This window comes from Capilliphycus salinus ALCB114379 (genome assembly GCF_047276495.1).
Taxonomy (GTDB): Bacteria; Cyanobacteriota; Cyanobacteriia; order Cyanobacteriales; family Microcoleaceae; genus Capilliphycus; species Capilliphycus salinus.
Window position 1 is genome coordinate 5,808,469 of record NZ_CP178543.1, and the last position, 57,671, is coordinate 5,866,139.

The 57,671-nt window shown below is 44.9% G+C and carries 44 protein-coding genes and 1 tRNA gene (1 of these 45 running past the window's edge); 22 read left to right on the forward strand and 23 right to left on the reverse strand.

Translation table 11 applies throughout. The features are described from left to right. On the forward strand, nt 1–405 hold the 3' portion of the coding sequence (locus ACL6C3_RS23560) for a potassium channel family protein (RefSeq protein ID WP_413161602.1). 300 nt of this gene lie to the left of the window's left edge; 405 of the gene's 705 nt are visible here — the last part of the coding sequence; the start codon falls outside the window, past its left edge; it ends in the stop codon at nt 403–405. 39 nt (nt 406–444) lie between these two features. Here ACL6C3_RS23560 and ACL6C3_RS23565 read toward each other — a convergent pair whose 3' ends face one another. Both ACL6C3_RS23565 and ACL6C3_RS23570 read right to left on the reverse strand, forming a co-directional pair. After that, a complete protein-coding gene (locus tag ACL6C3_RS23565) occupies nt 445–1,218 on the reverse strand; it encodes a YebC/PmpR family DNA-binding transcriptional regulator (protein WP_413161604.1) in 774 nt (257 codons plus the stop codon). Between the two features lie 115 nt (nt 1,219–1,333). Then, nucleotides 1,334–3,430: a PAS domain S-box protein gene (locus ACL6C3_RS23570; protein ID WP_413161605.1), complete on the reverse strand. Its 2,097-nt coding sequence runs from the start codon at nt 3,428–3,430 to the stop codon at nt 1,334–1,336. A 499-nt stretch (nt 3,431–3,929) separates the two neighbouring features. Here ACL6C3_RS23570 and ACL6C3_RS23575 point away from each other — a divergent pair, with 499 nt between their 5' ends. Together ACL6C3_RS23575 and ACL6C3_RS23580 are read left to right on the forward strand one after the other, a co-directional pair. Beyond that, nucleotides 3,930–4,262, forward strand: coding sequence for a 2Fe-2S iron-sulfur cluster-binding protein (locus tag ACL6C3_RS23575; protein WP_413161606.1), 333 nt, complete (start codon nt 3,930–3,932; stop codon nt 4,260–4,262). A gap of 226 nt (nt 4,263–4,488) precedes the next feature. Continuing rightward, nucleotides 4,489–6,441, forward strand: a complete 1,953-nt coding sequence (locus tag ACL6C3_RS23580; RefSeq protein ID WP_413161607.1) for a GDSL-type esterase/lipase family protein — start codon at nt 4,489–4,491, stop codon at nt 6,439–6,441. A gap of 111 nt (nt 6,442–6,552) precedes the next feature. On the opposite strand, the gene ACL6C3_RS23585 is transcribed toward ACL6C3_RS23580, so the two are convergent. The 3 genes from ACL6C3_RS23585 to ACL6C3_RS23595 all read right to left on the reverse strand — a co-directional run bounded on the left by ACL6C3_RS23585 (nt 6,553) and on the right by ACL6C3_RS23595 (nt 10,383). Beyond that, complete coding sequence (locus ACL6C3_RS23585) at nt 6,553–7,263, reverse strand: DevA family ABC transporter ATP-binding protein (protein ID WP_413161609.1); 711 nt, start codon at nt 7,261–7,263, stop codon at nt 6,553–6,555. A gap of 550 nt (nt 7,264–7,813) precedes the next feature. Next, nucleotides 7,814–8,986, reverse strand: a complete 1,173-nt coding sequence (gene devC / locus ACL6C3_RS23590) for an ABC transporter permease DevC (RefSeq protein ID WP_413161610.1) — start codon at nt 8,984–8,986, stop codon at nt 7,814–7,816. After that, nucleotides 8,986–10,383 (reverse strand): efflux RND transporter periplasmic adaptor subunit, encoded by a 1,398-nt coding sequence (locus ACL6C3_RS23595; protein WP_413161613.1) that lies wholly within the window; start codon nt 10,381–10,383, stop codon nt 8,986–8,988. The genes devC and ACL6C3_RS23595 overlap by 1 nt, the downstream gene beginning before the upstream one ends. 100 nt (nt 10,384–10,483) lie before the next feature. Between ACL6C3_RS23595 and ACL6C3_RS23600 the strand changes: the two genes are divergently transcribed. The 3 genes from ACL6C3_RS23600 to ACL6C3_RS23610 all read left to right on the forward strand — a co-directional run bounded on the left by ACL6C3_RS23600 (nt 10,484) and on the right by ACL6C3_RS23610 (nt 16,405). After that, on the forward strand, nt 10,484–11,107 hold the full coding sequence (locus ACL6C3_RS23600; protein WP_413161615.1) for a TetR/AcrR family transcriptional regulator: 624 nt from the start codon (nt 10,484–10,486) through the stop codon (nt 11,105–11,107). Nucleotides 11,108–11,246: 139 nt separating this feature from the next. Further along, nucleotides 11,247–15,374 carry a two-component regulator propeller domain-containing protein gene (locus tag ACL6C3_RS23605; RefSeq protein WP_413161616.1) on the forward strand — a complete coding sequence of 1,376 codons (4,128 nt, stop codon included), beginning with the start codon at nt 11,247–11,249 and terminating at the stop codon, nt 15,372–15,374. 107 nt (nt 15,375–15,481) lie between these two features. Next, nucleotides 15,482–16,405 carry a diguanylate cyclase gene (locus tag ACL6C3_RS23610; protein WP_413161617.1) on the forward strand — a complete coding sequence of 308 codons (924 nt, stop codon included), beginning with the start codon at nt 15,482–15,484 and terminating at the stop codon, nt 16,403–16,405. A 280-nt stretch (nt 16,406–16,685) separates the two neighbouring features. Here the strand turns inward: ACL6C3_RS23610 and ACL6C3_RS23615 are convergent. Then, nucleotides 16,686–16,766: transfer RNA gene (locus ACL6C3_RS23615), tRNA-Leu, on the reverse strand. Between ACL6C3_RS23615 and ACL6C3_RS23620 the strand changes: the two genes are divergently transcribed. Both ACL6C3_RS23620 and accC read left to right on the forward strand, forming a co-directional pair. Next, on the forward strand, nt 16,737–16,946 hold the full coding sequence (locus ACL6C3_RS23620; RefSeq protein ID WP_413161619.1) for a hypothetical protein: 210 nt from the start codon (nt 16,737–16,739) through the stop codon (nt 16,944–16,946). The two genes, ACL6C3_RS23615 and ACL6C3_RS23620, sit on opposite strands and share 30 nt — an antisense overlap. A gap of 217 nt (nt 16,947–17,163) precedes the next feature. Further along, complete coding sequence (accC, locus tag ACL6C3_RS23625) at nt 17,164–18,519, forward strand: acetyl-CoA carboxylase biotin carboxylase subunit (protein ID WP_413161622.1); 1,356 nt, start codon at nt 17,164–17,166, stop codon at nt 18,517–18,519. A 5-nt stretch (nt 18,520–18,524) separates the two neighbouring features. On the opposite strand, the gene ACL6C3_RS23630 is transcribed toward accC, so the two are convergent. Beyond that, complete coding sequence (locus tag ACL6C3_RS23630; RefSeq protein WP_413161625.1) at nt 18,525–18,809, reverse strand: YggT family protein; 285 nt, start codon at nt 18,807–18,809, stop codon at nt 18,525–18,527. 165 nt (nt 18,810–18,974) lie between these two features. Here ACL6C3_RS23630 and psbX point away from each other — a divergent pair, with 165 nt between their 5' ends. From psbX to ACL6C3_RS23660, 6 genes are all read left to right on the forward strand, one after another. After that, nucleotides 18,975–19,094 (forward strand): photosystem II reaction center protein PsbX, encoded by a 120-nt coding sequence (psbX, locus tag ACL6C3_RS23635; protein WP_413161627.1) that lies wholly within the window; start codon nt 18,975–18,977, stop codon nt 19,092–19,094. A 201-nt stretch (nt 19,095–19,295) separates the two neighbouring features. Further along, nucleotides 19,296–20,144: a Ycf66 family protein gene (locus ACL6C3_RS23640; RefSeq protein WP_413161630.1), complete on the forward strand. Its 849-nt coding sequence runs from the start codon at nt 19,296–19,298 to the stop codon at nt 20,142–20,144. 134 nt (nt 20,145–20,278) lie between these two features. Next, nucleotides 20,279–20,812 carry a TolB family protein gene (locus ACL6C3_RS23645; RefSeq protein ID WP_413161633.1) on the forward strand — a complete coding sequence of 178 codons (534 nt, stop codon included), beginning with the start codon at nt 20,279–20,281 and terminating at the stop codon, nt 20,810–20,812. A gap of 71 nt (nt 20,813–20,883) precedes the next feature. Next, the gene (locus ACL6C3_RS23650; protein ID WP_413161636.1) at nt 20,884–21,414 is read left to right on the forward strand and encodes a TolB family protein; all 531 of its coding nucleotides are present in this window, start codon (nt 20,884–20,886) and stop codon (nt 21,412–21,414) included. Between the two features lie 233 nt (nt 21,415–21,647). Next, entirely contained in the window at nt 21,648–23,150 is a 1,503-nt protein-coding gene (locus ACL6C3_RS23655) for a DVUA0089 family protein (protein WP_413161639.1), read from the forward strand. A 106-nt stretch (nt 23,151–23,256) separates the two neighbouring features. Beyond that, nucleotides 23,257–23,925, forward strand: coding sequence for a pre-peptidase C-terminal domain-containing protein (locus tag ACL6C3_RS23660; protein ID WP_413161641.1), 669 nt, complete (start codon nt 23,257–23,259; stop codon nt 23,923–23,925). Nucleotides 23,926–24,002: 77 nt separating this feature from the next. Here the strand turns inward: ACL6C3_RS23660 and ACL6C3_RS23665 are convergent, their stop codons facing one another. From ACL6C3_RS23665 to ACL6C3_RS23700, 8 genes are all read right to left on the reverse strand, one after another. Then, the gene (locus ACL6C3_RS23665; RefSeq protein WP_413161644.1) at nt 24,003–24,203 is read right to left on the reverse strand and encodes a chlorophyll a/b-binding protein; all 201 of its coding nucleotides are present in this window, start codon (nt 24,201–24,203) and stop codon (nt 24,003–24,005) included. Beyond that, nucleotides 24,200–25,213, reverse strand: coding sequence for a succinate dehydrogenase/fumarate reductase iron-sulfur subunit (locus ACL6C3_RS23670; protein ID WP_413161647.1), 1,014 nt, complete (start codon nt 25,211–25,213; stop codon nt 24,200–24,202). Before ACL6C3_RS23670 ends, ACL6C3_RS23665 begins: the two co-directional genes overlap by 4 nt. 113 nt (nt 25,214–25,326) lie before the next feature. Further along, a complete protein-coding gene (locus tag ACL6C3_RS23675) occupies nt 25,327–26,151 on the reverse strand; it encodes an SGNH/GDSL hydrolase family protein (protein WP_413161649.1) in 825 nt (274 codons plus the stop codon). A 77-nt stretch (nt 26,152–26,228) separates the two neighbouring features. Further along, on the reverse strand, nt 26,229–29,147 hold the full coding sequence (locus ACL6C3_RS23680) for a glycerol-3-phosphate acyltransferase (RefSeq protein ID WP_413161650.1): 2,919 nt from the start codon (nt 29,145–29,147) through the stop codon (nt 26,229–26,231). A gap of 70 nt (nt 29,148–29,217) precedes the next feature. Further along, entirely contained in the window at nt 29,218–31,737 is a 2,520-nt protein-coding gene (locus ACL6C3_RS23685) for an alpha/beta hydrolase (protein ID WP_413161652.1), read from the reverse strand. A gap of 92 nt (nt 31,738–31,829) precedes the next feature. Further along, a complete protein-coding gene (locus ACL6C3_RS23690) occupies nt 31,830–33,011 on the reverse strand; it encodes a lipase family protein (RefSeq protein WP_413161653.1) in 1,182 nt (393 codons plus the stop codon). Nucleotides 33,012–33,171: 160 nt separating this feature from the next. Then, nucleotides 33,172–33,615, reverse strand: a complete 444-nt coding sequence (locus ACL6C3_RS23695) for a hypothetical protein (RefSeq protein ID WP_413161654.1) — start codon at nt 33,613–33,615, stop codon at nt 33,172–33,174. A 224-nt stretch (nt 33,616–33,839) separates the two neighbouring features. Beyond that, a complete protein-coding gene (locus tag ACL6C3_RS23700) occupies nt 33,840–35,507 on the reverse strand; it encodes an alpha/beta hydrolase (RefSeq protein WP_413161656.1) in 1,668 nt (555 codons plus the stop codon). 261 nt (nt 35,508–35,768) lie between these two features. Between ACL6C3_RS23700 and ACL6C3_RS23705 the strand changes: the two genes are divergently transcribed. Together ACL6C3_RS23705 and ACL6C3_RS23710 are read left to right on the forward strand one after the other, a co-directional pair. After that, the gene (locus ACL6C3_RS23705; protein ID WP_413161658.1) at nt 35,769–36,263 is read left to right on the forward strand and encodes an ATP-dependent zinc protease; all 495 of its coding nucleotides are present in this window, start codon (nt 35,769–35,771) and stop codon (nt 36,261–36,263) included. A 22-nt stretch (nt 36,264–36,285) separates the two neighbouring features. After that, nucleotides 36,286–36,894: a Uma2 family endonuclease gene (locus ACL6C3_RS23710; protein WP_413161660.1), complete on the forward strand. Its 609-nt coding sequence runs from the start codon at nt 36,286–36,288 to the stop codon at nt 36,892–36,894. A gap of 28 nt (nt 36,895–36,922) precedes the next feature. On the opposite strand, the gene ACL6C3_RS23715 is transcribed toward ACL6C3_RS23710, so the two are convergent. Beyond that, entirely contained in the window at nt 36,923–37,360 is a 438-nt protein-coding gene (locus tag ACL6C3_RS23715) for a hydrogenase maturation protease (RefSeq protein ID WP_413161662.1), read from the reverse strand. A 155-nt stretch (nt 37,361–37,515) separates the two neighbouring features. Between ACL6C3_RS23715 and ACL6C3_RS23720 the strand changes: the two genes are divergently transcribed. Continuing rightward, on the forward strand, nt 37,516–37,851 hold the full coding sequence (locus tag ACL6C3_RS23720; RefSeq protein ID WP_413161664.1) for a DUF2834 domain-containing protein: 336 nt from the start codon (nt 37,516–37,518) through the stop codon (nt 37,849–37,851). Nucleotides 37,852–38,070: 219 nt separating this feature from the next. On the opposite strand, the gene ACL6C3_RS23725 is transcribed toward ACL6C3_RS23720, so the two are convergent. The 6 genes from ACL6C3_RS23725 to hoxE form a co-directional block, all read right to left on the reverse strand. After that, nucleotides 38,071–39,501, reverse strand: coding sequence for a Ni/Fe hydrogenase subunit alpha (locus ACL6C3_RS23725; RefSeq protein WP_413161666.1), 1,431 nt, complete (start codon nt 39,499–39,501; stop codon nt 38,071–38,073). A gap of 17 nt (nt 39,502–39,518) precedes the next feature. After that, nucleotides 39,519–40,067, reverse strand: coding sequence for an oxidoreductase (locus ACL6C3_RS23730; RefSeq protein ID WP_413161669.1), 549 nt, complete (start codon nt 40,065–40,067; stop codon nt 39,519–39,521). Then, complete coding sequence (gene hoxU / locus ACL6C3_RS23735; protein WP_413161671.1) at nt 40,055–40,771, reverse strand: bidirectional hydrogenase complex protein HoxU; 717 nt, start codon at nt 40,769–40,771, stop codon at nt 40,055–40,057. The genes ACL6C3_RS23730 and hoxU overlap by 13 nt, the downstream gene beginning before the upstream one ends. 521 nt (nt 40,772–41,292) lie before the next feature. Next, the gene (gene hcp / locus ACL6C3_RS23740) at nt 41,293–42,939 is read right to left on the reverse strand and encodes a hydroxylamine reductase (RefSeq protein ID WP_413161673.1); all 1,647 of its coding nucleotides are present in this window, start codon (nt 42,937–42,939) and stop codon (nt 41,293–41,295) included. A 32-nt stretch (nt 42,940–42,971) separates the two neighbouring features. Beyond that, nucleotides 42,972–44,588, reverse strand: coding sequence for an NADH-ubiquinone oxidoreductase-F iron-sulfur binding region domain-containing protein (locus tag ACL6C3_RS23745; protein ID WP_413161676.1), 1,617 nt, complete (start codon nt 44,586–44,588; stop codon nt 42,972–42,974). Between the two features lie 230 nt (nt 44,589–44,818). Then, nucleotides 44,819–45,343 carry a bidirectional hydrogenase complex protein HoxE gene (gene hoxE / locus ACL6C3_RS23750; protein ID WP_413161678.1) on the reverse strand — a complete coding sequence of 175 codons (525 nt, stop codon included), beginning with the start codon at nt 45,341–45,343 and terminating at the stop codon, nt 44,819–44,821. Between the two features lie 896 nt (nt 45,344–46,239). On the opposite strand from hoxE, the gene nifJ reads away from it, so the two are divergent. The 5 genes from nifJ to ACL6C3_RS23775 all read left to right on the forward strand — a co-directional run bounded on the left by nifJ (nt 46,240) and on the right by ACL6C3_RS23775 (nt 55,695). After that, the gene (gene nifJ / locus ACL6C3_RS23755; protein WP_413161679.1) at nt 46,240–49,854 is read left to right on the forward strand and encodes a pyruvate:ferredoxin (flavodoxin) oxidoreductase; all 3,615 of its coding nucleotides are present in this window, start codon (nt 46,240–46,242) and stop codon (nt 49,852–49,854) included. Between the two features lie 333 nt (nt 49,855–50,187). After that, nucleotides 50,188–51,198, forward strand: a complete 1,011-nt coding sequence (locus tag ACL6C3_RS23760; RefSeq protein WP_413161680.1) for a dihydroorotate dehydrogenase-like protein — start codon at nt 50,188–50,190, stop codon at nt 51,196–51,198. A gap of 616 nt (nt 51,199–51,814) precedes the next feature. Beyond that, on the forward strand, nt 51,815–54,076 hold the full coding sequence (locus tag ACL6C3_RS23765; RefSeq protein WP_413161682.1) for a mechanosensitive ion channel domain-containing protein: 2,262 nt from the start codon (nt 51,815–51,817) through the stop codon (nt 54,074–54,076). Nucleotides 54,077–54,221: 145 nt separating this feature from the next. Next, nucleotides 54,222–55,376, forward strand: a complete 1,155-nt coding sequence (locus ACL6C3_RS23770) for an RNA-guided endonuclease InsQ/TnpB family protein (protein ID WP_413168405.1) — start codon at nt 54,222–54,224, stop codon at nt 55,374–55,376. 199 nt (nt 55,377–55,575) lie between these two features. Next, complete coding sequence (locus ACL6C3_RS23775) at nt 55,576–55,695, forward strand: PEP-CTERM sorting domain-containing protein (RefSeq protein WP_413161685.1); 120 nt, start codon at nt 55,576–55,578, stop codon at nt 55,693–55,695. A 370-nt stretch (nt 55,696–56,065) separates the two neighbouring features. On the opposite strand, the gene coaBC is transcribed toward ACL6C3_RS23775, so the two are convergent. Further along, complete coding sequence (gene coaBC, locus ACL6C3_RS23780; protein WP_413161688.1) at nt 56,066–57,331, reverse strand: bifunctional phosphopantothenoylcysteine decarboxylase/phosphopantothenate--cysteine ligase CoaBC; 1,266 nt, start codon at nt 57,329–57,331, stop codon at nt 56,066–56,068. Nucleotides 57,332–57,671: the final 340 nt, after the last annotated feature.

Consider the following 57,671-nt stretch of genomic DNA (forward strand, 5'->3'; position numbering starts at 1 on the left):
ACCCTCAATCTTAAAGAAGGGGGGATTGATTTTGTTGTTGCCAAAGCCTCCTCTGAAACTCACATGAAAATCCTCAAAAAAGTGGGCGCCGATCATGTGGTTTTTCCCGAACGAGAAATGGGATGCGAACTGGCTCGATTATTGACAAAACCCCGGATTTTAGACCAGTTTGAACTCGATTCTAATTACAGTATTGTTGAAATGGTCGTTCCCAAAGAATTTGATGGGAAAACAATTGCCGAGTTAGAATTGCGGAGTAAATATGGTTTAACCTTGCTGGTGATTCGCGATGAAAATGATAAATTAGAAATCAATCCCCTCCCCAATAGACGCTTGAAAAAGGGCGCCGTTATTGTTGTACTGGGATCGAATGATGACATTAATCGCTTGATTGACAAAACCTAGCGATCGCAGTCTCAGCTTAAATTTCCGCCCTCAAGTTTATTAAGTTTGCTCAGAATAAAGGGATTGATAACATTCATCAGACATCTCGAAATTTGCAGTCACATTCTGCACATCATCGAGATCATCTAACGCATCCATTAACTTCATTAGCGATCGCGCTTGATCGACATCATCAACTTCTATTGTATTATTGGGAATCCAACGCAATTCCGCCTGAACAATGTTAAACCCTTTCTCTTGCAAAACTCGATTGAGCGTTTCTAAATTCTGCGTTTCTGTAAACACCTCCGCCCCGTCCGTTTCATCGACTGGGGTCAACTCATAGGATTGGGCTTCTCCCTCGACAGAAGCTTCCAGGAGTTTTTCTTCGTCGATAGGGCCTAGCAGAGTCACAACCCCCTTTTGATCGAACATCCAACTGACACAGCCGGTTTCTCCCAAATTCCCGCCATTTTTGTTAAAAGCAGCCCGCAGATCGGCCGCCGTCCGATTGCGGTTGTCGGTGAGTCCTTCAATTAAAATCGCCACACCTCCGACCCCATAGCCTTCGTAGCGAATGGCCTCCAATTCCGAATCGGCTTCAAAGGTACCGGTTCCCTTGGCGATCGCCCGATCGATATTGTCGTTGGGAATTCCGGCGGCTTTCGCCTTCTCAATTGCGGTTCTCAGTTGAAAATTCGCCGCCGGATCGGGTCCGCCCGTGCGAGCCGCGACAATAATCTCCCGCGAGACTTTCGTAAAAACCTTACCTTTTACCGCATCAACTCGGGCTTTTTGACGTTTAATATTTGCCCACTTACTATGTCCAGCCATACCCTTAGACAAACACAGCGATCTACTATTTTAACACAAAAATATCTGAAAATCTACATTTTTCGGGGCAATCTTGACCCGTTTTAGCGACCCCCGCTTTTGGCAGAGGACGAACTCAGTCACTTTGAACCAGCAAAGAAGGAATTCTAACAATAAATTCCGTCCCGTGTTCCAAATCAGAAAAACACTCTAATTGACCCCGATGTTGCTCAACCACCAAATGATAAGCAATCGATAAACCCATGCTGGTTTCTTCGTGATTTTTCCCCTTAAATAAAGGTTGAAAAACCTGCTGACATTCATCCTTACTCATCCCCGGACTATTATCAGAAATCGAAACCGAAATCTGCTCATCTTCTAACCATTGAGTCCGCACTTTCAGCCGGGGAGTTTCCCTCATTTTCCCCTGCATTAAAGCCATTTCTATGCGTTCAATCCCAAAAGTAATTAAATTCATAAACACCTGATTCAACTGGCTAGCGTAGCATTGAATTCGGGGTAAATCCCCATAATCTTTCACCAGTTCAATACTCGAACGTCCCCCTTTAGCCTGCAAACGATTTTGTAAAATCATTAAAACGCTGTTCAGCCCTTCGTGGAGGTCAACGGTTTTAACTTGCGCCTCATTAACATGAGTAAATAACCGCAGCGATCGCACCACATCTCGAATTCGTTCGGCGCCGAACTTCATCGATTCCAACAATTGGGGTAAATCTTGCTTAATAAAGGCGAGATCCATATCTTCTAAAATGGCTTCAATTTCCGGTATGGGTTGGGGATAATGTTTTTGATAAAGTTCCAACAAACCCATCACTTCTTGTAAATAATTTTGAGCGTGAGAAAGATTGCCAAAAATAAAATTAACCGGATTATTAACCTCGTGGGCGACACCCGCCACCAACTGACTCAAAGATAACATCTTCTCGGTTTGTACCAGTTGAGCTTGAGTTCGTTGTAACTCGGCTAAAGCTTCCTCTAACTCAACTCGCCGGCGGGCTTCTCGTTCCTCACTTTGACGCAGCGCCGCTTCCATTTGTTGACGTTGGGTAATATCCAACCCCACAAACACCGCAGCTTTTCCCCGCTGATATTTCTGAGCAACAATCAAATACGTTCGGGGTAAACTTTGAACATTTGCCGTAATTTCTTGAGAATCAATCCACTTTTGGTTTTCAAAGAATTGATAAACAAACTGATTAAATTCCGGGCTAGTTTGTAAAAATCCAACTTCTCGACCAACAAATTCTTCGGCCGGAACATTATAAGCTTGAGCGAGATGTTTATTAACTCCTAAATACCGCAAATCAGAACCGATCCAAGATACCAATCCCGGCACCGCATTTAACACCGCTTCCAGTTGATCGCGAGAGGCCGTGATTGCCGAATGGGCCGCTTGATGGTTGCTAATATCGCGAACCAACCAACAAATGAGCGGTAAATCTAAGAGTTGGAGATTATTATTTTCTGTCTCCGATTGACCTCCTAAATAACTGGCGCTGACTTCAACCGGGAGAATTTTACCATTTTTTTTCTGATGACAGGATTGGAAACTTAAATGTCCTTTTTTCTGAACTTGATGATAATGTTCTTGCCAGACTACGGGCGAAAAGTCGGGAGCGATATCGTTAATTTTGAGTTGGAAAAGTTCCGCTTCGGAATACCCCAATAAACCAGAAGTTGCCGGATTTGCACAACAAACTTGACCCTCGGGGGTCAGGCAATAAATGGCATCACCCGCTTGGTGAATGGTTTGTTGAGCTTGTTGTTTTTCCCGTTCTAATTGTTTCTGAAGGCTGATGTCTTCAACCTGAACAATTAACCCGCCAATATTGCCGCCATCGGTGAGCCAAGATTGAACGTTAAATTTTACCCATCGAGTGGAATTATCCCTTAAGGGGATTGGGCATTCTAATTCCCAATGTTCGAGGGTTCCGGCCAGAGAATCTTGAACGTTTTTGTGCCAGATCTGCGGTAAATTGGGGAAAAATTCATCGTGAGAGCATCCGATTAAATTAATACCCTCTTGAGCAAAATCGGTTTGCCATTGCTTGGATAGGACAACATATCGCATCTGCCGATCTAGCATGGCGACGGCGGTAGGCATATATTCTATGAACTTACGATAATTGCTGTTTTGGGAGGGCGAGGGTTCAATCGAGGGATTGCGTACTGGCGAGGGATTGGCGGGTTTTGCCTTCTTTTTCGGGGTCATGGACTAAAGCCTCATGTCTGTATTTTCAGATCTTTCAAGTCAGAATTGGGTTTTGTCGAGGTATACATGATCGATTACAGGGGAGTTGAACGGGTTTTCGGAATGTTTAAAATCAGCAAAGCCCCCAAGTTGAGGGGTGTTACCCCTTATTGTAGAATTTAATACTTCGATTAGTCTATAGATATTTCGTAATTTGTTGAAATTTTTCATTAAAAAATTGGCATCAGACTGTAACAAACTGTATAAAAGCTTTACTTCACGGAGGGTCAATCGGGTAAAAAATATTACTAACCCACCCCGGAAACATTTTTTGATCCATTGCAACAGACAACCCGATCGCTTTCAGTTTAGGTTAGAGTACAAGGAAGATAGGCATCAAGGGGTTGAGTATCCGCGCCTTAAGCGATCGGTTTAGGGGGTTTTTAAGAGGATCTGGGTTTTCTCCCATCGAGAAGTGAATTTCTCTCAACTGATTGTTCAACTTAACAATTTGTATTCTATGGCAGTTTATCAAGTGCGGTTAGTGAATGAAGCTCGGGGTCTCGATCGAACGATCGCCGTACCCGATGATGAATATATCCTCGATATTGCAGAAGAACTCGGTCTTCGTTTACCTTCGGGATGTAAACAGGGAAACTGTTCGGTTTGTGTTGCCCTGCTGATAGAAGGAGAAGTCGATCAAAGTGAACAAAAGTTTTTAAGTTCGTCGGAAATTGAAGCCGGATATACCGTCACTTGTGTTGCTTCTCCCCTCTCTGATTGTACATTAAAAATCGATCAAGAGCAATTTTTATACCCATCTTATCGTTACAAAAATCTAAAAACGGACTGAAATCTATCTCAAATCGCTGAAAAGTAAAGATGGCTTAATCCGGATAACTAATTCAGAGAAAATCTGAAATTTGGGGTGATGCCTAAAGGACATATACTTGAGCAAAATAGTGACAGTTGGCCGGGTGAAAATGTTAAACTGAATACAAGAAGGTGATTGGTAATTTCGGGGACATCTTAAACATACACCTCAACAAAATAATTAGATTTGGAGACGGAGAAAAAAAATGGCATTAACACCGAACCCTGCGTTAGGTGCTGTGGTCGGAGATGATTCTGCGGAGTTGATAGCGCTGACACCAGGGCAACTTCCAGGCTTTGTTCTCGGTGCGATGGCTCTGGGAGGAAATGATACACTGATCGGAAGCTCCGATGGTGAATTGATCAATGGTAATCAAGGCGACGATCAACTCTCTGGGGGACCGGGAAGTGATACTCTCTTTGGCGGACAAGGAAACGATGTTCTCGACGGACAAGCGGACAACGATTTTCTCTACGGTAACTTGGGCGCCGATTTGTTGCGGGGGGGAAAAGGCGATGATAACCTGTTTGGCGGCCAAGACAATGATATCTTATTCGGAGATGACGGAAATGATCTTCTCGACGGTGGCTTAGGTATTGACGTGATCACCGGCGGCGGCGGCACCGATATCTTTGTATTGGCGCGTCGGGGAGCAGATGTAGATTTCTTCTCCGATTTTGAAGATGGTGTCGATTTAATTCAACTCCCGAGCGGAATCACATTTAACGACTTACAAATTCAAGGCCGAGGAACAAATGAAACTGTAATTACATTTGCAGGCCAAGAAGTTGCAGTTATTGATGATATTGTACCTTCTGCAATTACCATCGATGATTTTATCGCCGGAAATCCCAATAATGGCGGAAATAACGGCGGAATTGACGGCGGAATTGACGGCGGAACCGGCGGCGGAACTGGCGGCGGAATTGACGGCGGAACAGGCGGCGGCACCGATTCGAGCAACCGGGATGGCGGTGTAATTGTCCGACTCGACCAACAATTTATTTACGATCCAAAATCCGATTCAACCGTCCGAATTATGCCCTTTGGGGACTCCATTACTGAAGGTCAAGTTGACGACATTGCACCAGAAGCACAACGAGAAGGCTATCGTCTGGGGTTGTGGAATCGCCTAACCGATTTTGGCTTATCCGTCGATTTTGTTGGTAGCCAGTCGAACGGGAGTGAAAGTCTTCCCGATCAAGATCACGAAGGACACCCCGGATTTACCAGCAGACAGCTTGCTCGCGGTAGAGGCGACGAACCGGGTATTGATACCTGGATCACCGAGGCGAATCCCGAAGTAGTTCTGTTGATGGCAGGTACCAATAACTCTGATAAAGCTCCCGAGAACATGATAGAGGATTTGGATAGCCTGCTCGATAGAATTCTCAATAAAAACGAATTTAGCGGAGAATTGCTCGTTTCTACCATTCCTCCCATTCGTTCCGATGGTCGATTTCCCGAACGTATCCCCAATGTTGAAGCCTACAATGCTCAAATTCGGACGGTTGTTGATAACTACGTTCAGCAGGGGAAAAGCGTCACCTTTGTCGATATGTTCAGCAGTCCCAATGGCTTGACCGAAGAGGATATCACCCCTCCACCTGATGATCGCAACGGCGTTCACCCCACCGTTGAAGGTTACGACAAAATCGCTCAGTTTTGGTTTAATACACTTTTGGGACGATTGGGTAGCGTCGAACCTTTGAGCGATGTTAATAATGCCACCGGAACCGATTTTAACGATGTGTTGGTTGGTAATTCCAGCAGCAATAGTCTCGAAGGTGGTCGGGGTAATGATGTGGTCACTGGTGGGGGCGGTGCCGATTTATTTTCCTACGCGACACCCGATGTAGGAGTTGATATCATTTCTGATTTTGATGCCACTCAAGGCGATATTATTGGCATCTCAGCGGCGAATTTTGGCGGCGGTTTAGTCGGAGGAACTGCTTTGAGTATCAGCGCTTCTGCTACCGGGACTTTGATTGCCAGTGGCTCACCGACGCCGATTGGTACCAATCCTCACTTCCTCTACAATACGATATCAGGAGATTTGACCTTTGATGTAGACGGAACCGGATCTCAACCCGGTGTTCAACTGGCAAGACTCACAGGCGCACCTCAATTAAGCGTCGATCAGTTTTTAATCGCCTAATTCCACTTAAAATTATAACACAGTATCAATTAAAAACCCGGTAACTCATAAGAAACCGGGTTTTTGGGATTTGAGAAACCGGGTTTTTGCGACGGTACGCGATCGCATTATTTAATCTTTCGCGGTTGCCATCGTGTTACTTTTTAAAATACCATCTTCCATATAAACCGTGCGATCGGCAATATCCAAAATTCGGTTATCATGGGTAACAAGCAAAATTGTACAACCCTGTTCTTTTGCCAACTTTTGCATCAACGTCACCACATCCCGTCCCGATTTACTATCCAAAGCAGCCGTCGGTTCATCTGCTAAAACTAACTGGGGATGACTCACTAACGCCCTCGCAATGGCTACCCGTTGTTTTTGTCCGCCAGATAGATTATCGGGATAATGGTTTAAACGATTTCCTAATCCCACTTCTTCGAGAATATTAATCGCCATTTCCTTCATTTGTGCGACCGAATATTGGGGGTGAATTTCTAACCCCATCCGCACATTTTGTAAGGCGGTTAAACTCCCGTGTAAATTGTGCGCCTGAAAAATATAACCCGCACGGCGTCGAACTTGTACTAATTGTTCGGAACTCGCCCCACAAAGTTCTTGACCCAAAAATTTCAAATGACCAGACTGTACGGTTCTTAACCCGCCAATTAATGTTAATAGGGTTGTTTTTCCCGAACCACTCGGTCCGGTCATAATCACAATTTCACCCGCATTAATTTCTAGGTTGATATCAAATAAAGCCTGTTTTCGCTGTTCGCCGCGACCAAAGAAATGATTGAGATGTTGAATTTTAATTACAGGTGTAGAAGAAGATTCCATAATGATTAATCCTTATTTTAATTTTCTGGATTGATTGAAAAGCACATAGAAAGATCCCCCTAAATCCCCCTTAACAAGGGGGACTTAAAAACTCCTTTTTTCTTCTAATTCCCCCCTGAACAAGGACTTAAAAACCCCTTTTTTCTTCTAATTTTTCCCTGAACAAGGACTTAAAAACCCCTTTTTTCTTCTGATTCCCCCCTGAACAAGGACTTAAAAACTCCTTTTTTCTTCTGATTCCCCCCTGAACAAGGACTTAAAAACCCCTTTTTTCTTCTAATTTTTCCCTGAACAAGGACTTAAAAACCCCTTTTTTCTTCTGATTCCCCCCTGAACAAGGACTTAAAAACTCCTTTTTTCTTCTAATTTTTCCCTGAACAAGGACTTAAAAACTCCTTTTTTCTTCTGATTCCCCCCTGAACAAGGACTTAAAAACTCCTTTTTTCTTCTGATTCCCCCCTGAACAAGGACTTAAAAACTCCTTTTTTCTTCTGATTCCCCCCTTTTTAAGGGGGGCTAGGGGGGATAAAAACTGTTAAAATATTTCATTTTAAAACATATCAGCAGGATCGGCTGATTTTAATTTTTGGGTGGCAATACCTCCAGACATCATACACATAATTATCGTTAAAATTAACACGGTAATCGCCCGAACTTCGGTCATAAAAATTGGTAAAGAAGTTGCTTTTGCGGCGACATGATATAAACCAATCGGCAAAACAAAACCCGGAATAAACCCTAAAAATGCTAAAATAATCGCTTCTTCAAAGACAACGGCTAACAAATAACGGTGGCGATAACCCATCGCTTTAAAAGTAGCATATTCTTGAATATGAGCGCTGACATCTGTAGATAAAATCTGATAAACAATCACCACGCCGACAATAAAAGCCATCGCCGTTCCCAATGTAAAAATAAATCCAATCGGACTTTCTTCTTGCCAATATTTTTGTTCATCTTCGATAAATTCCGCCATAGTCATCACCTCTACATCCTCAGGAAGATGCGATCGCAAAGCCTCAGCAACAACAACAGAATCCGCTTCGGGTTCAACATGAATTAACCCCAAACTAATACTCCCCGCATCCCGACGGCGAAACAACATTAAAAAGTTTTGATCGCTCGTCATCAACACCCCATCGGTGCCAAAAGAAGCGCCCAAAGAAAACAATCCTTTAACGGTAATTTTCCGCCCTTCCGCTTCTGTAGAAACCCAATTCCCTTGACTCACTTCAGCAATAACTTGATCGTAATCTCCGCGAGACTGGCGATCAAACAACACCACATCGGGAATTTTAATTTCATCAAGCTGTTGATTCAATTCGGGAATATTAAACGCCTCATAATTTGGATCGAATCCAATCAATTGTAAGGGATTATCTTCCCGAGTTTGGGGATTTTTCCAGTTTATCGTTTGGGAATACAAAGCGTGTGCAGATTCCACACCCGGAACATCCATCGCCTGATACAATCTTCGCCGAGAAAAAGTAGACAAATTTTGTGTATTTTTGGCTTTCGGACTCACCAACACAATATCCGCATTCAGCGCCTTTCGCATTCGGGTATTGCTATCGTAAAGGGATTCTTGAAATCCCAGTTGCATAAACATCAAAACATCCGCAAAAGCAATCCCCGCAATAGCCACCAAAAGCCGACTTTTACTGTGGGTTAGCTGTAACCAACCCAACGACGTTCGCCGCTGTAATTGTTGCAGCAATTTCATTATAATTGAACCTCAACTTCGACTTGCAAATTGGTAAATTTCGCCGCAGTTTGACTGGAAGCTTCATCTAAACGAACGTGAACTTCCACAACTCTCGCGTCAATATTCTCACTCGGATCGGTATTAATCACCGTTTGCTGTTGAACTTTGCGATCGATTCTTTCGACCGTTCCTATTAAAATATCCGGTAAGGCTTCGCTGGTAATCTTTGCCGTTTGTCCGGGTTTAATCTTCTGAATATCGCTTTGATAAACTTCCGCGATCGCGTACATTTGTTGAGTGCGACCAATCTCTACAATACCCTGATTAGAAACAACTTCCCCCGCACGGGTATGAACATCCATCACCACGCCATTTTGCGGCGATCGCACGGTTGCCTGTGCTAAACTAACCTCAGCCTGTTTGACGCTGGCGATCGCTCGATTCACCTCAGCCTGAGCAACCTGCACATCCACCGGACGAACCTCCGCCAAACTCTCCAACTGCGATCGCGCTTGACTAATTTGTTGATTTCCGGTATTCTGAATACGACTGAGCGTAACTTCGGCTTCCGCTACCTGCTGACCAAACGTCCGGTTAATTCGATCTAAATTTGCCTCGGCTTCGGCGATTTGTTCATTGGCGGTGCGCTTAATTCGATCTAAATTGGCTTCGGCTTCAGCAATTTGCTGGCGAGTCGTTTCCACGCTCAACCGTTTCGTATCGAAGGAGGATTGAGAAATAGCCCCCTCCTGGTACAACTGTAGATGGCGCTGATATTCCGCCTCGGCGTTGTTGAGTTCAGCCCTCAGTCTGGCGATCGTCGCTTCGGTGGCGGCGCTCTCCCCCTCCTTCTGGGCTTGCAAGCGGCTAATGGTGGCTTGTTGGGCGATGCGTTCCCCTTCCCACTCGGCTCGAATGCGCTGGATAGTTGCCTGTTGAGCGGCTTCATCCCCCTGTAATTGCGCTTCAAGGCGGCTAATTTGCGCTTTTTGAGCCGCGAGGTCTCCGGATTTTGCGCCCGCTCTGACTTGTTCTAGACCCGCCTTAGCCACTTCTACGTCTTCCTTGGCCCGATCTAATTCGGCTTGCAGGCGATCGCGAGAGTCCAAAACGGCGATAATTTGTCCGGCTTCGACGCTATCCCCTTCCGTGACCAATAATTCCGCGATCCGGCTTTCCTGGGTCGATGTAGGGGCTTTAAGTTGAATCACCTCGCCATCGGGTTCCAAGCGCCCCAAAGCGGTTACGGTTTGAATTTTCGGGGCTACCGTTGTGGGAGACGATACCGCCGTTGTCTCGGAGGGCGCGCGCAACGGGAGATAAACCGCCACGCCGCCGACACTCAGCAGGGCAATACTCGCTATTGTTAGCCATTTTCGGGGAAAGGTTTCATTAAGTCTGGCTGCATCCTGCATGGGGGCAACTCCTTTGTTTGAAAAAACTTTACTGAACCGTTTAGTCTCATTACTAAACAGTTTAGTTAAAATGAAAGAGACTGTCAACCGGAAAAAAGTGATGAAATCCTCACATCCCAAAACACCCAAGCGAAAAGCATCTCCGAAGGCGGAAGCCATTCTGGGGGGTGCGATGCAAGAGTTTATGGCACATGGGTATGCTGCCGCAAGTATGGATCAAATTGCCGGGGCTGCTGGCGTATCCAAGCCAACGCTGTATAATTATTTTCAGGACAAAGAAAGCTTGTTCGTGGCGCTGATTGAAAAATTAGTCGAAGAAAGATTTCAAGACTTTTTTTCGCCCCAACAACTCCAGCAACCGATACCGCCAGGAAAAGGAAAAATTTTCTTGCGCCAGTTAGCAACGAGAATCATTGAAAATTCTGTAAATGATCCGCAATTTCTGGATTTTATGCGAATTATTTTCGGCGAGTCCGGGCGTTTTCCCGAACTAGCCCGAACGTTTGTAGGTACCGTGAAAGCAACTGCGTTTGAATCGATAACTCAATTATTTGCCAACTGTCGAGAACTGAAAGTTAAAGATCCCGAAGTCGCCGCTAGAATTTTTGTCGGAACAATCGTTCACTATATTCTAACCCAAAAATTGCTACACGGCGAAGACGTTTTGGAGATGGATCACGAGCGGCTCATCGAGGGTTTAATTGATTGTTTAACCGAAAATTGAACGAGAATTATAACCGCAGTTCACCGATCAATTTAAGCCAAAAATAAACGGGTTCAAGAAATGGGGTAAAAACCCATCTGGGAAAAGCGCATCAGAATTGATTTTAACGGGTTGTAATCGGCCGATAAAGGATATTCAAATGAACAAATCAAAACGTTATTACAAGACGCTGATACTGCTGCTAATTCCCTTCATTTGCATCTTACTTTATAGAGTCAGTTACCCCGGCGAACTCGCGGCGATCGAACCAACAGTATCGCCCCAATTAAATCCCATCTCACCCGTCGCCAAAACAACGGTTAACCCAAACTGGAACGCCGGCAAATTTACCAAATTTCAACACCTGACCACCGAAGACGGGCTATCGAGCGACTTAGTTTGGAACGCCGTCCAAGACAAACAAGGGTTCATGTGGTTTAGTACCTACGACGGACTGAACCGCTATGACGGTGATAGCATGAAAGTGTTTTACCACGATCCGGGCGATCCTCACAGCTTGAGTTCAAATGTTCTTCGGAACTTGTACGTCAGCCGGAGCGGGACCCTGTGGATCGGAACCATGTCCGACGGACTCAATCAATACGACCCCTCAACCGAGAGTTTTATCCGCTATCAGCACGACGCTAAAGACCCCCACAGCCTCGCCAGCAATAGCATCGGAGCGATCTACGAAGACCGGAACGGGACGCTGTGGGTGGGAACCAAAGGCGGTCTCAGCAAACTCGATCAAAAAACCGGGAAATTTACCCACTACCGCCACGATCCAACCAATCCCAAAAGCCTGATCGCCAATAACGTTTGGGCAATATATGAAGATCGCGCCGGTACGCTTTGGGTCGGGACTTCCGGCGGGTTAGAACGGTTCGATCGCGCCACAGGAGAGTTTACCCACTACCGACACGATCCGAACGCTCCTCAGACCCTCAGCAACAATCTCGTCTGGACAGTTTACGAAGACAGCCGGGGTATTCTGTGGGTCGGCACCGAAGAAGGTCTGAACACCCTAGACCGAAACACCGGGAAATTTACCCGCCACCTGTACGATCCAAATAACCCCCAAACCCTCAGCAGCAATACCGTTTTTTCGGTCGTTGAGGACCGCTACGGGTTTCTTTGGTTTTCCACCATCGGGGGACTGAGCCGCTTTGATCGCCAAACCAACCGCTTCACCCGCTACCAGCACAACTCCGCCGACCCCTACAGCCTCAACAGCGATGAAGTCTGGAACATTTACCAGGACCAAACCGGGATGCTGTGGATGTCTACGTTTCGGGGTGTGAATATTCTCGATCCCGACAGCAAGGCATTCAGACACTATCGGGCGATTCCCGGCGAACCGAACACCCTGCTGAGTAATACCGTCTCGACGGTTTACGAAGACCGAAAGGGGATGGTTTGGATCGGGACAATTGGCGGGTTGAGCCGGTGGGATCGCAAGACCGAAACCTTCACCCACTACAAATATGACCCCAAGAATCCCAACACCCCTCGACCTTCAGGCATCAAGGTGATTTATGAAGATCGAAACGGTACGGTGTGGATCGGGACTGCTGCCGACGGACTGAGCAAACTCGATCGCCAAACCAACACCTTTACCCACTACGTCAACGACTCCACCGATCCCAACAGCCTGGTCCACAACTTCGTTACCGATATCGACGAAGACCGCCAGGGGAACCTGTGGATATCGACCTGGGGCGGTTTGGATAAAATGGACCGCCAGACGGGAAAATTCACCCACTATCTGCACGACCCCGCCGATCCCAACACGCTGATCGACGATCAGGTAAACGTGTTCTACGAAGACCAACAGGGGAGGTTTTGGGTGGGTACGATGACGGGAATAGACCGCTTTGACCCGCAGACGGAGACCTTTACCCACTACCTCGACGCTTCAAACGACACCCGCATCAACGGGGGGAATAGGGTTCCCTCCGTTTATTCGATGTACGAGGATCGAAAGGGTCGGTTTTGGATCGGAACCACCAGAGGGTTGCAGAAATTTGACGACGAGCGCCGGGAATTTACCCGTTACAACCTCGAAAAGATTATCTTCAATATCTTAGAAGAAGATGTCTCCGCCGATGGAAAGGGGGGCAATTTGTGGCTGAGTCCCTCCAACGGGCTAATCCGATTTGACCCCGAAACGGAAACGTTTCACACCTACGATGTTAGCGATGGGCTGCAAAGCAATACTTTTTCTTTGAGAAACTCCAGCTACAAAAGTCGCACCGGTGAGTTGCTGTTTGGCGGCGTCAACGGGCTGACCGCTTTCTATCCGCAACAGATTAAAGATAATCCCCACATTCCCCCCGTTGCGATCACCGATTTTCAATTGAAAGGTAAACCCGTTCCCATCGGAGAAAATTCGGTTCTCAAACAGTCGATTCTCAAAACCAAACATTTAAAATTGTCCTACCGCGATCGCGTTTTTTCCTTTCAGTTTGCCGCCTTAAATTACCGGGCGCCTCAGGACAACCGGTACAAATACAAATTGGAAGGGTTTGAGAAAGAATGGACCGAAGTGGACGGCACCCGAAATTTTGCCACCTACACCAATTTGAATCCCGGTAACTACGTGTTTAAAGTGATCGGCTCGAACAATGACGGGATCTGGAACTCTCAAGGCGCCGCGATCGCCATTACTGTAATTCCCCCCTGGTGGGAAACGCTTTGGTTCAGGGGTTCTGCTGTCATTTTATCAACGGGGGCGATCGTTGGCGGCTATCGTTGGCGGGTTTATGCGATCGAACACCGGAACCGGGAATTGGAAAACCAAGTCACAAAACGCACTGCCCAATTACAAACATTAAACCAGCAATTAATCATTGCAAAAGAAAGAGCCGAAGTTGCAAATCATGCCAAAAGCGCTTTCCTTTCCAGCATGAGTCACGAACTGCGAACGCCCTTAAATGGCATTCTTGGATATGCTCAAATTCTCAAACGGGAACGGGGTTTAGATGCGGAGCAAAAAGAGGGTTTGAATGTTATTTATAACAGCGGATATCATTTGTTGACTTTGATTAATGATGTTCTCGATCTGGCAAAAATTGAAGCGGGTAAAACGGATTTTTATCCCCAGAATATCAATTTTATCGATTTTCTCAATAATGTGGCGGGGATTATCCGCATGGCGGCTCATCAAAAAGATATTCAGTTTTCTTTTGAAAAAGATGCCAATTTGCCGATTCGGGTAGAAGTCGATGACAAACGTTTGCGTCAAGTTTTGCTCAATTTGTTGGGGAATGCGGTGAAATTTACCGACAGGGGGAAGGTAACGTTAAGGGTTATAACTCTTGAATTTCCAACTAAAAACCAGAAGCAAAAAGCCAAATTTCGCTTTGAAATTAGCGATACCGGCGTTGGAATGACTCCCGAACAATTGACCCAAATTTTTAAGCCCTTTGAGCAGGTTGGAGATGTCAACAAACGGACGGAAGGGACGGGTTTGGGTTTGGCAATTAGCCGCCAGTTGGTGAACTTGATGGGCGGCGAAATTTGGGTCGAAAGTCAGCAGAATAAAGGCTCAACTTTTTGGTTCGATCTGATCTTGGCGATCGCAGAAGGTGAAACAATTGCCGCTTATTTGCAACCGGATACTCGGGAAATTGTCGGTTATAAAGGGAAACGCCGCCAAATTTTGATCGTCGATGACAAGTTAGAAAACCGCATGGTATTGCTCGATTTGCTTGACCCCCTCGGCTTTGAAATTACCGTCGCGAAAGATGGCAAGGAAGGCATCGAACAAGCAAAAACTGTTCATCCCGATTTAATCCTAACCGATTTGGTTATGCCCGTTATTAATGGCTTTCAAATGGTACAAATGATTCGCAAAACTCCGGAAATTGAAGATATACCAATTGTGGCTGTTTCTGCCAGTGTTTTTGATGAAGATAAACAGCAAAGTTTTAATATTGGCTGTCAAGGATTTTTATCCAAACCCATCGAAGCAGACGAATTGTTTGCCGCGATCGCTAATTGTTTACAGCTTGAATGGGTCTATCAGACGGTAGCTTCTCAACCGGAGATTTATGAGTCCGAGGTGATTTCAAATCAAGATCTTATTCCACCGCCTCAACAAGATTTAGAGGTACTTTACGAATTAACGATGTTTGGCGATCTCGACCAGGTAAAAGCCAAAATCGATGAAATCGAACAGACAAGTCCTCAATATAGTGTGTTTACTCGCCGGGTTAGAGAATATGCCCAGAAATTAGAAGATGAGCCGATTTTAGAGTTGTTAACTCAATATCTAGAACAGCAATAATAGCATAAAAACTTGGTTTCTAAAAGAAACCGGGTTTTTTGAGATAATTACTTCTGATCAATCATTTCTGATTATTATAGGATAAGAACAACGTTGGGGAGGAGGTTATGGAAGATGGTCACGATGATGGGGTGATCTTAGTTATTGATGACGATCAAACCAACATTAAGGTGATTATTGACACTTTAAAGCCCGCAGGATTGACCGTTATTTCTGCACGCAACGGCGAAATGGGAATCAAGCGGGCCTTGTTTGCTCTCCCCGATCTGATTTTACTTGATGTGATGATGCCCGGTATTGATGGCTTTGAAACCTGTCGCTGTTTAAAATCCGAACCCGCTACCCAAGCCATTCCCATCCTGTTTATGACGGCGTTAAACGATGAAGAAAGTAAGGTCAAGGGGTTTGATGTGGGGGGAGTTGATTATATTACTAAACCCTTTGGTGCCAGAGAAGTGGTCGCCCGGGTAAAAACTCATCTCAATTTAAAGCGAAAGCAAGATCTTTTAGAACGTTTGGTGGGTATTGATGGGCTAACTGAAATTCCAAACCGGCGCCAGTTTGATACCGTGTTTGACAAGGAATGGAGGCGGGCGCTACGCACTCAAACTCCCCTCGCATTAATTATGCTCGATATTGATTATTTTAAAAACTTTAATGATGGTTACGGACATACCGCAGGCGATGAATGTTTGAGAAAAGTTGCACAAACTTTGGCGGGTTCGGTTCAGCGTGCATCGGATTTTGTGGCTCGATATGGCGGAGAAGAATTTGCCGTGATTCTACCGGGAACACCTCTAGAGTCAGCCGTAAATATAGCTGAGAAAATTAAAGAAAATGTTGAGTCTTTGCATCTCTATCATGCTTTTTCTCAGGTTTCAAATTATGTTAGTTTGAGTTTGGGAGTCGCGGAACTTATTCCCAGTAATGAAATTTCTCCTCAAAATTTAATTGAAATGGCGGATCGAGCCTTGTATCGAGCCAAAGCCCAAGGACGAAATCAGGTCATTAGTTGGTGCGAACTTCAGTAAAAGCCTGTTTATATATTCGGTTTAAAATTTATCTGTTTTTTTATAAAAACTTATTCTAAAATAGGCTTTTTCGGATAGCGATCTCTAAGTTTTTTAATCGCTAGAGAACCCAATTTCTAGGCATCAATCATGGGGTTTTTGTAATTTAAAAAATAGCCCAAGAAAAAATAGCCCAACGATATTGTTGCAAATACTCACCCCAATTTTAAAAGCATAACCCCTCAATTGTTGAAAAGTTATGCTTTCAGTTCACTATTTTGTTTTTGGCTAATTTTGGGGATGCGGATGGCGAGACTCGAACTCGCAAGGCAAAGCCACACGCCCCTCAAACGTGCGCGTATACCAATTCCGCCACATCCGCTTGGGCTGCTCGAAACTTCCGTTAAACCGAACGTTTCACAGCGCATCTTCTATCATAGCACAAAATTTGAGAAGAGCAACAGGAAAAATCGAAGGCTTTGCAGGGGGAGCAGGGGGAGATGGGAGTTGGGAGTCGGGAGTCGCCGAAAAACTGTTAACTGACAACTCTAATAACTGGTGACTCTCTTACAAACTTTGCTACCGACTATTCCGCCGGGTCGCAAGGAACGCGCTGGTGACAGGTGTTGCAGTGCTGACTTGGCGGAATAGTCGCGAAGCAACGGACGTTCCCGGAGGGTAATGAGTGACTGTAAATTGCCTATTCCCTGACGAAATATCTTTCCCTGTTGACCAAAACAGTTTAGGATAAACAGATTATTGATCGAGCAGCACAGAAGATGCGCTTTTCTAAGATCCTAATTGCCAATCGGGGGGAAATTGCCCTACGCATCCTCCGCACCTGCGAGGAACTGGGTATAGCCACAGTTGCCGTCCACTCTACCATTGACCGCCACGCCCTACACGTTCAGTTGGCGGACGAAGCCGTTTGCATCGGCGAACCGAGCAGTGGTAAAAGTTATCTGAATATACCCAACATTATCTCAGCCGCCCTCACCCGCAACGCCACGGCCATACATCCGGGCTACGGCTTCCTCGCGGAAAATGCGCGATTTGCGGAAATCTGCGCCGATCACGACATTGCTTTCATTGGCCCGACGCCGGAAGCGATCCGTTCAATGGGCGACAAATCAACCGCCAAGGAAACCATGCAAAAAGTCGGAGTTCCCACAATACCGGGGAGTGATGGCCTGGTGACGAGCGAAAAAGAAGCGGCGAAAATAGCCTCAAAAATCGGCTATCCGGTCATTATTAAAGCAACAGCCGGCGGAGGAGGGCGGGGAATGCGTCTGGTGCGCGATCCGGCGGAACTACCGAAACTGTTTGCAGCCGCCCAAGGAGAAGCGGAAGCGGCTTTTGGGAATCCGGGGGTTTATTTAGAAAAATTCATCGAACTACCCCGTCACATTGAATTTCAGATTTTGGCCGATAGTTACGGAAATGTGATTCACTTGGGAGAACGGGACTGTTCGATCCAACGACGTCATCAAAAACTGCTTGAAGAAGCACCCAGTCCCGCTTTGAGTTCCCAACTGCGGGAAAAAATGGGATCGTCGGCGATCAAAGCGGCTCAGTCGATTAACTATACTGGAGCGGGAACGGTAGAATTTCTGCTCGATAAGACGGGGAATTTCTATTTTATGGAGATGAACACCCGCATCCAGGTAGAACACCCCGTTACCGAGATGATCACGGGGCTAGATTTAATCGCCGAACAAATTCGGGTGGCTCAGGGGGAAAAATTGCGCTTAACTCAAGAACAGGTACAACTGAGAGGTCATGCGATCGAATGTCGGATTAATGCCGAAGACCCCGATCACAATTTTCGCCCCGGTCCCGGACGAATTAGCGCCTATCTTCCCCCAGGGGGAAATGGGGTGCGAATTGATTCTCATGTCTACACCGACTATGAAATCCCGCCCTATTACGATTCTTTGATTGGGAAATTGATTGTTTGGGGTCCTGATCGCGAATGTGCGATCGCCCGCCTGAAACGGGCTTTACGGGAGTTTGCCATTACTGGAATTCCCACAACGATTGGTTTTCATCAAAAGATTTTGGAAACTCCAGAATTTCTCAAAGGTGAGGTTTACACCAATTTTGTTGAACAGTGGATGAAACGTCAATCGGAATAAAACGTTTACATGATCATTCGGAGTAAGCCCTGTTGACCGAGGAGAATTTCCCGCAACAGGCTGAAAATTCCCACCCAGATAATTGGGGTAATATCGACTCCGCCCAACGGGGGAACGATTTTTCGGGTGACGGCGAGAAACGGTTCGGTCGGCCAGACAATCACGTTAAAGGGGAAGCGACTGGCATCAACTTGGGGATACCAAGTTAGGACAATCCGAAAAATAAAGAAAAAGGTCATTATCCCCAGGAAAATGCCCAAAATCCAACTAACGGCGGTCAGGGTGGTCATATTCTGCTGAAAACTCGATCGTTCTACACTGCGACTATTGATCCTTATTTTAGCGGGTTGTGGGGAACTGAAAACTAAGGAGCCAACTCAATCGCTCAACGGTGTAACCTGTTGTTAAAATGATAAAATTAAAGCAATTTTTGTAAATTTAAGGATCGACTTACTATGACCCCTTCGTTAGCAAACTTCCTTTACAGCTTACTGGCAGGCGTTTTAATCGTTGTGGTTCCAGCCACCGTTGGTCTGTTGGTTCTCTCTCAGAAAGATAAGATCATCCGTTCTTAATCGGGTCGAGAGTGGTTTGCGGGGTAAGGAGTGGGGTTGAACTCAATTCCTTACCCGAACTCTCCATTAAAAAAATATTTCTGTGGATATATAAAACCTTAAGGGCTAGCTAAACAACAAAGCGAGCCTGTAGACTCGGACTAAACTAGAGAAGAGACAGAGAACTCGCACTTGATAGGACTGGCATAGGAGAATCAAAGTATGGTTAATTTAGGATTGAACTGGAGCAGTCTGCTGGGGATTATCCTGGCAGTTTCCGGTGCGGGATTGTATTTCCTCCGGTCATGGCGTCCCAAGCTAGCCCGCGATCACGATATTTTCTTTGCGGCGGTTGGCTTACTCTGTGGCGGGATTTTACTGTTTCAGGGATGGCGACTCGATCCGATTTTGGCTTTTGGTCAATTTCTGTTAACGGGAAGTGCAATCTTCTTCGCCGTCGAAAGTATTCGTCTGCGGGGTTTGGCAACCGCTAAGGCAAAAGAACGCTCATCGCCCATTGTAGACGAAGATCGCTATGTGAGTGATGTTTATCGAGTTGATGCGGAACTCGACGAACTCGAACCCACTGATGAATATCAACCGATGGCGCGTCAAATTAGAGGAAGCCGGGATAGCCGTTTAAGTCGCTCAGACCCCTATGAGGATGAAGCGCCCCGTCGTCGTCCGAACAGTCGCAGAAGCACCGCAGATCGACCCAGCAGCAGCGATCGCTCGACCCGTCGTCCTCGTCCCCGTCCGGAGAGTCGGACCCGTTCCTATTCCGATGAATGGGAAGCTTCTATCGATTCTACACCGGAAAGCCCCTCTCGCAGTCGAGGCAGTCGTCCGACATCACGAACAGAAAGTCCCTTAGATCGCGATGAAAACCGTTGGGATGATGTAAACCCGACTAGACCCTCGTCTAGACCGAGAAAAACTCGTCCTCCCGAAGATATTCGTTCGAGAAGCCGCATTGTCGATCGCCCGGAGACAGACACAAGTTCGACAGATTATGTGGACTATCGACCTGTGGATTATTCTGACGACGATTTTGAGAGTTCAAACCCCTAGTCGCTCAGAATTAAGGGTGAGAAAAGATTGCTGGCTGTATGGTTGGAAATCAACTAACGAGGAGGGGAACTGCTAATTTTGCTGGGGTTTCTCTCCTCTAACTCATTGAGTGGAAGTTCTCGGAGATCGATTTAATGAAACGGCTTCAAATGATCGCGAAGTTTGCCATTAGTGTCATCCTGGGATTGATGTTGGTCTTACCCGGAGAAATTGCGATCGCCCTCAATAGTTCAGCCAACGATCAGCAACCCGCATTGAGCGGGAACGGTCAGTATTTGGCTTACGTCTCTAACCGCAACGGCCACCGTCAGATCGTCCTGTACGATTTACAACGACAGGAATTGGTGGACTTACCGGGGTTAAATCACGGGGATGCGATCGCCGAAAATCCGAGTCTGAGCAATACGGGGCGTTATCTGGTGTATATGGCGAGCGATTCGGGCCGTCCCGAAATCGAACTGTACGATCGCAAAACCAGTCACGTCCAGATTGTATCTGGTGGCTATCGGGGTTGGATACGCCATCCGCGAATTAGCCCGGATGGTCGCTATATTATCTTTGAAACCGGGCGTCGGGGTCAATGGGATTTAGAAGTCTTAGATAGAGGGTCTCACATCGAACTTGATCGAGTGGATCGAGTCGAAAATAAAGATAAAACTCAAGAATAGTTTTCTGTCAAAAAACTTGTCGCGAAACTGACGAATTTTAATTAAACTGACTTTAAGAGCAAGCCAAGTCTGTGAAACGTTGTCTGAACTTTATTATTATTCTATTCATAGCCGGATTTTTGCTAACAAGCTGTGTTGGCTCTCCTCGCATCATTCAATATCCAGTCGAGGGGAGCGAAACGAGCCTCAATAGTCCCGCCGCCGAGTTTGACCCCCAAATCAGCGATCGCTATATTGTGTTCGCCTCAGATCGACGGGGAAGACAAGATATTTACTTGTACGATAGACAACAAAAAAGCTTGGTCGATTTACCCGGATTAAATAGCTTAAATCTGATCGCCGAAGCCCCGATAATTTCCGCCAATGGTCAATACATTGCTTTTCTCGGAATTCGCGGAAAACAGTCCGACATCTACCTCTACAACCGGGAAACTCGCCAACTGCGGAATTTAACTCAAAACCTACAAGCGGAAGTGCGAAATCCGACCATGAGCGGAGAAGGGGGAATCGTCGCCTTTGAATCGAGCGTAAACGGTCAGTGGGATATCCTTGTTTATAATCGATACGGACAACCCCTGAATTTACCATTAGTTCCTCGCTAAACTCCCAGAGAACAATTCCTGATGGGTGAGCCAATCTGAGTGGATTTATAATTAATGTATTTAGACGACTGAGACTCATGTACTCAATCACCCAGAAGCTAACATTTAAGCAGGGAATTCAGTTAACAAACTGATTGAGCTTCTGATTGTCCAATCGGAAAGCGGTAGACCCGCCCCGTTTTCCAACCCACCTTGTAAGTTAATATTGGTGGTCAATTCAGCGGGATCGAAAAATGAATCTGAAATTTTTGAGTTTAGCAACATCTGGACTCTTAGCCCTGGGAACGACAGTTAACGTTAATGGGGCTGATGCGAGTTCTTCTAAAACCCTTTTACCAGACTTAGCCCCAACCGCCGAGCAACCCCATTTGAAGTTCAATCGTGCGATCAATCCATCTAACCGGCTGTTGTTGGCTCAAGACGACGGGGAAGAAACGAACATTCGGGTTTACGAACAAGCAAGTCCGGCAGTCGTTTCCATCGATACGGAAAAAGCCAACGGTAGCGGTACAATTATCTCACCCGACGGCATGGTTTTAACCAATGCTCACGTCGTTTCCCAAGGGGGAGATGTCAAGGTGACGTTAGCCGATGGTCAAGAAATGACCGCCGATGTGATCGCCTTTGGAGAAGATGGGCTAGATTTAGCGGTTCTAAAAATTCGCAACGCTCGGAATTTACCGACCATTCCCATTGCCAAACCGGGTTCGGTCAGGGTCGGTCAGCGGGCTTTTGCGATTGGGAATCCTTTTGGTCAATTTCAAGGAACCTTTACCATCGGAATTGTCAGTCGCATCGACGGACAGCGAAATCTCATTCAAACCGATGCGGCGATCAACCCCGGAAATTCGGGAGGACCCTTACTCAATAGCAAAGGCGAATTAATTGGGGTGAATACGGCAATTTTTACGCGGGGTCGCAGCGGGGGCAATATCGGCATTGGTTTCGCGATTTCTGTCGATAAAGTGCCGCCCTTTTTGCAGGCGGTCCAAGAAGGACGGGCGCCGCGAGTTGCCCAATCTCAAAGACCTTTGGCTTTTGCGGGCGAACCTTCGGAAAAATTGATTCTCAACGGCCCGGAAATTACCGGTCGCCTCGATGAAAATGACAGTATTTTACCGATTGATAATAGTTTTTATGATATGTATTCTTTTGAGGGAAAAGCGGGTCAGCAAATTGCTATAGAAATGACCAGTCAGGACTTAGATCCTTACTTAATTTTGTTAAATTCTGATGGCAGTGAACTCGCTCAAGATGATGATAGCGGTGGCGATAAAAATGCCAAAATTACGATCACCCTCCCGGCCGATGGCGAATATACGTTTTTAGCCAATTCCTATGAGGCGGGAGAATCGGGCGACTATCGATTAAGACTTCGCGTTGCTAACGATCGCCTCACTCCGACCGAACGTTCTAATCGTTTGATTTTACAAGAACGAGGCATTTTAGATAACACCAGCGCCGTTCTTCCTTCTGATGGGAGTCGCTATGAGGAGTATAGCTTTGATGGGGTAGCGGGTCAGGCTGTTACAATTCGACTCGAAAGTTCCGATTTCGATCCCTATGTGGCTCTGTTTAGTCCGAATGGTCAGCTTGTGGGAGAAAATGACGATGCCAATTCGTCTGAGAAAAATGCCGCCCTCGCTGTAACTTTACCGATGACAGGCCGCTATCGAGTCGTCGTCAACGCCTATGATAGTACAGGTCAAGGTAACTATCTGCTAACCGTTCGATAAATATCTACCAGTCGAGATCGATTCGGGCGCTCCGATGGGAGTGTACATCTAAACTTGTCAATTGAGTTGATCTGACTTTCTATTTTGTGTCCCACTGAGGTTATTTATGCGTCAAATTCAATTTTGGGCTGTGATTGCTAGCCTACTGACCGTTTTTCCGGCTCATGCTGTTAATCGTTCCTCATCAACCAACGGGAATTCACAGGGGAGCAACCCCATTCAGTTGGATCGGTTGCAGGCTCAGGAAACCCCCTCAGAAATCGAACCTTCTCCCGAAACCGAACCCTCCTCAGAAGGTGAAATGAGTCCGACGATGCCAGAAGAAACGCCGGCTCCGGCTGAATCTCCGGCTGAATCTCCGGCTGAATCTCCGGCTGAATCTCCGGCTCCCGAAGTGACTCCGGCTCCTAACCCGGAAGCGGCTCCCGAGTCTCCTGAGACGAATGTAGAGTCATCTGATTTAATTTTAGATGAGCAGGGCGAACTCAGCGAAGGTGACTCGGTGTTAGCTTCTGATGGCAGTTTGTATGATGAATACACCTTTGATGGAACCCAAGGACAGGAAGTAACAATTTCGCTCGATAGTAGTGAATTTGATACTTATTTGGCGATTTTTACCCCCGATAATAAGTTGCTCGAAGAACATGATGATATCAATCAGAGTAACTCAAATTCTCAAATTACCGTCACTTTACCCAGTGATGGCGTTTATCGGGTGATTGTGAATTCCTACGATGACAAAGGACGGGGCAAATACAACCTGAAAATTAAGTAAAAAACGGGGAATGAGGACGGGAAAATTGAGTCGTAATTATCAATCAATTGCCTCATTCCTGTCAATTTCCCTAAGTTTTAACGCAAACCGAGCCAGGTGAATAAATCTTGGCCCGTGAAGAATTCCAACGCCAAAAGGATGACAAAACCAATCATCGCAAAACGGCCATTAATCTGCTCGGCATAGCGAGTCCAACCAAAAGCGGGTTCGGAGTAGGTGGAGTTGGGAGGGGAATTGGATTCATCTGTATCTGTAGATGAAGGCGTAGAAGAACTCATTTTTGTTGCTCCAGACGTTGAACAGATTCGATTAGCGATCGCACGGTTTTTGTACCTTCAGAAGGTTCAAAGTTCAAGGGAAACTTACCTCGACTTATCATTCTAAACCCTAACGGTCCCAGACCGAGCAATGCTTTGACATCACGGAGATAGTTTCCTATTACTAAAATACCAAATTTGCGTTCATCGACCCATCCGCCTTGTTTAACCAAATCAACTAACACTTTCCGGTGACGAATGGGGGTGCTATCCCCGGCATTTTTGCGTTCGAGTATTTCGTGTTTAATTTTGGTAATCTGATCCAGCGGGGCGACTTCCATCGGACAGACGGTGTTACAGTTGAAGCAGCGAGTACAACCCCAAACCCCTTCGGTTCCTTTATTGTAGAGTTCTATCCGGTCTTCGGTGCGCGCGTCGCGGTTGTCGGCGACCATCCGTTGGGCTTTGGCGAGGGCGTGGGGGCCTGCAAATTCGGGATTGACTTCTAGGGCATTACATTCGGAATAACAAGCCCCACAGAGAATGCAATTTCCCATTTGATTTAGTTTAGCTCGTTCTGCGGGAGTTTGCAAAAATTCTCGTTCGGGGATGGCTCGGCTTTCGGTACTAACGTAGGGTTCAACTTTTTCTAAATTATCCCAAAACCCTTTCATATCGACGACTAAATCTTTAATGACGGGCATATTTCCCATCGGTGCTATTGTAATTTCAGGAAGCCCGTTTGAAGCGGGGGGAACGGAACTGGAAGCGGCTATTTTTTCTAAACGAGCCAATTCGCTGCCGATATTTTCTTTGCAGGCTAAAGCGGAACGGCCATTAATTCGCATTCCGCAACTTCCACAGATGGTATTGCGGCAATTTTTCCGAAAGGCTAAGGTACCGTCTTGTTCCCATTTTATCCGATTTAGACATTCAAGAATGGTATTTCCGGGTTCGACATCCAGCTTGTAGGTTTGGATGCGGGGGCTGCTGTCTTGAGTTTGGCGAATAATGTTAAATTGAACTTGCATCTTTTTTGAGTGAGGCTTTATTTCTTAGTATAAGGACTGTTTGAACGATTGGCTATAATTTTAGTGAAGATCATCCTAAAAACTAAAGGTTTTCTTTATAAAATCCGGGTTAATTACTCGAGAACTTGTAGTTTTTGAATTTGTTGTTCGGGGATTCCCCAACTTTTTAAAATGGTATAAGCTAAAATTTGATGTCCGGCGAGATTCGGATGAACTCCATCCCGAGTGAGGATATTTTGCGATTGTCCGCCATAGCGTTGATAGGTTAAAATCACATCTCGAAAGGGTAGATTGAGGTCAAGAAACCGACATTGATTTTGAGTCGCAACCGCCCGCATGACGGCGATGTATTCCCGCAAACGGATATTTTCTCGACTGTTTAAATCTTCGCTAATTATCGTGGGAGAGAGGAGCAAAACGTCTATATTTCGAGCTTTTGCCGCTTTTACCATTGCGGTTAAATTTTGGCGGTAGCGGTCTATATTGGCGGTATTTTCTGACTCGTTTGGGGCGGTTTTAAAGCTTTGAATAATATCGTTAACGCCGACGTTGATTGTCACCAAATCGGGCTTTTTATCCAAGACATCTTGTTGAAATCGTTGTTGTAAATCAACGGAGGTTTGACCCGATATTCCCGCTTGAATCAGTTCTATTTTGGATTGAGGAAAAAGTGTATTAAGATAACGCTGCATCAACCAAACATAACCGCCATAATTCCCCCCCGCTTGGGTAATACTATCCCCCAATAAGATAATTTTTTGTTTTCCTTGTAGGGGGGTTAACTGTTGGGTTGGGGGGGCGAGTTCAACCGCAACGGGAGTGGAGGGGAAACTAACAATTATTCCCACCGTTAGCAAGGCGGAAACGGCTCGAAGGCAAAGAAAAGGCGGGAATTTTTGGGCTTCAATTTGGGAAATTATACCAGATTTTGGATTCATAGTAAAGGTTGGGATTGACACTCCTCTGGTTTAAATTAACTCGAACGAAGATTCGGTTAAACTGGGGATATTTTAACTCAATTTTCCGATAAAATTTCCACCGTTCCCTGATAACCATCGACTCGCACCCGCTGACCATTTTTTAACAGAGAAACCGCGTGATGAATATTCATAACGGCTGGAATTCCATATTCGCGAGCGATAATGGCGCCGTGAGAAAGTTGTCCGCCGACTTCGGAAATAATCGCCTGAGCATTAATTAACAAAGGCGCCCAACCGGCATCTGTATAAGGAACAACTAAAATATATTTTCCTTCGTTGTTGGTGAGACTATCTCCGATACTGCGACAAATTTGAATGGTTCCTTCTACACAACCAACACTCGCGGGAATTCCGGTGAGAATTGACGAATTTTCAGCATCGGGATGGCTAGAAGTTAGGGTTTTTGGAAGGGTATTTCCGTAAACCACACCGGGAATTTGAATGTTTTTATCTTGTTCAAATTGTTCTCGTCTGGCTTTGACTTTGGCTTTGAGAGAAGTTGTATTTTCGTGACGAATCCAATCTTGAATTTCGGCAAATTCTAAAAAGAAGATATCGTTAGTTTGGTCTAACAAATTGGCGGCGACTGCTTTTTCGGCAATTGCCAAAAACGTCCATCGCAAATGGGCTAATAGTTTCCCATAAACTTCGGCAATTCTTCCCTTTGTAATCGCCCGTTCTCGACATTGAGACAGGCGCCAACGTTGCCAATAGTTGAGGATTTTGTGATTAAATTTTGCGGCTTTGACCGAGGGATTTTGAATCATTGAAAACAGGGTTTTCCGAAACACTTCGGGCTGTTCTTTCCAGGTAGATACTGCGATATCAGTCCCGACTTCGCTCAAATACCCGTAGGTGTTTAACCAGGCGTCAAATTCGGCTTGAAAATCCGAGATTTGATTGAATTGTTGTTCTAACTCGGAGAAAGAAGCGGTTTGATGAATGGGGGTTTGTTCTCGAAATTTATCGGCTATTTTTTGCAGCGAACACATCGCCATCACTTCCGGGTTATTTTCAGTCGGTAGCCATTCATCAGACACTCGAAAAATAGCCCGTCGAACCGCCAAGCCAATCGGCCCCAAAATGTTATAATAAGTGACGGGTTTGAGCAAGTCTTGAATCCGTTCGGCACGGTCTATAAGTTTGTCGAGAGATTGAGAACTTAACGGGAAAGATTGGGTGTTGAATTCGGCTTTGAGTTGATTTAATGCGGGTAAAAAAGTTTTACGATAATCTCGCTGAAAGGATTTAACTAAAATCATTTCTCGCCGCACCAAACGCCACAAACCAGGTAAAGAAGGTAATAGCGTACTGATGGGAGGTTTTCCCATTTTTTGACCTCGCAGCAAGAATTCTAACCCCTGTTCCGGCAATCCCATCATCCGAAAAATTGCACCGAGTAAGGTGGCATTAAAATAAGCGTGAGAACCCAACAAAGTGGCGGTTTCGTTAAAGTTGAGTTGGGCGGCTTTTTGACCCAAAACCAGGGTAAAAATTTCCCCCCAAACGCCACAAGTCAAAGGACGATTAATCGACCAAGTTAAAGGCGGAATCGTGCCGGGAATCACTTCTGCGGCGATAGTTCTCGTCCAAATCGGTCTAAGATTTGTAATCGGACGAGTTTGTAAAATCCAGATATTTTCCTCATCCCAACCCCATTCGATATCTTGAGGCAAACCGTGATAAAAGGTTTCAATTTCTTGAGCCAGTTGCACCAATTCTGCTATAATATTTCCGGGGATGAGAGAGGAATTTTTGAGCGGGTTTAAAATTTGGTTTTTCGGGTCGAGGTTGCTGAAGTCAATTTCTAAATGAAGGGGGGTAAACTTCCCGCCAACCACTCCTTCGGCACCGTCCGGTAAAGCCTCAATAATCACTTTTGACGAACCATCCAACGGATGACGGCTAAACATCACCCCGGCGGCTTTACTACTAATATAAGGTTGAACTAAAACCGCAATCCCTTCGTCGGGAATTCGCCGCTGACGCCGATAAGAAATTGCCTCCGAACTCCAATAAGACTGACGACAAGTTTCAATCGCTTCAAATAATTCAGCCTGAGTCGTTACCGGCCCAATTGTTTCATATTGTCCGGCGGCCGAACTGTTATCGCTATCTTCTCCAATCGCTGAAGACCGAACAATTAAAGGCAGGCGAGAACTGGGAAGGGGTAGAGTAAAATTCTCTAATTTTGATGAAGTTTTGGTTTCGGGTTCAAAGGCGGGTAAAACCCAACCGGAAGGCACTTTAAATCCCGCCCGTTTGAGTTGACTTAATCGGGCCGCTTTTTCACCGTAAATTTTTTCATCTAACGGTTCAGATAAAGTAGATAAACGCTGTTTTTTAGACAAACCAAAATCATCTCCTTGACGCAAATTAATAAAAACTAAAGTGACCGCCAAACCGATAGCCGCCAAGATTTGAAACAGAAAGTCAGCAAGAGAAGTTGAGAAGGGAATTCGCCATAATCCTACCCAAAAAGGGCCGCTAAGACAACCCCAACGCACCCCCCGGAGTCGGGCTAAAGTGGGATGGGCGGGAGTGACTAAACGCCCAATTTGCCAAATCAGGAAGCCGGTGATGCCCGTACTCAACGCCACCGTAACCGAGTAAACGAGAACCCCCCAAGTCGCGTTGGTGACGCCTCCGCCCCGAGCGATGAAATATCGACCCAAGACTAAAAAGATTAATCCTACTAATTGTAAGGCAGAAATCTCAGGAAACCAGGCTTTGGCGAGTAACACGGGTAAAATTCCTCGGGCTATCTCGCCCAAAACTGCGGCGATTCCGGCTTTTTTTCCGGCATGGGTGAAGGCGGCGGCCACACTGACGTTACCGGTGCCGACTTGCGTTAGGTCGATACCCGTGAAAATTCTAACGACAACGTGAGTCAGAGGGAAAGCACCCAAACCAAAACTACTGAGAATGAAAACGATTAGTTTCCCAAAAAACATTGGATTGTAGTTATGCGTAAGATGATATTCTCATGTTTTATCGTTAGATGGTAAATTCGGCAATAAAAGATTAACGATTGACACAGGAATCGAGATTTAATAAGACATAGGGAAAGGCAAAGGTAAACCAACCTTCCCAAACTTGTTCGGCTTGTTGGCTGTCGATAAAACTGTTGACCATTCTCTGCCACTGGGTATCGTTATTGGGCAAAACTAACCCGTAAAAATCGCAGGTGAGCGGTTTTTCGGGAACTAAGGTGTAGTTTTCCATCGGTAATTTTTGTCTGAAAATTTCCCCGAGGGTGAGAATTCCGTCGTTGGCAAAGGTATCAATCCGGTTGGTTGTTACGGCTTTAACGGCTTCGGAAATGGCATTTTCTCCCCGAAAGAATACGGTGTCGGTTTGAGGGTATTGTTGGCGGATAAAGAGTTCATTGGTTGAGTTTTTGACGACTCCGGTTTTCACGTTGTCGAGGCTGGTATTGGGCAGAATTTTATCTTCATTTTCGGCGGGAATTAAAAATTGGGTTCCGGTAATAAAGAAGGCTTTAGAAAAGCTAATTCCGGGAATATTATTGCGAATCGAGTTGGGGCCGCATTCGAGATGAACGGTTTTATTTCTAACAATTTGAAAGCGGTTGTCGATATTGGATGGAAATCTGACCAATTGAACTTTAACGGGCGTGTTGAGTTTTTCGGTTAAATGATTGGCAAAATCATTGAGAAATTCTGAACAATATCCCGTCCAATTTTGTTTATCATCAATGTAACCAAAGGGAACCGCATCCCGTCTCATGGCGGCTTTTAAGACACCCGTCCGTTGAATTTCTTCTAAAATTGTTTCGCCTGCGGGGGGCTGAGGAACTTCAACAATGGGTCCTTTTGGTAACAGTGGGGCGGGTATGGACTTTCCGTAGGCGGTTTCCAATTGTTCTAGAGAAAGGGATTGGATGAAGTTGATATCTAAGCCTTCTTGACTGAGGGATTTGTTGTAAGAAGAACTTAAATAGGGTAGGTCTTGTTGACGCTGTTTGAGGTAGACGTTAAAAAAAGCCGTACTCAAGCCGAAAAAATAGGGTCTTCCCAGGTCAAAGTTCTCACCAATAATAAATTTAGGAACCCCCGCAACCCCTTTGGTATCCGACCGCAATGTTGACGTAAAATGTGTTCCGGGGTTTAATAACGAGAGATATTTATTGGGGGAATTTAACCATAAAAACGGGTGAATTTGTTCTTGAATAACGGGCGTGACAATATCATTTGCACCCGCAACCATTAAGGTGGGAACTTCGACTTTTCTCATTCCTTCCGGGCCGTACAAAGCGCTCGTTAAGGGATGGGCGGCGACGACGGCTTTAATACGAGGGTCGCGCAAATCGTAGTTATTTGGGGGCAGATAAACCGCCCGACATTGCAGTAATAAAGACACGTTTAAGCTAAAGTTCTCGGGCGTGCATTGTTGCTGCAATCGATTGTAATTGATCTCCGCTCCTCCCAAGGCTAAAGCGGTGGTTCCCCCAAAGGAATTCCCAATCACTCCAATGTTATTAAAATCTATTAGTTTTTTCCAAAAGGGGTCGGTTTTCACCAATTTTTCGACCTCATCCAACAGATAAATAATATCTAAAGGACGGCTGACATATTCAATCGGACTCAGGAGTAAATCGACCTCGCCCCGAATAAAAGCTTCTCGATAGTTTAAACTGCTGCCAATGTGTTCGGGAGTGGCGACAATAAAACCGTAAGAAGCGATATGTCGGGCTAAACTATCGTGACCTTTGTAGGAACCAAATCCGTGACTGGAAATAATTAAAGGAACGGGTTCGGTGAGTCCTTCGGGGATTAAAAAATCGACATCCAGTCGATAGGAACCGGCTAAACCCGTCTCGGTTTGACGAATATTCCGAACTTGAAAACTGACTTCTTTTTTTGTGAGTTGATAGGGGCCGGTTTCTCGCAAATCGGGCAACTGAGAAAAGTCAACTTTGGGTTCGGCTGCGGCTTCGGTTTCCGCTTCTTTAATAATGGCTTGAGTTGCGGCTTCTCGATATTCTAATAAAATTGGTAATTCTTCGGCGAGTTGAAAGATGAGATTGGCATCAACTTGTATACTTTCTGCGGGAAATTTCCGAATCACATTTAATAAGGTAAACCCTCCGGGGTCGGAAGCGGCGGTAATAATTGCCGTGCGTAAAGCTTCGGAACCATTGGTATTGGCTTCGACCTGCAAAACCTGTCCTAAACGTTCAAATATAGGGTCCGCAAGGGGCATATTAATTGCCCGAGAAACAATTTCGGGGTTAACATCAAAGCGCCTTCCCAAAACTTGCCGCAAACTTTCGACTCGGGTTTTGCCGATTAATTTTGCATAAACTCCAAAGTCACCCGTAATTTTCCCTTCATTGACAAAAGTCTCTAAGTTTTTGACGGACATATAGACTTTGACGGGGGGATAGGAAAAGGTAATCTCTTCGGCGCCCAATACTGGTTTTGGCTTGAACAAATTGGGCAGGATTCCCCCACCCCAGACCAAACCTAAAGAGAGTAAGCTGACGAGACTAACTCGGCTTATTTTAGCTCGCTTGTTCATATTAAATCAGACTTGAGGACGACTAGGATTGAGTATAAGGTAATTCGGCTTAGTTGTGAACCTTTCCGGCAAGGATCTTTTTGATTTCATCGCTAGTCAATGGCTGAAATTGGATACCGTCTATCTTGATTTGTTTCGATTTCCCGCTCAATTGCCTGCTGATAGGTACTGACAAAATGATTTAGCCCAAACTCTTCATTTTGAGTTAAAAAAGACCATTTCTGACCCAGATGAACATAAACTAATTTTTTGGTGTTGGTTAAGGGTAATAGGGTAAAGCTGTCCCCCAGATTAACAATGCGGTAGCTGTTGGGAATAAGCTGACTGTGACCCTCAGCAAATATGGGATCTCCTACGCGGGGACTGGCATAAGTATAGAGTCGAATTTGATTCTTGAACTGAGGAAGACGAATGGCAACGTCCATGCTGGCAAGAGTCGCAAGGGCGCCACCCAAACTATGACCGGAAAAATAAAGGGGAACTTTTGGGTTTAATTCCCGAACGGCGGCAATGACAGATTCGGCAATACTACTATATAGATTTGCAAATCCTTTATGGATATTTCCCATAAATTGAAAGGGAAATTGATCGTTAATGTCTTCAGTCTGAGACACCATTAAATTTTGAATCCATTCGTTTGTTTGTTGCGTACCCCGAAACACAATTAAATTGGCTCGATCCGAAGTTAATACAAATCCCCAATACACCGGAATTTTCCACTGAATTGAGATCACTTGTCCGGCTGTGCGCTTGATAATCCGTTCGACCACATCGAGCTTTTCTTCGAGCGGATCGTTAAAAGGTATAACAGTATTAATTGAGTTTGGCACTTCAATATCTTCTGAAATTTCCGCAAGATCCGGGCCGAGAATTGAGGTAACTTGAGTATAGGATTTTAACCGATCCGTGTAGCTTGGAAGCGTTTGAATGGAACCATCATATCCGGGTTTGTACTTGCCAAAAATATATTGCTCGGTACTGACTCGGCTGCACTGAATTAACTGTTTTGAAATGCTGCGATTGTAGGGGACTGTGGGTGGATTTAAGTTCAAGGAATCCTGAATTTCCTCAACTTTGGCGGTCATTTGTCCATCCGCATTTAGAGCCGATGTCAGAGATTTATCAATGTAATCCGGCGATCGCAAAAATAGCTCTGTCAAAATGCTTTGTTGCTGTCCCAAAGTCCTCAGTCGGAGGAATTCATGCACTGCGGTTGCGCTGGTTCCAGCCAGTAGAATCTTGATCAAAAGTTGTCGTCGGCTGAGTCTAATCATACTCTGTCTTTCTAAACTTATCAATGAATAATTGACAATTGATAATTGATCATTAATTAATGAGGTTTAAGACCTCTCCTTTCAAGGAGAAAAAAGAAAAATTATTTCCTCTCTATCAATCCTATACATAATGGTCGAGGTAATTATCCATTATCCATTATTAATTATCAATTATTGAATTGTAGCCTTCACAGCCGTTGAAGTAGTATTGGTTGGCGGTTCGTCCTGTTATCCACATCCAAGTACATAGGGCCGCAGAAATTGCAAATCGGTTCACCAAAGGAATCCAAATACTAATAACAATTACCGTCACCCAAGCCATAAAAGCCGTTGCAAATGCCCCCAATAGACCAAACACACTTCCCACAATTCCTAGAAAATCTTGTCCTTGTTGAAAGTTCCACTGCGCCCCCACGTCTCGAATCATTTTCAGGGCGATAATCCCGGTAATTGCAATTGTGATTAAAAGCAGGTTCGGAAATGGATTCAATCCCAAGATAGCCGCCAACAGTGCGTAGTTAAAGACCAATTCTCGGCTCTGTCGATAGCAGCGAATAATGTTTAGAGATTTTTCGGATTCGGTTTTTGAATGCGCTTGAGACATAGTGAAAAAGAAAGAAAGGACGAGGAGTAGAGCTAAAAGTGCCTGCTTCATGGACTTTTGTGCATCTCCTCTATTTTACAGAAAGTGCGATTCAACCGATGAAAGTTTATCCGAATTTAAGGTGGTGTCGGGTTAATATTAACTCCGACTCATATTGACAACAACCCGTCCCATCAATCTTTGAGTTTAATATGATGAGATGATGACAATTAAACCTTCTGTTTTTAGTCTAAACTTTGGTCTTTACTGCCGATGATTTGAGTTAAAACGTTTGTAAGTTGATGGGAAGTCGCGGAGGAGAGGAAACTGAGGGTGTGGGGTTCTTGGCTGATTGTTACCGCATAGGACGAACGCAAATAGGGTTGATAGTTGGGTTTATTGCCGATATAAACTTGAAAAAATGCCAGACTAAACGCATTAACATAGGATTCGATCATCGGTAAGTTTTCACTGACTAATTCGGGTAAAGCTTCTTCTTCTAAAGATTCAAATTCTTTTAAAGCTTCAAAGTTTATATTTAGGTGTTGTCCGCCTTTGATCAGTGAAAAATATTTATTTGGGGAAGATAACCAGGTGAAAGAATTGAGTTGTTCGAGCATTACCGGCGTGAGTTGATCGTGACTTCCCGCCCCCCAAAAAATCGGCAGATTGACTTGATTTAAACTGGCTTGACCAAACACACTACTGCTCACCGGATCGACCAGAAAAATGGCTTGAATTCGGTCATCTTTTAAGTTATAATTTTGTTGGGGAAGTGTCAGGGCTTGGCATTGCAATAAACGGGAAAGATTTAACAATTCAATGGGAGATCGACAATCTTGTTTTAGCTGCTCAAAATTGATTTTGGCTCCGGCTAAAGCCAGGGCGGTATAGGCGCCGAAAGATTGACCGGCGATTCCCACTTTTTTGAGGTTTAATTTCCCTTGAAATTGAGTTAAATTTCGGCTTTCGAGTTCGTCGAGAACTTGGGTAATATCTAGAGGGCGGTTGATGAATTCCTGCACGTCAAAAACATCCGCTTCTCGCCCTTCAAAAAACCCTTGTAAATAGCTAAAGTTGCTTCCCGGATGATGAACGCTGGCGACAACATAGCCGTGAGAAACCAGGTGGTTAACCAAATGCAACCAGGTTTCGGAAGTGGCACCCAAACCGGGAGAAATTAGGATAACTGGGGTTGATTCTGGTTCGGGTTGTAGTTGAGTTGGGTAATAAAGATTAACCGAAAATTCGCGATCGCGTTTTGTATCTTCGAGTATAAATGTTTCTCGCGAAAGCTGATATTGACCTGTTTGACGAATATCCTCTAATTGAGAAAAGTCTGTTTTGGGTTCCCGTTGTGCTTCGGTTTCGGTTAATTCTTCTAGGGCTTGAATAAAAGATAAAGTCCCTTGTTTTAAACTGGAGAATTGGTCAAATAATTCTTGAATTTTAACGACATTAATCTGAACGTCACCCGGAAACTGACGGAGAACATTAAGAAGGGTAAATCCTTCGGGATGTTCTGCGGCTTTCAGCACGGCATCTTGGAGAGCGATAGCCCCATTTTGATCCGCTTTAACTTGGATCATTTCTCCGATAGTTTCAAAGAAAAGTTCACCCATTTTTGCTTTAAAAACTTGCCGAACTTGATCGGAATTAACCGATAATTCCATCACTAACAGTTGACGCAGTTGTTCTTGTTGTTCCAAGCTTAAAAGATTCAGATAGGGAGAAAGTTCGGGGTCAATTTTATTCTCTTTAGCATAGCTTTCTAACGTGCTAACAGAAACAGAAGTTTCCATCGAACCATAGTCAATATAAATGCGTTCAGCCGCTTGCACCGGAAAGGAATTCAAAACAAAAGATAAAACACCCAACGCGAGCCAGCGAGACTGTTTAAAGACTTTCTTCATTTTTTCAATAAAATTAATCTAGAGTTTGTTTGTTCAATGACCGCTCCTCATGGTAATAAAATCACGAGAAGATCAACTAAGTAGAAGCATCCTTGATAAATTTTAAACCTTATTTCTAAAAACGTGTTGCCTCAAACTGAAGACCATCCTATTTTTGTGCATAATTTTTTTCAATCCCGTGACTTTAGATACCATTTGAGATAAATTTGAGATAAAATAAAACACTAGAGTAATCCCAATAAAGTTTAAATAAAGTTGAAATTGTCAAAACAAAAACAAATATCAATCATCGGTTGGCGAGAGTGGGTTGCATTACCCGAACTTGGAGTAACAGCAATCAAAGCCAAAATTGATACAGGCGCCCGTTCTTCAGCCATTCACGCTTTTCACGTCGAAACCTTTTGGAAAGGTGAAAAGCACTGGGTTCGCTTTCAAATGCACCCTTTCCAACGAAATACATCGGAAACAATTACCGCAGAAGCCCAAATTTTAGATGAACGAGAAGTTCGTAATTCTGGGGGTCACGCCGAAAAAAGAATCGCAATTTTAACCACAGTTGAACTTGAAAAACAGCGATGGCCTATTGAATTAACTTTAACCAATAGAGATGTGATGGGGTTTCGGATGTTACTGGGTCGGGCTGCGGTGCGAGGGCATTTTTTGGTGAATCCGGGTCGGTCTTATTTGCTAAGTCAAAAACCCAAAAATTTAGACTTATCGGAACAGGATGACGACGATGAGTTAGATTCGGATTAATGTTATTTTAGGAGTTAAAAACATGATGAAAATTGATATTCAAAAAATTGTTGTACCGCCCGGTAATCAAGTTTTGCTAAAAGATATAACTTGGCATGAATTTGAACAAATTTTAGAGGAACTCGGAGAAGATCGCGCCTCTCGGCTGTCTTTTAGCAGCGGAGTTTTAGAAATTATGACGCCTTCGACCGAACATGAAAAAGACAAAGAAATCATTGGGGAATTAGTTAGAATGTTATTGGATGCACTTGATATTGATTTTGAGGCTTTGGGTTCAACCACGTTTAAAAGCGAACAAATGACCCAAGCTATAGAAGCAGATACCTGTTTTTATATTCAAAATCATCAAGCAGTTATTGGTAAAAATAGAATAGATTTAACGGTCGATCCGCCTCCCGATATCGCCGTAGAAATTGATATCACTTCCCGGACTAAATTTGAGAATTATCGCCTGTTGGGAGTTCCCGAACTTTGGCGTTATACTCTAAAAGGTTTGGAGATTAATTTATTACAAACGGGCGAATATATCCAATCTGAAACTAGCCCCAATTTTCCGGAAATTCCGATTGTTGAGTTGATTAATCGGTTCGTTGAAAAAGCACTAACTCAAGGAAGAAGCCAAGCGGTTTGAGAGTTTAGACGGTGGATAAAAGAGAAGATTAACTGATTAAGGCTTTGATATTTTCTAAAGCTATTTTTACCCTGTTTTCCGCAGTTTCGGAAAGGCGATCGCATAACTCAAAGTTAACTCCGGGAACGGAAATTAACCACGCTTCGGGTGTTTTGTTATACAGATTTTTTGCTAAAGTTAATAGGGATTGGGGGTTGAGATAATGACCCCAATTTAATTCGGTGCTTTCCAAGGGTTTTACGGGTAAAATTTCTACCGTTTCCCCCGTCATAGACGCATCAACAAAAATTGCTAAATCCACTTGCGTTAAGTTTTCGGCGACTTCGGGAACTAACTGATGTAAACTTTGCGATCGCACGTTGGGAAGATTCCAGTTTTCGACTTCCGTTGCTACTGCTTGTCCGATCCCGTCATCGCCGCGAATGGGATTACCATATCCAAGAACTAAGACGGTTTTTTGAGTCATTTTTGAGGGTTAATTTATCATAGAAAAAAGTTTGTATTTGCGCTACTCTACGAGAAGGCGAAGCCCCAGAGCGTGCTAAAATTCTAATTGTGCTAAAGCACAACAACAGACAAAAATTATTGTAAAATTCATCAAGTCAACATAATCTAAACTGTATGAATCTCAAAAAAATAGTTTACCTCCTCCTCGCCATTGCGGGTTTAATTTTTCCCTGGTATTACAATCTTCAATTTTTTGCTAACGGGAGTTTGGGGGAATTTGTCGCCGCTCCTGCGGGGAATTTGGCAACGCAATCGATTAGTTTAGACCTGTTTATTGCGACTGTTGTTGGTTCGGTTTGGATGTATTTTGAATCAAAACGGTTGGAGATTAAGTTGGGGTTTGTTTATATTTTAATTGGGTTTTTAATTGCGTTTTCTTTTGCATTACCTCTGTTTTTATATGTTCGAGAAGGCAAGTTAGAAGATGAACTTAATACAACTTCTCCTTAAGAAAATTCGGGGCGAGTTTAGACAGTGTTATGGGGATGGGGCGGGTTTAACTCAATCTCGGAGTGGTCGTCAAGATCTTCGGATGAACCCGCCCCTACATCACAATCATTGATTAGTTGATATCATATGAACAGTGACCAGTAAATATTGAATTTATCACTGAACGCTGTAAAGAATACGCCCCGAACCATTATCAAATGGGTTGAATTGCAGTTATAATTAATTACGGAAAACCTCGTTGGCAATGCTACCATCGGGGCGAATTAACTGCACCTGCAAGGGCATTTGACCCACCGCATGAGTCGAACAGCTTAAACAGGGATCGTAGGCGCGAATACCCGCTTCTACCCGGTTTAATAGCCCTTCTGGAATTTCGTTTCCATGAATATAATGTTGGGCAATTTGAGTGACCGTTTTATTCATGGCGAGGTTATTTTGTCCGGTGGCAATAATCAAATTCACCTTCTGAATTAAGCCATTTTCATCGACGTTGTAGTGATGAAATAACGTTCCTCGCGGGGCTTCGCTAACGCCAATTCCTTCTAAATTGTTAATCCCTGCTTTCGCCCGAAACCGTGAAGAAACGACATCCGAATCGTCAACTAAACGCTCAATTTCTTCCAAACAAGCGAGAATTTCTATGAGTCTCGCGTAGTGATAAAAGAAGGAAGAAGTCGCCACCCGTCCACCCGCACGATCGCGAAATTCTTGTAATTCCCGATCGGCTTCCGGGGTACCAATGCGATCGCAAACGTTCAACCGGGCTAACGGTCCAACCCGGTACATTCCATCAGGATATCCTAGCGGTTTGTAGTAGGGAAACTTGAGATAAGACCAATTTTCAACCGCTTCTCCCAAGAAGTCTTGGTAATTATTTTCACTCAAGCGATCCGCAACAATATTCCCATCACTATCAACAAACCGCAGATGACCGCCATAATGTTCCCAGTCGCCATTTTCTGCAACCAAACTCATAAATAATGAGGGGAATTTTCCAAAGGCGTCCACCTCATCGGTAAAGTGAGAATCCAGCAAATTTTTAAACAGAGAAAGGGCGTTTTTTGCGGTATCTTTTGACTCGGGAAGGCGTTCTTTTATCCAAGTTCGACCTTCTTCGGATAAGGGCGATCGCACCCCTCCCGGCACCGCCCAAGCCGCATGAATTTTCTTCGCGCCCAATATTTCAATCACCGTTTGACCAAACTGACGCAGGCGAATTCCTCCCCTTGCTAAATCCGGATCGGAAGCAATTAATCCGAATATATTTCGTTTCGCCGGATCGCTATCCCAACCGATCAGAAAATCGGGACTGCTGAGGTGGAAAAACGATAGCGCGTGGGATTGAGTTAACTGGGCTAAATTCATCATTCGCCGCAGTTTTTCACCCGCAGGAGGAACTTGAACGGCCAATATTTTATCGCCCGTTTTTGCGGAGGCGAGTAAATGACTCACCGGACAAATTCCGCATATTCTGGCGGTAATTCCTGCCATTTCAAACATCGGGCGACCTTCGCAGAATTTCTCAAAGCCGCGAAATTCTACAACGTGAAATCGAGCATTTTCTACTTCGCCCGCATCATCTAAATAGACCGAAATTTTAGCGTGACCCTCGATTCTTGTTACCGGGTCAATGACAACTGTTTTAGACATAAAGAGTTATCCTTTTTTTATCCAAATTTGAGCATTTCTCGCCCTTCAATTTGGGGTTTTTCTCCTTCTAATAAGGGTGCGATCGCGGCTTTAATCCGATCGGCGGGTGGCGGACAACCCGGTAAAAACAAATCGACATCCACGACTTCATGGATGGGGCGGACGCGATCAAGCAGTTCCGGGACGATACCGGGGTCTTTCGGAATTTGCGGCGTGACATCACCTAACTCTAAATAACAACGTTTTAAAACAGGTTCGGAACCCCCCAACATATTTCGCATGGCGGGAACGTTCGCTGTTACTGCACAGTCTCCGAAAGAAATCAGCAGTTTCGATCTTTCTCTAGCTTTTTTTAACAATTCAAAATTTTCTTCATTGGCAACCGCCCCTTCCACCAAACAAACATCTACATTTTCGGGAAATTCTTTGATGTCGCTGCCCACCGGACTGAAGACAACATCGACTTTTTCTGCTAGGTCAATTAGCCATTCATCTAAGTCTAAAAAAGACATATGACAGCCCGAACAACCCGCCAACCAAATGGTTGCAAATCTTATCTTAGCCATTCTTTTTTCTCCCGTGCGGTAACAATAAAGTCAAGTTTAGAATGGTCGTGAATCATTTCTTCTACTGTAGATCCTTTGCGGAAAATTGAACCCGTCGGACAAGCATCTACACATTTTCCACAAGAAGTACAAGCGCTAACTTGACCCCAAGGTTGATTTAATCCGGTAATCACTTTCGCATCGGCACCCCGTCCAGCAACATCCCAAACGTGGGCGCCTTCAATTTCATCGCAGACTCGAACACAGCGAGTACAGAGAATACAACGGTTGTGATCGATGCCAAATTGGGGATGAGAAATATCAACTTCTCGCTTGGGAAAATTGTAGGGAAAACGGGTATGATCCATCCCAACTTCTATCGCCACATCTTGCAGTTGACAGTTACCATTTGACACGCAAACTGCACAGACATGATTCCCTTCTGAGAATAACAATTCTATTACCATTTTACGGTATTCTTGCAGTTGGGAACTCTGCGTTGTTACTTCCATTCCTTCGGAAACTTCGGTAACACAAGCGGGAAGTAATCTGTTAATTCCTTTGATTTCAACCAAACATAACCGACAGGCGCCCACGTCGGAAATTCCTTCTAAATGGCAAAGGACGGGGATGTGTACTCCCGCTTCTTTGGCGGCGTCTAATATTGTTGAACCTTCTTCGATGGCGACGTCAATTCCATCTATTTTTAGGGTTTTTACAGACATAAATGTGTTCTCCTCTTTGAGTTTTATCCCCCCTCGCCCCCCTTAAAAAGGGGGGAATTAGTCTCCCCAAACCCCCATTTCCAAGGGGGGATCAAGGGGGGATTTAATCCGGGGGTAGACCGGGGGAAATTGGCTTTCTTCAACCCTCTTTTTTAAGGGGAAATTGGCTTTCTTCAACCTCCCTTAGAAAGAGGGGAATTGGCTTTCTTCAACCTCCCTTTTTAAGGGGGAAATTGGCTTCCTCCCGCCTCCCCACCCCCCTTTTTAAGGGGGGGATCAAGGGGGGATCGAAGGGAGGGAGGTTCCGCAGGGGTCGGGATGGGGTTGTTGTTTGAGTTGGATGGGTGTTGATCCCCCCTCGCCCCCCTTAAAAAGGGGGGAATTGGCTTTCTTTAACTCCCCTGCCTCCCAACCCCCTTTTTTAGGCAGAAGGGGGGATTTAATCTGGGGGTTGACCGGGGGAGAATTGGCTTTCTTCAACCCCCCTTTTTAAGGGGGGAAGGGGGGATTTAATCTGGGGGTCAACCTAAACAAGCGGCCAAATCTTCATCGGGGGTGGTAATGGGTTTTAGGTTGTATTTCTCCGATAATAAATTCAACACGTTGGTCGAAAGAAAGGCAGGAATTGTCGGCCCCAAGCGAATATCTTTTATTCCCAAATACAACAGAGTTAACAACACCGCAACCGCTTTTTGTTCGTACCAAGACAGAATCATCGATAGCGGCAATTCGTTCACATCCATCTCAAACGCTTGGGCTAATCCCAACGCAATTTGAATGGCAGAATAGGCATCGTTACACTGTCCAACATCCATCAACCGGGGCAGATTTCCAATCTCTCCCAACTGTTTATCGAAGAAGCGGAATTTACCGCAAGCTAACGTTAAAACAATGCAATCTTTGGGAACTTTTTCCACAAATTCGGTGTAATAATTCCGATCCGGTTTCGCGCCATCGCAACCGCCAACCAGGAAGAAATGACGAATTTTGCCTTCTTTTACAGCCGAAATCACCTGATCCGCCACATTTAAAACGCTGTTTCGGGCAAAACCTACTGTTACTTGACGGGGTTCTTTTTCTTCTGTAAATCCCGGCAAACTGAGGGCTTTTTGAATGGCTGCGGTAAAGTTAGGGGTATTGTCTTCTGTATCCGGTAAATAGCTAATTCCCGGATAGCCAACCGGCCCCAACGTAAACAGTTTATCTTCGTAGGTTTCTTGGGTGGGCATTAAACAGTTTGTGGTGACAATAATCGCCCCCGGAAACTTCGCAAAATCTTTGGTTTGATTCTGCCAAGCCGTGCCATAATGCCCGTACAAATGGGGATATTTTTGCTTCAAAAGCGGATAACCGTGTGCGGGTAATAATTCGCCGTGCGTGTAAACGTTAATCCCGGTATTTTCGGTTTGTTTGAGAATCGCTTCGAGTTGTTTAATGTCGTGTCCCGACACTAAAATAGCCTTGCCCAATTTCGGGTTTAACGGAACAACCGTTGGCGTCGGATGACCGTAGGTTTGAGTGTGACCCGCATCCAACAATTCCATTGCCAAATAGTTGATTTCTCCGACTTTTAACGCCAAATTTACCCAATCTTCTAAACTGAGGTTATTTTGGTCTAAAGCGGCTAAGGCTTCATAACAAAATTGGTAAATGCGGTCATCTTCCTGACCCAATTCTTGGGCGTGAAAGCTGTAGGATGCCAACCCTTTAACCCCGTAAAGCACCGTTAATTTTAGCGAGAAAATATCAACGTCTGTTTTCGACTGGGTGATAAATTTTAGGGCGATATCTTGACCCTGTTGTGCCAAACTTTCGGTGTAGTCGGGTTCGTAACAACTCACCTCCGACCACTCAACTGAAGCTTCATGTTTTGCGACTTCAGCTTTTAAATTTTCCCGCAATTGAATCGCGTGTTGAATGGCTTCCCCAAAACGTTTTTTATTAAAGTTAACGTTGGTCATTGTGGAAAACAACGACTCGCAGGTAAACACATCTATTTCGCGAGTTGATATTCCCAATTCCTTCGCTTTTAACGCAACCGGGGCAATTCCCCGCAGGCAATAAACGAGTAAATCTTGAACGGCATTCACTTCTGGACTTTTACCACAAGCGCCCCACTGATGGCAACCTTGTCCGCTTGCGGTTTGTTCGCATTGTTCACAAAACATGGCTAATTCTCTTTGAAACTTCAACGGATTAACTAAACCAAAACCTTCTGATTGGAAACCTCTCGAGATACCAACAATTCGGTGTATTCCTGTTCAAAATAATACAAGGTACTCACAATTGGATTCGGTGCCGTTTGTCCCAACCCGCACAAACTTGTAGCTTTTACCATTCCACACAATTCTTTGAGTTTTTCTAAATCGGCTGCGGTGGCTTGTTTTTTAATCAGTTTCGTTAAAAGCTGATACATTTGCACGGTTCCGGCGCGGCAGGGAATACATTTTCCGCAACTTTCTTCGCGGCAAAAATCCATATAAAATTGCGCGACTTGTACCATGCTGGTCCCTTGATCCATCACCACCATACCACCCGAACCCATCATCGAACCCAACTTAGTTAAAGATTCGTAATCAACGGGGGTATCCAACAAATGAACCGGAATACAACCGCCTGACGGCCCTCCTGTTTGTACGGCTTTAACTTCTCCGTCGGGAACTCCTCCGCCCATTTCCTCTACAATTTCTCGGAGGCTAATTCCCATCGGGACTTCAATTAATCCCGTATTTCTTATTTTACCAGTTAGAGAGAAAATTTTGGTGCCTTTGCTTTTTTCTGTGCCGATGCTGGCAAACCAATCTGCCCCCTTGCGGATAATCGGGGCAATATTTCCGAAAGTTTCGACGTTGTTAATTAACGTCGGTTCTCCCCACAAACCAGACACAGCCGGATAGGGCGGACGGGGACGGGGAACGCCCCGATTTCCATCAATAGACGCAATTAAAGCGGTTTCTTCCCCGCAAACAAACGCACCCGCACCAACCCGAATATCGACGGTAAAATCGACGGGAGATCCGAAAATTTGAGTTCCTAAAATGCCCTGACGTTTGGCCTGTTGGATGGCTTTTTGTAAACGAGAAATTGCCAGGGGATATTCCGCCCGAACATAAATATATCCTTGATTGGCGCCAACTGCATAGCCTGCGATCGCCATGCCTTCTAAAATTCGGTGCGGGTCACTTTCCAACACGCTGCGATCCATAAAAGCGCCCGGATCGCCTTCATCTGCATTACAAATCACATACTTTTGTCCGGGGGGCATTTTGGCAACGGTTGCCCATTTTAAACCTGTTGGATAACCGGCGCCGCCCCGTCCTCTCAAACCCGATTTTGTGATTTCTGCAACGACGTCTTCCGGGGTCATTTCATAGATGGCGTGGTGCAGGGCTTGATAGCCGCCAACTGCTAAATATTCGCCTATTTTTTCGGGGTCAATTTTGCCGCTATGTTCGCGAACCACTAACAGTTGACGGCTGAAAAATGGATGTTTGGGATCGCCCGGTGTCGCTTTAACTTCTCCCCCGTTTAAACCCTCAATAATTGAAGCGGCAACTTCCGGTTTAACAATTTCATACTGTAATCCTTCGGGTTCGATTTCAACAATCGGACCTTTGCCACAAAACCCCATACAACCGACGCCAACCACTTCCACTTTATCTTGGAGTCCGGCTTTTTTAACGGCCTGTTCCATTTCTTTTTTAACAGCTAAAGAATTCGCCGCCTGACATCCGGTAGATGTACAGCAATGAATGCGAATACTTTTTAAAGATTGACGTTCTTGTTCGGCGACTTCTAATAATTCATTGAGTTCCATAGTGTTCTCTTCTCTCAAATTTAACTTGGGTTAAACTTTAAAAACCCAACTATTTTTTATGGGAAGTTCGGGAGGAAACGCGGGATTGAATTTAAGTTTGAGTCATCAGGTTTTGATCCCCCCTCGCCCCCCTTAAAAAGGCTTTGAGTCATCAGGTTTTGATCCCCCCTCGCCCCCCTTAAAAAGGGGGGAAGCAGAAGCCACAAAACTATTCCCTGATCCGGCGTTCCCTATTCTTCTTGCCATTGTTTGATTTTTTCGACAGAAGATTCTGCGGTTTGTTGGGGTGCCATTTTGCCATCGTAGACAACAACCGGGGCGATACCACAAGCCCCGACACAACGGGCTGTAACGAGGGAAACTAAACCGTCTGGGGTGGTTTCTCCCGAATGAACTCCGGTGTGTTCTTCGAGGGCTGCTAACACTTTGTCGCCGCCTTTGACGTAACAGGCGGTTCCCATGCAGATGACGCAGTTATGACGGCCTGCGGGTTTGAGGGAAAATAAATGGTAAAAGGTGGCGACGCCGTAGACTTTGCTGAGGGGGAGTTTCAGGTTGCGGGCGATGTACATTAAAACGTCGTCTTCGAGATACCCGAAGGCTTCTTGGGCTTTGTGTAGCACTTCGATGAGGGCATCTTGACGGTATTGGCTGCGTTTCATGGTGACATCCAATACTTTAAAGCGCTTATCGCCACTGGGATGAGTTGATGAATCTTGGGTTTGCCCCGATGGAGGGGCCTTTGTTGATTGCATAGTTCTTTGGGTAACAATTTCAGTTGCTTTTCGGTGTCGAATGCCATTGTTTCTTTAACAACACCGTTGAAGGGAGTTTCACGACTAACGACCAAATTCAAACTTGTTCAAAACAACAAGAGCGTTGTTTATCTAAATTTGTTAACCAACCTCTAGTTAGGATTCAATTTCTAATTGTAAGTATATCGGAATGATTTGTCTGCAATTGTTAAATTTATTCTAAAATTTCCCCGGCCACTCTGTTAAGAATTGCTGCTAAATTGACATCCAACCCCCAATGGATTGGGCAGAGTGGTAGAATTATTGTTTATTTACAAAAACACCGGGCTGTTTATTAAGAAATATTTTGAAAACCGCCCCAAATCAAATCCTTGCCTCAATTTCTCTGTCGGAAAAAAGCAACAGAGCATCACAAACCATTAAAAAACATTAAGACTCGACCCTGTTTCCGAGAATCTATTAGAAGATCAAAGAGAGGAGACTTTAGGAGATGATTCCCGTGTTCGCTTGCCAACTGTCCCCAACAATCAAGCTTTCACCAGAAAAAAGGCAGGAAGGCAAAGCTCGGGTCAGGCGTTCAAACCGGGATAGGAGAGTAAAGGTTTGAGTGCAGAACTTAAGAGAAATTAAACTTCCTCTTCTCCACTCCCTCCGTAGAAACGCAAACCCAGAATTCACGACTGTTTATGTTTAATTGAGGAACTCAACACAAAAAAACACAGCAATTCTTGCCGTGAACAGAGAAATTTTATGGATTTTTTTGCGGGTTAAACAACACAAAAGTAAAGTCTTTCCCCAACAGACTCAACCTCACAGATGAGTAGAGTCCCATCAAACCGAGTCATTTTTATCTATCGTAAATTGCCCGATAACCGCAACATTGAGAGGAAATCAAAATGAACACAAAAACCTATGCCACCCTCGATGGAAACGAAGCCGTCGCCCGTGTTGCGTACCGCCTCAACGAAGTGATCGCCATTTACCCCATCACCCCCTCATCGCCGATGGGAGAATGGGCCGACGCTTGGATGTCCGAAACCCAACCCAACCTCTGGGGAACCATTCCCTCAGTCGTGGAAATGCAAAGCGAAGGGGGTGCGGCCGGGGCGGTTCACGGGGCCTTACAAGCGGGTTCCCTAACCACCACCTTCACCGCATCTCAGGGATTATTGCTGATGATCCCCAATATGTATAAAATCGCAGGTGAACTGACAAGCTGTGTCATCCACGTCGCCGCCCGCAGTTTGGCCGCCCAAGGACTCTCCATTTTTGGCGATCACAGCGACGTCATGGCCGCCCGTGCGACGGGGTTTGCGATGTTGTGTTCCGCCTCCGTTCAAGAAGCCCACGACTTCGCGCTAATTTCTCAAGCCGCTACCCTAGAGTCTCGGATACCCTTCGTCCACTTCTTCGACGGGTTCCGCACCTCCCACGAAGTCCAAAAAATCGAAACCCTCGACGAGTCGGTATTGCGTTCGGTTGTTGACGATAAATACGTCTACGAACATCGCGCCCGGGCCTTGACTCCCGATGCCCCGGTACTGCGAGGAACCGCCCAAAACCCCGACGTCTACTTCCAAGCCCGAGAAACGGTTAACTCATTTTACAGCGCTTGTCCGGCGATCGTTCAAAACGCAATGGACAAATTTGGAGAACTCACCGGACGTCATTACAAACTCTTTGAATATCACGGCGCACCCGACGCCGAACGTTTAATTATTCTCATGGGTTCCGGTTGCGAAACCGTTCACGAAACCGTTGATTTCCTAACAGCCCAAGGGGAAAAAGTTGGGGTGTTAAAAGTGCGGTTATATCGCCCCTGGAATAACCAATATTTCCTCGAAGCCATCCCCAAAACCGTTAAAAGTATTGCCGTTTTAGACCGCACCAAAGAACCCGGCGCCGGCGGCGAACCGCTTTATTTAGATGTCGTTACCGCTTTTATGGAAGCCTGGGACGGACAACTTCCAAAACTGATTGGCGGACGCTACGGTTTATCTTCTAAAGAGTTTACTCCGGCAATGATTAAAGGAGTGTTCGATCACCTGGCTCAAGGAAAACTAAAAAATCACTTCACCGTTGGAATTAACGATGATGTTAGTTTAACTTCTCTGCCTTTTGATCCCGAATATTCTATCGAACCCGATAACGTTGTTCGGGCGATGTTTTACGGTTTGGGTTCCGATGGTACCGTTGGGGCGAACAAAAACTCAATTAAAATTATTGGCGACGAGACAGAGAATTACGCCCAAGGTTATTTCGTTTATGACTCCAAAAAATCCGGGGCGGTTACGGTGTCTCACCTGCGTTTTGGTCCGAACCCCATTCGTTCCACTTATTTGATTTCTCAAGCCAACTTTATCGGCTGTCATCAGTGGACGTTTGTAGAAAAATTAGAGGTTATAAAATCAGCCGCCAACGGTTCAACCTTCCTGTTAAATAGTCCCTACAGTCGCGAGGAAGTTTGGGGTCAATTGCCCCTAGAAATGCAGGAAGAAATCGTTCGCAAAGGGCTAAAATTATATGTGATTGATGCCGATACCGTCGCCCGAGAAAGCGGCATGGGACGGCGCATCAATACCATCATGCAAACCTGTTTCTTTGCCCTGGCGGGTGTTTTGCCCCGAGAAGAAGCGATCGCAAAAATCAAGAAAACCATTGAAAAAACCTACGGTAAAAAAGGTGCGGAAATTGTTCGCATGAATATTCAAGCCGTAGAAAATACGTTAGCAAATCTGCACGAAGTTAACGTTACCGAAGTTAATAGCGATCTCCATCGTTTACCCCCAATTCCTGTTAATGCGCCCTCATTTGTTAAAGAAGTGGAAGGGGCAATTATTGCCGGAAAAGGAGATGAATTACCCGTCAGCGCTTTACCCTGTGACGGCACTTATCCAACCGGAACTGCGAAATGGGAAAAACGCAACGTCGCCCAAGAAATTCCCGTTTGGGACCCCGATGTTTGCGTGCAGTGCGGCAAGTGTATTATGGTTTGTCCCCATGCGGTAATTCGGGGCAAAGTTTACGAGGAAAAAGAATTAGAAAAAGCGCCGGAAACCTTTAAGTCTACCAACATCAAAGATAAGGAATATTCCGGTCAGAAATTCACCATTCAAGTCGCCCCAGAAGATTGTACCGGATGCGGAATTTGTGTCGATATTTGTCCGGCGAAAAACAAATCGATGGCATCCCGGAAAGCGATTAATATGGAACCCCAACTTCCCCTGCGGGAACAAGAACGAGAAAATTGGGATTTCTTCCTCAATTTACCCAACCCAGATCGCCGTTTACTGCACGTTGATCGCATTCGTCAACAACAGTGGCAAGAACCGTTATTTGAGTTTTCCGGCGCCTGTGCGGGATGCGGTGAAACGCCCTATATTAAGTTAGCAACTCAGCTATTTGGCGATCGCATGGTGATCGCAAATGCGACGGGTTGTTCGTCAATTTACGGCGGAAATTTACCCACCACACCCTACACGACAAACGCCGAAGGACGGGGGCCTGCTTGGTCGAATAGTTTGTTTGAAGATAACGCCGAATTTGGGTTTGGGTTCCGTCTTTCTATCGACAAACACACCGCTTTTGCCCGAGAATTGTTGCAAAAATTGGGCGGAGTAGTCGGGGATAATTTAGTCTCGAAAATTCTCAATAATCCTCAAAAATCCGAAGCCGATATTTGGGAACAACGGGAACTCGTCGCCCAGGTTAAACAAAACCTACAAAATGTTGACGATCCTGACGCGAAACAATTGGTGAGTTTGGCCGATTATTTAGTGAAAAAATCCGTTTGGATTGTGGGCGGTGACGGTTGGGCTTATGATATTGGTTATGGCGGTTTAGATCATGTGATTTCCAGCGGTCGCAACGTCAATATTTTGGTGATGGATACCGAGGTTTATTCTAATACCGGAGGTCAATCTTCTAAGGCGACTCCTCGCGCTGCGGTGGCGAAATTTGCCGCAGGAGGTAAACCCGCAGGGAAGAAAGATTTGGGCTTAATGGCGATGACTTACGGTAACGTTTATGTCGCGAGTGTGGCGATGGGGGCGCGAGATGAACACACGTTAAAAGCCTTCTTAGAAGCCGAAGCTTATGACGGACCGTCGTTAATTATTGCCTACTCCCATTGTATTGCTCACGGGATTAATATGATGACGGCAATGAACCATCAAAAAGATATTGTTGAAAGCGGTCGTTGGTTGCTGTATCGTTATCATCCAGAATTGGCAGATCAGGGCAAAAATCCCTTACAACTTGATTCGCGATCGCCGAAGAAACCGGTTGATGTTTCGATGTATCAAGAAAACCGTTTCAAGATGTTAACCAAGAGCAAACCGGCCGATGCTAAACGGTTGATGCAAGAAGCCCAAAACGATGTTAATACTCGTTGGGAAATGTATCAATATTTGGCAAGTCGTTCGATTGAAACTAACGGTCATTCTGATAGCGGTCACGACGAAGAACAAGTGCAAACCCCCGCAGGAATTAAACCCACTTCCGAAGCCTAACCCTTAAAAAAACCCCCCTTTTTAAGGGGGGAAGGGGGGATAAAACCCCACCCTTTTTAAGGGGGGAAGGGGGGATAAAACCCCACCCTTTTTAAGGGGGTAAGGGGGGATAAAACCCCCAACTTTCTAAGGGGGTAAGGGGGGATAAAACCCCCAACTTTCTAAGGGGGTAAGGGGGGATAAAACCTCCAACTTTTTAAGGGGGTAAGGGGGGATAAAACCCACCCATTCTCAGGAGGAAAAGAACGAAAAAACCCCCCTTTCTAAGGGGGGAAGGGGGGATCGAACCTCCCAACTCTGCCTCAATTTCCTAACGTTTGGAGAACAAAAACAATGGATATAACGACAACTTACTTAGGCTTAAATTTGCGATCGCCTCTGGTTCCTTCTGCTGCGGCACCCCTATCAGAAGACCTCGATAATATTAAACGCCTCGAAGACGCCGGGGCGGGTGCGGTGGTGCTGCATTCGCTATTTGAAGAACAATTACTGCGCGAAAAATTTGAACTGCAACATCATTTAGAATACGGTACCGAAAGCTTTGCAGAAGCGTTAACCTACTTTCCCGAACCCGATGAATTTCATGTCGGTCCCGAACTGTATTTAGACCATATTCGCCAAGCAAAACAGGCCGTTCAAATCCCAATTATTGCCAGTTTAAACGGCTTTTCTTCGGGCGGTTGGGTGGAATATGCCAAACTCATGCAAGACGCCGGAGCGGATGCCATTGAACTGAATATTTACTACGTTCCCACCGATTTTAACATGAGCGGGGCGCAAGTTGAACAGAATTATATTGAGACTTTGCGAGAAGTAAAAGCGGAAGTTAATATTCCCGTTGCGGTGAAATTAAGTCCGTTTTTTAGCAACATGGCAAACATGGCAAAACAGTTAGATGAAGCCGGGGCGGACGGGTTAGTTTTGTTTAATCGTTTCTTGCAACCGGATATTAATCCCGAGGAATTAGAAGCCGAAACCGGTTCGGTTTTAAGCCATGCTCAAGATATGCGTTTACCGATGCGCTGGATCGCGATTTTATACGGTCGAATTAACGCAGATTTGGCTTCAACCAGCGGTATTCAACGGGGTCGAGATGCGATAAAATTGTTAATGGCCGGCGCAAAAGTAACTCACGTTTGTTCGGCGTTATTGCGACATGGAATTCCCTACATTAAAGTGATGGAAGAAGAGATCAAACACTGGATGGAAGAACATGAATATGAGTCCGTTAAACAGATGCAGGGTTCTATGTGTCAACTCCATTGTGAAGATAAATCTGCCTACGAACGCGCTCAATACATGAAAGCCATTACTTCTTATCAACCCGAACGCAGTTTAATCTAGTCTTAAAGATTGTTTCCCTGGCTTTCTCAGCTAGGGAACAATTTTGATTAGGTTTTATACCCTGTGCGGTTAATTAATTCTATTGCTGGGGTGGGGCGGGTTTATCTAAATTATTGCTAAGATACAGACTTCTGGGTTGAACCCGCCCCTACAAAATTGTAATATGATATCTCACTAATCAATAAGATTTGTGTAGGGGCGGGTTACGCCTACGATCTTTACTACTACTGAGAGATTGAGATAAACCCGCCCCACCCCCATAACAAGCATTAATTAATCGGAGATAATATAACGCATCAACACTTAAAAAATATGTATTAATTTTGCTTTAAACCGATAGAACCCTATTCCCTAGCATTATGGCATAATCAGTAACATCGACTCACAATTAAGAACTTCCGTAAATTTACTGAATGCAAAGGTTAGAAAAAAGGGGTGATCATCCGGATTTAAACCCTATTTATCTTTCTATCTTTAGACAGAGTAATTGAGTAAAAATTATCGCTAATGTTAAAAAGCCAGATCGGGTAAGCTACTCTCCCCTTAGCAGTATTTCCTTCACACTTCTACACTTGTTGCGTAGAATGGAAAAAGTGCGAACGAGAGGTAAGTAGATATGCTTAAATTAGCGGACATCCGCATCGGAGTCATCCGAACCCTAGAAGCGATTAGCAGCCACTTACAAAGCCGACTTCGCAAACCCATGCGGTTTTTGTCAGTGTCATTGCTAACCTTCATTTTAATTGTCACCGGGATACCGACAGCCACAGCACAATTTCCGATTCCCATTTCTGTAGAATCTACAGGCAATAGCGGGACACCCATTTTCAATGCGCTGAACAAACCCTTCAACTGTGTAAACCTTCAGTTGTGTAGTCGCGTCTGGATGACGGGAAGCACAGAGCCAGTTCTGACCATTGCTTCACCCCCCGCAACCGAAACTGAAGACAATATTAGTGTCCCCGTTGAATTGCGAGCCAGAAGAATTCAGCGACAACTTAATCTAATACAAGAAGAAGCCCAACGTCGTGCTAAACCCGATCAATCTGGTCAAGGAATCTCATTAAATAAAAGTACGGCCAAAAAGATTATCCTCCAACAAAGTCTAGGCACTCCCATCGGAAGACAACTCACACGCCCATCGGAAAATACCGATGAAAGTCTTCATCCCAAAACCCCTAAAATAGAAGTTGCTCTCCAAAATAATATACCCGTTATTTATCTGCCTGCTCAAGAGGGATTTTTAAAGCAAACCCTGCTGAGTGTGCGGGAATGGGATCTGATTCCCAACCAGGATTTGTTGGTGCCGAGCGATCCTCAAATGCTCGAAAAAATTAAACAATGGCGTCAGCAAATTGCCGATAATTTTCCGGAATTCTCCTACGAGAAAACCGAATCATTTGTTTTGGCGAGAATTTGGGAATATAGAATCGAACAACAGTTAAGTAAATCTTTGAAAAGACAAGAACTTGTCGGCGATAATGCGTTTGGTTTTGTCACCGTTATATTTGTTGTCACCATCTTGGGGATTTTACTCCTGAGTTTCTTCTTCTTTTGGATTAAAAAGCAAGTTAAAGCCAGACGTCGTAAACTTCGCAAACAGTTAGAAGATTTAGAAAAAGCAATCGCCGTCGAACCGGATACCACTTCTGAGGAGTTAGCCGCCAAAGCTGCCGAAGCAGAAGAAGCAATCAATGCGGCTAAAAATCAGGATTCAACCCAGAGCGAGATAACATCTTCACGTTCTTCTAACCGCTATAACAGTAGTGGTGATATAGCCGATATTCCTTTTGAGTTAGTGTCCTCAAGTATGGAGTCAATCTGGCAGTACATCACTCAAAGTTCCCTCAAGCAACAGAGTATTTTAAAACAGCAAATCAACTTAATGTTGTTGCTGGAAAATGTTTTGTTCTGGGTGCAAATCATCGTTTTTGTTTCTGGAATAGTAGCGCTTCTGTTTTTCTATCCTCCCACTCGGGTTTATGCAGTAATACTATTTACAAGTCCGATTTGGATCGCTTTAATCTGGATTTTCTTGAGTATTGCGGATAAAGTTGTTGATTTCTTTATTGATTCCCTTCTCAACCGTTGGGCGACAGAAGCACAACAAACTTCATCGACTCCTCAACGCTATACCATGCGGGTAAAAACCTATTCAGCCGCTTTATCCCAATTAACATCTGTGATTGCTTACGGATTAGCAACGATTCTCTCTTTATCGGTGTTAGGACTTTCTACAGAAGGACTCGCCAGTGCGGGTGTTATTACCCTGATTGTTACCTATATTTTGCAACCTCATATTGCCAATGTAATTCGCGGTTGTTTAATTCTTTTAACCGATCAATTTGCGGTGGGTGATGTGATTGTTGTCGGAAGTGTTTCCGGTTTTGTCGAAAAAATGAACTTGTACATGACTCACCTGCGAGGCGAAGAAGGACGTTTAATTTCTATTCCCAATGGCAATATTGATGTTGTTCAAAACTTGACTAAAGAATGGTCACGGGTTGACTTCAAAATTGAGATTGCTTACGATGCCGATGTCAAACGGGCTTTAGAAGTAATTCATCAAGTCGCCGAAGAAATGCGAAGTGAACCCCACTGGCAAGATTTAATCATAGAACCTGCCTCAATTTTGGGGGTAGATGGCATTACTCACAATGGTGTTTTAATTCAAGTTTGGATTAAAACTCAACCCATCCAACAATGGGCGGTTGGGCGAGAATTTCGCCTCAGAATTAAGTTGGCTTTTGATCGCGAAGGAATTGCCATTGGAATGCCTCAACGTCTTCTTTGGCGTCACGATGACGAAAGTTCCAATCAACCTAGTAATGGTCATCACTCCCAACTGCAAAGTTCCTCTAAAACCAACGACAATTAAAAGGCAGTTTACAGTGACCAGTGACCAGTGACCAGTGACCAGTGAAAATTTATCTTGACCTGCCATTCATCCCATCACTAAAAGTGATGGGATGAATGGCAGTCCAAAAGTGTGATACCATAACATCGGTAGTTTGGTAGAAGCTGTGTTGAAGGCGTACAAGTATCGAATCTATCCAACCAACGAGCAAAAAGACCAGTTAATCCGGTCAATGGGTTCTGCTCGTTGGTTTTACAACTACGCCCTTAATCTAACCTCCCAAACGTACAAAGAAACTGGTTTTGGCTTGAGTCGTAATGACATCATCAAGCTTTTACCAGGTCTCAAGAAAGAGCATGAGTGGTTAAGTGAACCACCCTCTCAATGTTTACAGCAAGTCGCCTTGGATTTGTCGAGTGCGTTTTTAAATTTCTTTGAGAAACGGGCAAGCTATCCCAGTTTTAAGAAGAAGCACAACAAGCAGTCAATTCGATTTCCTCAAAGTGTTAAATTGCAGGGCGACTATCTGAAATTGCCGAAACTAGGAAAAGTTTACTGTAAAGTCTCTCGACTTCCAGAGGGGAAAATTAAATCAGTAACAGTTTTGTTAACTCCATCGGGTCAATTTTACGCCTCATGCCTGTATGATGATGGCAAAGAAAAACCCACAACCAACTCTGACGGAAAAGCAGTCGGAATTGATTGTGGGTTATCGCATTTTGCAATTACTTCTGATGGAACCAAGCATGGTAATCCCAAGTATTACCGGAAATATGAAGATAAATTAGCTAAGAAGCAAAAGCAACTAAGTCGGAAGCAAAAGGGTTCTAAAAACCGAAATGAAGCCCGAATCAAAGTTGCCAAGGTTCACGCTAAAATTACACGCTGTCGGGAAGATTTTCTACACAAGCTAAGTCGTAAATTAGTTGACGAAAACCAAGTCATTGTTGTGGAAAATCTGGCGGTTAAAAACATGGTCAAAAACCACAAGCTGGCTAAATCAATTAGTGATGCTGGCTGGGGACAATTTTGTACCATGCTCAAGTACAAAGCGGAATGGGAAGGAAAAGTCTACATCGAAGTAGACAGATTCTTCTCTAGTTCAAAGATTTGTCATGTTTGCTCAAATCAAGTTGGAAGTTTACCGCTTGATATTCGGCAATGGACTTGCTCTGACTGCAATACCCAACATGACAGAGACATCAACGCCGCGATAAACATCAGAGAAGAAGGTTTACGACTTTTGGCGGGAGGGCATCTCGCAACCGCTTCTGGAGTTCGAGTAAGACCAAGTAAAGGCACTGCTTTTACAAGGCGTTGAACGATGAAGGAAGAATCCCTCGCTTGAGCGCGATGGGAGTTGTCAAGAAATTCTAAGTCCCGATGCAGAATGGGGAACTGTTACCAGCAATGGAGAATTTACTGTTGATGGTAAGATTGCTACTTTTGAAGGTTTAATACCGCCCGGATCGGGTTATCGAGTAGAGAGAAGTTTTGAAGGTGATGGAAACCCTGTAGATTTGTCTATCACATTTGAAGGAGTTCCTCAAGCAGTTCCCGAACCTGCTTCTATCGTCGGTTTGTTGGCTATTGGTACTTTAGGTGCGGGTCTGACTCGTCAGAAAAAACAAGCTAAATAGTTAGCTGTAAAGCTAGGGTTCCTGCAACGACGGATAACCCTAGCTTTAAATTCGGCGATACTCCCCGAGTGCTTTACTGTTTACTTTTCCCTCTATTTTTTAACGGTTTTCATAAAATTAAATAAGAGGGCGCAATAGGGTGCTTTTCAAGAGGGCGCATTGCCATGCGCCCCTACAAAATTGTTTATTGTTCCCTCTATTTTTTAACCGTTTTCAGAAAATTAAATAAGAGGGTAACAGGGCGCATTGCCATGCGCCCCTACAAAATTGTTTATTGTTCCCTCTATTTTTTAACCGTTTCCAAAAAATTAAATAAGAGGGTAACAGGGCGCATTGCCAAGTTCCCCGACAAAATTGTTTACTGTTCCCTCTATTTTTTAACGGTTTCTAAAAAATTAAATAAATGATGAGCAAGAGTTAACTTACTACATCCTTCGATATTAACTTGTTTTCCAGCTTGATTAATTAACGTCGCCGTATTCGTATCACTGCCAAACCCCGCATTGGGTTTATCCACAGGATTCGCAACAATAACATCCAAATTCTTCGCTTTCAATTTACCCAAAGCAGGCGTTAAAATATCCCCAGTTTGTGCTGCAAATCCGACTAAAAATTGAGGGGGTTGCTTAATTTTACCCAATTCTGCTAAAATATCAGCACAATGCTTTAATGGGAGAACTGTAGGTAAATCCGCCTTGGACAGCTTGCGATCGCAGTAATCAAGCGGTTGAACGTCTCCCACCGCCGCCGTCATCACCGTAATATCCGCCTGCGCGAACCGTTCTAACATCGCCCGACGCATCTGTTCAGCAGAGGTAACACTCACAACTTCCACCTCATCGGGCAACAGCGCCAGCAACTCCGCAGACATCGCCGCCTGTACCAACGTTACCCTCGCCCCCCGATGGACAGCCGCCTGAGCAACAGCCAGCCCCATTTTCCCCGTTGACGGGTTGCCAATGAACCGCACCGGATCGAGATGTTCTCGGGTGCCTCCCGCACTCACCAACACCCCCTTTCCAACTAAATCGCGTTTTCCGCCCGTCTGCACCAACGACTCGATACAAGCCAAAATTTGCCGGGGTTCGGCCATGCGCCCCGATCCAACCTGCCAACCCTCACTTTCTTCGGCCGGCAGATCGCAAGCGAGAACCCCCGCAACCGGAGCGATACCGTGAAACCGTCCATCACTTAAAACCTGTTGCCAATTTTGTTGAACAATACTCTGCTGCCACATCTGACGGTTCATCGCCGGCACCAACAGCACCGGACAACTCGAAGCCAGCAAAGTATTTGTCAACAAATTATCCGCCATTCCGACAGAAATCTTCGCCAAACTATTAGCAGTCAAAGGCGCAATCACAAACAATTCCGCCCATTCTCCCAACTGAATATGCAGCGGACGCCCGTGAGTCGGTAGCCAAAAATCAGCATCGGTATAAACTTGATGACGGCAAAGCGTCGCTATTGTTAAAGGGGTAATAAACTGTTGCGCCGAGTCCGTTAAAATCGCCCGAACTTCCGCCCCCGCTTTCGCTAAAGTAGAAATAACCTCGCAAATTTTATAAGCCGCAATTCCCCCGCTAACCGCGATTAAGATTCGTTTTTGAAAGGGAAAAGGTAAAACCGGTTTCATCTTTTATCTAATCAAAATAAAAGGTAAAATACTTCTAAAAATTCAGAATTCCTGTAGGGGCGGGTTCAGTCTAAATTGATCATATCCCGCAGATCACCTCACTAAACCCGCCCAGAAGTCCGGGAAAAACTGTTCACTGGTTAGGGGCGGGTTTATGTAACATATTTCTGAGTAAGATAGATTTAGGCACCAAGCCGCCTAGAATTCCTGTAGGGGCGGGTTCACTCTAAATTGATCATATCCCGCAGATCACCTCACTAAACCCGCCCAGAAGTCCGGGAAAAACTGTTCACTGGTTAGGGGCGGGTTTATGTAACATATTTCTGAGTAAGATAGATTT

What these genes read in the sequence shown, in the direction of transcription:
- ACL6C3_RS23565 (WP_413161604.1), bottom strand. Translation starts at nt 1,218, where the DNA reads ATGGCTGGACATAGTAAGTGGGCAAATATTAAACGTCAAAAAGCCCGA.
- ACL6C3_RS23570 (WP_413161605.1), bottom strand. Translation starts at nt 3,430, where the DNA reads ATGACCCCGAAAAAGAAGGCAAAACCCGCCAATCCCTCGCCAGTACGC.
- ACL6C3_RS23575 (WP_413161606.1), top strand. Translation starts at nt 3,930, where the DNA reads ATGGCAGTTTATCAAGTGCGGTTAGTGAATGAAGCTCGGGGTCTCGAT.
- ACL6C3_RS23580 (WP_413161607.1), top strand. Translation starts at nt 4,489, where the DNA reads ATGGCATTAACACCGAACCCTGCGTTAGGTGCTGTGGTCGGAGATGAT.
- ACL6C3_RS23585 (WP_413161609.1), bottom strand. Translation starts at nt 7,263, where the DNA reads ATGGAATCTTCTTCTACACCTGTAATTAAAATTCAACATCTCAATCAT.
- devC (WP_413161610.1), bottom strand. Translation starts at nt 8,986, where the DNA reads ATGAAATTGCTGCAACAATTACAGCGGCGAACGTCGTTGGGTTGGTTA.
- ACL6C3_RS23595 (WP_413161613.1), bottom strand. Translation starts at nt 10,383, where the DNA reads ATGCAGGATGCAGCCAGACTTAATGAAACCTTTCCCCGAAAATGGCTA.
- ACL6C3_RS23600 (WP_413161615.1), top strand. Translation starts at nt 10,484, where the DNA reads ATGAAATCCTCACATCCCAAAACACCCAAGCGAAAAGCATCTCCGAAG.
- ACL6C3_RS23605 (WP_413161616.1), top strand. Translation starts at nt 11,247, where the DNA reads ATGAACAAATCAAAACGTTATTACAAGACGCTGATACTGCTGCTAATT.
- ACL6C3_RS23610 (WP_413161617.1), top strand. Translation starts at nt 15,482, where the DNA reads ATGGAAGATGGTCACGATGATGGGGTGATCTTAGTTATTGATGACGAT.
- accC (WP_413161622.1), top strand. Translation starts at nt 17,164, where the DNA reads ATGCGCTTTTCTAAGATCCTAATTGCCAATCGGGGGGAAATTGCCCTA.
- ACL6C3_RS23630 (WP_413161625.1), bottom strand. Translation starts at nt 18,809, where the DNA reads ATGACCACCCTGACCGCCGTTAGTTGGATTTTGGGCATTTTCCTGGGG.
- psbX (WP_413161627.1), top strand. Translation starts at nt 18,975, where the DNA reads ATGACCCCTTCGTTAGCAAACTTCCTTTACAGCTTACTGGCAGGCGTT.
- ACL6C3_RS23640 (WP_413161630.1), top strand. Translation starts at nt 19,296, where the DNA reads ATGGTTAATTTAGGATTGAACTGGAGCAGTCTGCTGGGGATTATCCTG.
- ACL6C3_RS23645 (WP_413161633.1), top strand. Translation starts at nt 20,279, where the DNA reads ATGAAACGGCTTCAAATGATCGCGAAGTTTGCCATTAGTGTCATCCTG.
- ACL6C3_RS23655 (WP_413161639.1), top strand. Translation starts at nt 21,648, where the DNA reads ATGAATCTGAAATTTTTGAGTTTAGCAACATCTGGACTCTTAGCCCTG.
- ACL6C3_RS23660 (WP_413161641.1), top strand. Translation starts at nt 23,257, where the DNA reads ATGCGTCAAATTCAATTTTGGGCTGTGATTGCTAGCCTACTGACCGTT.
- ACL6C3_RS23665 (WP_413161644.1), bottom strand. Translation starts at nt 24,203, where the DNA reads ATGAGTTCTTCTACGCCTTCATCTACAGATACAGATGAATCCAATTCC.
- ACL6C3_RS23670 (WP_413161647.1), bottom strand. Translation starts at nt 25,213, where the DNA reads ATGCAAGTTCAATTTAACATTATTCGCCAAACTCAAGACAGCAGCCCC.
- ACL6C3_RS23675 (WP_413161649.1), bottom strand. Translation starts at nt 26,151, where the DNA reads ATGAATCCAAAATCTGGTATAATTTCCCAAATTGAAGCCCAAAAATTC.
- ACL6C3_RS23680 (WP_413161650.1), bottom strand. Translation starts at nt 29,147, where the DNA reads ATGTTTTTTGGGAAACTAATCGTTTTCATTCTCAGTAGTTTTGGTTTG.
- ACL6C3_RS23685 (WP_413161652.1), bottom strand. Translation starts at nt 31,737, where the DNA reads ATGAACAAGCGAGCTAAAATAAGCCGAGTTAGTCTCGTCAGCTTACTC.
- ACL6C3_RS23690 (WP_413161653.1), bottom strand. Translation starts at nt 33,011, where the DNA reads ATGATTAGACTCAGCCGACGACAACTTTTGATCAAGATTCTACTGGCT.
- ACL6C3_RS23695 (WP_413161654.1), bottom strand. Translation starts at nt 33,615, where the DNA reads ATGTCTCAAGCGCATTCAAAAACCGAATCCGAAAAATCTCTAAACATT.
- ACL6C3_RS23700 (WP_413161656.1), bottom strand. Translation starts at nt 35,507, where the DNA reads ATGAAGAAAGTCTTTAAACAGTCTCGCTGGCTCGCGTTGGGTGTTTTA.
- ACL6C3_RS23710 (WP_413161660.1), top strand. Translation starts at nt 36,286, where the DNA reads ATGATGAAAATTGATATTCAAAAAATTGTTGTACCGCCCGGTAATCAA.
- ACL6C3_RS23715 (WP_413161662.1), bottom strand. Translation starts at nt 37,360, where the DNA reads ATGACTCAAAAAACCGTCTTAGTTCTTGGATATGGTAATCCCATTCGC.
- ACL6C3_RS23720 (WP_413161664.1), top strand. Translation starts at nt 37,516, where the DNA reads ATGAATCTCAAAAAAATAGTTTACCTCCTCCTCGCCATTGCGGGTTTA.
- ACL6C3_RS23725 (WP_413161666.1), bottom strand. Translation starts at nt 39,501, where the DNA reads ATGTCTAAAACAGTTGTCATTGACCCGGTAACAAGAATCGAGGGTCAC.
- ACL6C3_RS23730 (WP_413161669.1), bottom strand. Translation starts at nt 40,067, where the DNA reads ATGGCTAAGATAAGATTTGCAACCATTTGGTTGGCGGGTTGTTCGGGC.
- hoxU (WP_413161671.1), bottom strand. Translation starts at nt 40,771, where the DNA reads ATGTCTGTAAAAACCCTAAAAATAGATGGAATTGACGTCGCCATCGAA.
- hcp (WP_413161673.1), bottom strand. Translation starts at nt 42,939, where the DNA reads ATGTTTTGTGAACAATGCGAACAAACCGCAAGCGGACAAGGTTGCCAT.
- ACL6C3_RS23745 (WP_413161676.1), bottom strand. Translation starts at nt 44,588, where the DNA reads ATGGAACTCAATGAATTATTAGAAGTCGCCGAACAAGAACGTCAATCT.
- hoxE (WP_413161678.1), bottom strand. Translation starts at nt 45,343, where the DNA reads ATGCAATCAACAAAGGCCCCTCCATCGGGGCAAACCCAAGATTCATCA.
- nifJ (WP_413161679.1), top strand. Translation starts at nt 46,240, where the DNA reads ATGAACACAAAAACCTATGCCACCCTCGATGGAAACGAAGCCGTCGCC.
- ACL6C3_RS23760 (WP_413161680.1), top strand. Translation starts at nt 50,188, where the DNA reads ATGGATATAACGACAACTTACTTAGGCTTAAATTTGCGATCGCCTCTG.
- ACL6C3_RS23765 (WP_413161682.1), top strand. Translation starts at nt 51,815, where the DNA reads ATGCTTAAATTAGCGGACATCCGCATCGGAGTCATCCGAACCCTAGAA.
- coaBC (WP_413161688.1), bottom strand. Translation starts at nt 57,331, where the DNA reads ATGAAACCGGTTTTACCTTTTCCCTTTCAAAAACGAATCTTAATCGCG.